Below are 54,897 nucleotides of genomic sequence, written 5' to 3'. Positions count from 1 at the left end.
GCCGTCGCCACGGCGCCAGCCGTAGAACATGCGCGGGCCGAACAGCGTGCGCCACCAGCGCTGCAGCGTCTCCTTCATCGAGGACCTCCGGCTCGGGATGCTAGCGCCCGCAGCCCCGCGCCCCAGTGCCGCCCCGGCCGCAGCACCGCGGCCAGCGGCAGCCCGGCGGCGGCGGCGAAGCGCCAGGCCAGCAGCAGCACCGAGAAGACGTAGGCCGCCGAAGCCGCCAGCGCCGCCCCCGCCGGCCCCAGCCGCGGCACCAGCAGCAGCGCCAGCAGCGCGTTCAGCGCCAGCGAACCCGCCGCCACCTGCGCCGGCACCTGCGGCCGGCCGGCGTGGTTGGTGAACCAGGCCGACATCGCCGACGCACCGCCGAAAGCCAGCACACCCGGCAGCAGCAGCGCCAGCGGCATCAGGCTGTCGGCGTAGGCGGGGCCCAGCGCCCGCGGCAGCACCAGCGCCGCCGCCGCCCACAGCAGCGGCGCCGCCGCCAGCAGCGCCAGCCAGCTCAGGTGCAGCGCGCGCAGCGTGGTCTGCGCCGAGCGTTCGCGGTCGGGCGTGCCGATGCGGCCGTAGACCGCCTGCGTCAGCGAGCCCGAGACGAACCACAGCAGCTCGGCCACCATCACCGCGATCGAATAGACGCCGGTGGCCGACAGCCCCAGCGTGCGTTCGACGACGAACAGGCCGACGCGGTAGTTCGCCAGCGACACCAGGTTGGTCAGCGCGATCGTGACGACGAAGGGCAGTTCGGCGCGCAGCGCGCCCAGGTCGGGTGCTGCCAGGCGCTCGCGGCGCAGCAGCAGCGCCAGCAGCACCAGCCCGACCACGACCTTGGCCGCGACCCAGGCCGCCAGCAGCACCGGCAGCGCCACCGCCTGCGCCAGCGCGAAGGCGGCGATGGCCGCCAGCGCCAGCGCCGGCGGCGCGATCGAGACCAGGCCCATCGGCAGCATGCGGCCCTGGCCCAGCCAGACGCCGGCGACGTTGGGCGCCAGCAGCAGGAAGGGAGCGGCCAGCGCCAGCATCCACAGCGGCTGGTAGCCGGCCGGGCCGACGCGCGAGAAAGCCCAGAGCGCCAGGCCGGCCAGCGCCCCGGCGGCGATGCAGGCCATCACCACCGCGCCGAGCAGCCCGCGCGAAAGCTCACCGTGGTGCGAGACACGCCGCGCCAGCGCGATGCCGAAACCCGACATCAGCGCCAGCAGCAGCCCTTCGACGCTGGTGAAGAGCGCGAACACGCCCTGCTGCTCGGTGCCCAGGCGCGCGGCGACGGTGGTGATCGCCAGCACCAGCGCGACCGCGGCCAGCCGGGCCGCGAGGTTGATCACGGTGCCGCGGGCGACGGCGCGGCTCATCGCGGCGCGTGCGGCGTCAGGCCAGCGCCCGGCGCAGCGCCGTGGCGACGGTGTCCTGGTCGGCTTCGGACAGGTCGGCGCTCATCGGCAGGCTCAGCACACGCTGCGCCAGGCGCGCGGCCACCGGGCAGGCGCCGGGCGCGGCGTAGGCGGCATAAGCCGGCTGGTGGTGCAGCGGCACCGGGTAGTGCACGGCGGTCGGCACGCCGGCGGCCTTCAGCGCGGCCTGCACCGCTTCGCGTCCGTCGACCAGCACCGTGTACTGCGCGTAGACCGAGTTGCGGTCGGGCCGCACCGTGACCTGCTCGACGCCGGCCAGCAGCTCGCGGTAGCGCGCACCGATCGTGGCGCGGCGCTCCAGCTCCCATTCGAACCGCTCCAGCTTGGCGAGCACCACGGCGCACTGCAGCGTGTCCATGCGGCCACCCACGCCCAGGCGCGTGTGGCGGTAGCGTGCGCTCTGGCCGTGCACGCGGATCTCGCGCGCGGCCTGGGCCAGCCGGTCGTCGCTGGTGAACAGCGCGCCGCCGTCGCCGTAGCAGCCCAGCGGCTTGCTCGGGAAGAAGCTGGTGGCGCCGAAGGTCGACAGCGCGCACGAACGCCGGCCGCGGTAGACGGCGCCGAAGCTCTGCGCCGCGTCTTCGATCACCGCGAGCCCGTGGCGCGCGGCAATGGTGTTGATCTCGTCCAGATCGGCGACCTGGCCGTAGAGGCTCACCGGCACGATGGCCTTGGTGCGCGGGCCGATAGCCGCTTCGAGCCGCTTGACGTCGAGGTTGGCGGTGTCGGGCTCGACGTCGACGAAGACCGGGCGCGCGCCGGCGAGCACGATGGTCTCGGCCGTCGCGGCGAAGCTGAACGGCGTCGTGATGACCTCGTCGCCGGGCAGCAGGTCCAGCGCCATCAGCGCGATCAGCAGCGCCTCGGTACCGCTGGCGACCGTGATGCAGTGCTTGGTGCCGGCAAAGGCGGCGAGCGCGGTCTCGAGCTCGGCCACCTCGGGGCCCATGATGTACTGGCCGTGGTCGAGCACACGCTGGATGCGCGCGTCGACGGAGCCCTTCAGCGCCGCGTACTGCGACTTCAGGTCGGTGAACTGCATGGAGTGAGGGTGTCGCCGTCGAGGCGGTAGCGTTCGCCGGTGGCCGGGCAGGCGGCCTCGCCGTGGCCGCTGGGCGGCAGCGCCAGGCGTTCGCCGTGGCGGCTCATCCAGCCGATGCGGCGCGCCGGCACGCCGACGACCAGTGCGTAGGGCGGCACGTCGCGGCTGACCACCGCGCCGGCGCCGACGAAGGCGTATTCGCCGATCGTCGTGCCGCAGACGATGGTGCAGTTGGCACCCAGCGTCGCACCGCGGCGCACCCGCGTGCGCCGGTACTCGTCTTTGCGCGGCACCGCCGAACGCGGGTTGAAGACGTTGGTGAAGACCATGCTCGGGCCGCAGAAGACGTCGTCCTCGAGCGTGACGGCGTCGTAGACCGAGACGTTGTTCTGGATCTTGACGTTGTCGCCGATGACGACGTCGTTGCCGACGTAGACGCCCTGCCCCAGCGAGCAGCCGGCGCCTATGGTCGCGCCGCCGCAGACATGGGCGAAGTGCCAGACGCGAGTGCCGGCGCCCAGCGTCGCGCCGTCGTCGATGATCGCGCTCGGGTGGGCGGCGGCGTTCACGGCTGGGTTCTAGAACACCAGCGGCAGGCCGACGCGGCAGCCGTCGCGTGCGCTGCGGTAGGCGGCGATGATGACTTCGAGCGAGCGCAGGCCTTCGTAGCCGTCGACCTCGGCGCTCTTCTCGCCGCGCAGCGTGCCGATGACGTTGTCGTAGTACAGCGGGTGGCCGGGGCCGTAGACCGAGGGCGCGGCGTAGCTGGTGTTCTTCACCGCCTCGTCCTCGGGCGCCGGGGTGTCGAACTGCCAGTGCTGGATCTGGTTGACGGCGACACCGCCGATGCGCACCGTGCCGCGCTCGCCGAGGATGGTGATGCTGCCCTCGAAGTTCTTGCCGTGCGTCAGCATCGTCACGTTGATCGAGGCCAGCCCGCCCTTGCGCAGCCGCAGCGACATCACGCCGGTGTCCTCGGCCTCGATGTCGCGGCCCAGCGTCGCGGTGTAGGCGTGCACGTTGTCCACCGGGCCGACCAGCCAGTCGACCATGTCGACGTAGTGGCTGGCCTGGTTCAGGAAGGCGCCGCCGTCCAGGTCCCAGCGGCCGCGCCAGGGGGCGTCGTCGTAGTAGCTCTGCGGGCGCGTCCAGAAGACGTTGACGACGACGCAGTGGATGCGGCCGAAACGCCCGGCGTCGACCGCGTGTTTCAGCAGCTGCATCGTCGGGTTGAGCCGGTTCTGCTTGACGACGAAGAGCTTGACGCCGGCCTCGCGGCAGACGCGCACCATCTCCATGCCTTCGTCCCACTTGGTCGCCATCGGCTTTTCGGTGAGCACATGGCGGCCGGCGCGGGCGGCTTTCATCGCCTGGCGCGGGTGCAGGCCGCTGGGCGTGGCCAGCGTGACGATGTCGCAGTCGCTGGCCTCGAGCAGTTCGTCGAGGCTGGCGTAGCCGGCGGCGCCGGTCTTCGCGACCGCGGCGGCGAGCGCTTCGGGGCGGTTGTCGCAGACGGCGACGAGTTGGGCGCGTTCGGCGTGCTGACGCAGCGCCTCGACATGGTTGGCCGAGATCCGGCCGCAGCCGACGAGTGCAAAACGGATGGGACGCTGCACGATCGGCAGACAAGGACTGATCTTCATCGAGCCGACGATTCTAGGCTGCGCCTAAAATTGCAGCAGACCAACGGGCCCAGTGAATGACCGACGAGAACCAACTGATCGCCGAACGCCGCGAGAAGCTTCAAGCCATCCGCGCCGCCGGCGTCGCCTTCCCCAACGACTTCAAGCCGAAGCAGCACGCAGCCGAGCTGCAGCACAAACACGGCCAGGTGCCCAACGAGGAGCTGGAACCGCAGGCGGTGAAGGTCTCGGTCGCCGGCCGCATGATGTTGAAGCGCGTGATGGGCAAGGCCTGTTTCGCGACGCTGCAGGACGGCTCGGGCCGGATCCAGCTCTATGTGACGCAGGACGCCGTCGGCCCCGAGACGCTCGCAGCGTTCAAGCGCTGGGACCTGGGCGACATCCTCGGCTGCGAGGGCACGCTGTTTCGCACCAAGACCGGCGAGCTGTCGATCAAGGCGACGACGGTGCGCCTGCTGACCAAGAGCCTGCGGCCGCTGCCGGACAAGTTCCACGGCATGACCGACCAGGAGCAGAAGTACCGCCAGCGCTACGTCGACCTGATGACCGACGACACGGCGCGCGCGCGTTTCGTCGCCCGCAGCAAGGCGGTGAGCGCGATCCGCCAGTACATGGTCGAGCACGGTTTTCTCGAGGTCGAGACGCCGATGCTGCACCCCATTCCCGGCGGCGCGAACGCCAAACCCTTCGTCACCCACCACAACGCGCTCGACCAGGAGATGTTCCTGCGCATCGCGCCCGAGCTCTACCTGAAGCGGCTGCTGGTGGGCGGTTTCGAACGTGTGTTCGAGATCAACCGCAACTTCCGCAACGAAGGCATCAGCGTCCGCCACAACCCCGAGTTCACGATGATGGAGTTCTATGCGGCCTACTGGACGCATCAGGACCAGATGAACTTCACCGAGCAGGTGCTGCGCCACGCCGCGCGTGCCGCCACCGGCTCGGCCAAGCTGAGCTACGCCGGGCGCGAGGTCGACCTGGAGCAGCCGTTCGCTCGCCTGTCGGTGCGCGAGTCGCTGATCGTGCACGCCGACGTCGCCGAGCATGAAGCCGATAACGCCGACCTGCTGCGCGCGCGCCTGAAGGCGCTGGGCGAAGAAGCCCCGGCGCACTGGACGCTGGCCGAGCTGCAGTTCGGTCTGTTCGAAGCCGCGGTCGAAGCCAAGCTCTGGCAGCCGACCTTCATCATCGACTATCCGGTCGAGGTCTCGCCGCTGGCGCGGGCGTCGGACACGAACCCGGCGATCACCGAGCGTTTCGAGCTCTTCATCACCGGCCGCGAGTACGCCAACGGCTTCTCCGAGCTGAACGACGCCGAGGACCAGGCCGCGCGTTTCCAGGCCCAGGTGGCGAACAAGGACGCCGGCGACGAAGAGGCGATGTACTACGACGCCGACTTCATCCGCGCGCTGGAATACGGCATGCCGCCGGCAGCCGGCTGCGGTATCGGCATCGATAGACTGATCATGCTGCTGACCGACAGCCCGAGCATCCGCGACGTGATCCTGTTCCCCGCGCTGCGTCGGGAGGCCTGACACCCGGGACGGCGAAGCGGCACCGGAGGACGATGGATGACGCGCCACCTGCACGACCTCGCCGCGATCGAGGACGCCATCTGGCAGGAACTGGGGCAGGCGAATGACTCTTCGCACGACTGGCACGTCGGTGTGCTCGCGACCACCGACGGCCAGCGCGCCGACGCACGCAGCGTGGTGCTGCGCGAGATCGAGCCGGCGGCGAAGTCGCTGATCATCTACACCGACGCGCGCAGCCCCAAGGTCGCGCACGTCGAGACCCACCCCGAAGGCGTGCTGGTGCTGTGGTCGGCGACACGCGGCTGGCAGCTGCGGCTGCACGTCAGCCTGTCGGTCGAGACCACCGGCCTGGCCGTCTGGTCGCGCTGGGCCAAGCTGATGATGACGCCGGCGGCGCAGGACTATCTGTCGCCGCTGCCGCCCGGCAGCCGCATCGTCAAGCCGGTGCCCGAACGCGGCACACGCGCCCACTTCGCGATGCTGACGCTGCGTGTCGAGGCGCTCGACTGGCTCGAGCTGCACCCCGAAGGCCAGCGGCGCGCGCTCTTCGACGCCGACGGCGGGCACTGGCTGGCGCCCTGAGCCCCGGGCCAAGGCCCCCCGCTCCAAGTGTTTGCCGGACGTTTCCAGGCCCAGCGGGCCGTCTGACGCTCCCATAATCGTTGCGACCCGCCGGCCGGCAGGCGGCAGCACGAGAGGAAGCGACTGATGACGAAGACCGCACTGATCACCGGCGTCACCGGCCAGGACGGCGCCTACCTGGCGCAGCTGCTGCTGGAAAAGGGCTACGACGTCCACGGCATCAAGCGACGCGCCTCGCTGTTCAACACCGACCGCGTCGACCACCTCTACCAGGACCCGCACGAGAGCGACCGCCGCTTCACGCTGCACTACGGCGACCTCGCCGACAGCACCAACCTGATCCGCATCGTGCAGCAGGTGCAGCCCGACGAGATCTACAACCTCGGCGCGATGAGCCACGTGGCCGTCAGCTTCGAGGAGCCCGAGTACACCGCCAACGTCGACGGCATCGGCACGCTGCGGCTGCTCGAAGCGATCCGCATCCTCGGCCTGGAAAAGAAGACGCGCTTCTACCAGGCCTCGACCTCCGAGCTCTACGGCCTGGTGCAGGAGATTCCGCAGAAGGAGAGCACGCCCTTCTACCCGCGCAGCCCCTATGCGGTGGCCAAGCTCTACGGCTACTGGATCACCGTCAACTACCGCGAGGCCTACGGCCTGTACGCCTGCAACGGCATCCTGTTCAACCACGAGAGCCCGCTGCGCGGCGAGACCTTCGTCACGCGCAAGATCACGCGCGCCGTCGCCCGCATCGCGCTCGGCCTGCAGGACTGCCTGTATCTGGGCAACCTGTCGGCGCTGCGCGACTGGGGCCATGCGCGCGACTACGTCGAGATGCAGTGGCTGATGCTGCAGCAGGACAAGCCCGAGGACTTCGTCATCGCCACCGGCGTGCAGCGCAGCGTGCGCGAGTTCGTGCAGATGGCCGCAGCCGAACTCGGCATCGAGGTCGCCTTCAGCGGCGAGGGCGTGAACGAGATCGGCGTCGTCGAGCGCGTGAGCGGCAAACGCGCGCGCTGCAAGCCCGGCGAGGTGATCGTGCGCGTGGACCCGCGCTACTTCCGCCCGACCGAGGTCGAGACCCTGCTCGGCGACCCGACCAAGGCGCGCGAGAAGCTCGGCTGGACGCCGCGCACGACGCTGGCCGAACTGGTCAAGGAAATGACCGAGGCCGACTACGACGCCGCGCGCCGCGACAGCCTGGTCAAGCTGGCCGGGTTCCAGGCCTACGACCACCACGAGTGACGCCGTCATGGACCTGGACGACCCGATCTTCGTCGCCGGCCACCGCGGCCTGGTCGGCAGCGCCATCGTGCGCCGGCTGCAGGCGCTGGGGCATCGCCGGCTGCTGCTGCGCACCCATGCCGAGCTCGACCTCGCCGACGCCGCGGCGACACGCGCCTTCTTCGCCGCCGAGCGCCCGCGCCACGTCTTCCTGGCCGCGGCCAAGGTCGGCGGCATCGTCGCCAACGACCGCTACCCGGCCGATTTCATCCGCGACAACCTGGCGATCCAGACCAGCGTCATCGACGCCGCCTGGCACGGCGGCGTCGAGCGCCTGCTGTTCCTGGGTTCGAGCTGCATCTACCCGAAACACGCGCCGCAGCCCATGCCCGAGAGCTGTTTGCTGACGGGCCCGCTGGAGCCGACCAACCGCGCCTACGCGCTGGCCAAGATCGCCGGCATCGAGATGTGCTGGAGCTACAACCGCCAGCACGCCACGCGCTACCTGGCGGCGATGCCGACCAACCTCTACGGCCCGGGCGACAACTACCACCCGACCAACAGCCACGTCATCCCGGCGCTGCTGCGCAAGTTCCACGAAGCCAGGCTGCGCGGCGACGACAGCGTCACCGTCTGGGGCACCGGCACGCCGCGGCGCGAGTTCCTCTACAGCGACGACATGGCCGACGCCTGCGTCTTCCTGATGAACCTGCCCGACGCGGGTTTCGACGCGCTGCTGGGCAGCGACGAGTCCAAGACCGGGCGCTTCGAGCCGCCGCTGGTCAACGTCGGCGTCGGCGAGGACGTGACGATCGCCGAACTGGCCGCACTGGTGCGGCGCACCGTCGGCTACGAAGGTGGCATCGTCTTCGACAGCAGCAAACCCGACGGCACGCCGCGCAAGCTGATGGACGTCACCCGCCTGGCCGACGCCGGCTGGCGCGCGCACACCACGCTGGCCGACGGGCTGGCACACGCCTACCGCGACTTCGTCGCCAGCGAAACGCGGCGCTGAACGCCGCGCCAGCGGCGCGCTGTCAGCGCTGCTTGAAGGCCGGCTTGCGCTTGGCGACGAAGGCCGCCATGCCTTCCTTCTGGTCCTCGGTCGCGAACAGCGCGTGGAACAGCCGGCGCTCGTAGTGCAGGCCGTCGCCCAGGCCCGACTCGAAGGCGCGGTTGACGCACTCCTTGGCCATCATCACGCTGGGCCCGCTCTGGGCATTGATGGACTCGGCTGCGGCCAGCGCCTCGTCCAGCAGCGCCGCCGCCGGCACGACACGCGACACCAGGCCGGCGCGTTCGGCCTCGGCGGCGTCCATCAAACGGGCGGTCAGGATCATGTCCATCGCCTTGGCCTTGCCCACCGCCCGCGGCAGGCGCTGGGTGCCGCCGGCGCCGGGAATGATGCCGAGCTTGATCTCGGGCTGGCCGAACTTCGCCGTGTCGGCGGCGATGATGAAGTCGCACATCATCGCCAGCTCGCAGCCGCCGCCGAGCGCAAAACCCGAGACCGCGGCGATCACGGGCTTTCTGACGCGCAGGATGCGCTCCCAGTTGCGCGTGATGAAGTCGCCCTTGTAGGCGTCCATGAAGCCGAAGCCGGCCATCGCGCCGATGTCGGCGCCGGCGGCAAACGCCTTCTCGCTGCCGGTGATGACGATGCAGCCGACCGCGTCGTCGGCGTCGAAACGCTCCAGCGCGGCACCCAGCTCGTCCATCAGCGCGTCGTTCAGCGCGTTCAGCTGCTTCGGGCGGTTCAGGGTCAGCAGCGCGGTGCGGCGTTCACCTTCGCCGCGCAGCTCGGCGAGGATCAGGGCCTCGGGGGTCGTCATGCGTGAGTCTCCTCGGTTCTCGGTTGAACGGTGCGCCGGCGACTATGCCGCAAGCCCGTCTCAACTGGGCGTCGACTGGCGCGGCAGACGCCGGATCAGCAGGTCGACCCAGGTGTCGTCGTCCTGGCGGATGACGATGCGCACCGGCAGGTACTGCAGCGTCGGCGCGACCCACATCTCGACCGTCAGCTCCTTGCCGGGGCGCGGGGCGCGGCGCGGCTTGACGTGCAGCGTGTCGATCTCGCCGAAGCGCGTGTGCAGCGTCTCGTGGCCGATGACGTCGTAGGTCCAGGTGTCGGCGTGGCGCGGCAGCGCCAGCGGCAGCTGCACCGAACGCCCCGGCTGCAGCAGTGCCGGCTGGGTCGTGAACAGCCAGGTCATCTGCACGAACTGGCTGGCGGTGTCCTGCACCCCGGGCAGCGCCGGGCCGGTGCGGCCGTTGGCGAAGTAGATGAGCCCGTCTTCGAAACGCACGCTCTGGTGCTTGGGGTCGCGGAACGCGGTGCGCGTGACCTCGTCGTAACGCCGCGGCTTCAGCCCGTGCTCGGTGATCTCGCCGTCGCTGGACAGGCGCCGCGTCACCAGCGGTGCGAACGAGGGCCCGATCGAGACCTCGAGGTTGACCTGGTAGCGCGCGCCCTCGCGCAGCCATTCGACCGTCGCCTCACCCTGCACCGGGCCGCGGTAATTGCCGTTGAGGTCGTAGGCGATCTGGGTCGACGGCGGCCATTCGAAAGGCACCGCGTTTTCGTCCGGGCCGCTGGCCGCCAGGGATGCGGCCGACGCCGCGGAAGCGGCCGGCGGCAGCGGGTCGGCGAGGGCGAGCGTGTCGTCGCCCACCGGCGGCAGCTCGGGCGGCGCGGAAGCGGCGGACGCGGCGGCCTCGACGACATCAGGCTCCGACGCCGCCGATGCCGCGGCTTCTGCCGCCTCGGCGACGACCGGCGCGCGCGGCTGCGGTTTCGGCGGCGGCGGCGCCACGCGCACCGGCGGCGGTGCGCTCGGCTGCAGCGTCTGCACGAAGCTGACGTCCAGGCGCTTGGGCGCCAGGTCCTCGTCCAGTGCCAGCCCCGAACTCAGCACGCTGTCGGCCAGCTCCAGGTGCAGCGCGACGAGCGCCAGCGCCAGAGCCGCCAGCGCCAGACGCCGCCGTGTGCCGCGTTCCATCAGCCGCCCAGCCAGCCCTTGCGCGCGCTGCGGGCCGCGTCGGTGGCGGCCGGGTCGTCGACGAAACTGGTCGCCGGCGACGCCGTCGCGCCAGGCACGACATGCAGCGTGCGCAGGCGCTGGTCACGCACGACCAGCAGCTCGAACGGCGCATCGCCGTCCAGCCACTGGCGTGCGTCCTCGAGCCGGCGCAGGCGCCAGCCCTCGGCGGCGAGCAGTTCGTCGCCCGGCGCCAGGCCGGCGGCCTCGGCGGCGCTGCCGCGCAGCACCTGGCGCACCGTGGCCGAGCCGGCGGTCTCGACCAGGCGCAGGCCGATGCGCTGCGCCAGCGTCGCCGGCCCGTCCAGCAGCACGACGCCGAAGGCGCGCAGCGCGTCGGCCAGCGGCAGCTCGCCGGTGCCGTGCACCCAGGCGGCCAGTTCCTCGGCCAGCCCGGGCACGCCGTCGGCGAGCGCAGCGAACAGTTCGGCCTCGTCCACCGGCGTGTCGGCGTGGTGTTTCCACAGCCGGCGCATGGCGTCGTCGAGCGAGCTGCCGGCGGCGCGCCGGCGCAGGTCGACGAGCAGCGCGACCAGCGCGCCCTTGGCGTAGTAGCTGACGGTGGCGTTGGGCGTGTTCTCGTCGGCGCGGTAGTAGCGTGTCCAGGCGTCGGCGGCGGCCTGGGCCACGCTCTGCACCCGGCGCCCGGGCGTGGCCAGCACGCCGGCGAGCTGCTTGCCGACCAGCTTCAGGTAGTGCTCGCGCGCGATCAGCCCGGCACGCAGCAGCATCAGGTCGTCGTAGTAGGACGTGAAGCCCTCGAAGAACCAGAGCAGCGCGGTCGGCGCCTCGCGGCCGAGGTCGGCACCGACGAGCGCACGCGGGCGCAGCCGCTTGACGTTCCAGGTGTGGAAGTACTCGTGGCTGAACAGGCCCAGCAGGCCGGCATAGGCCTCGCCGACCTCGCCCGCACCGCGGCGCGGCAGGTCGCGACGCGCGGCGATCAGCGCGGTGCTGGCACGGTGTTCGAGGCCGCCGTAACCGTCGTCGCTGGCGTGCAGCAGGAACAGGTAGCGCGCGAACGGCGGCTTGCCGCGTGCGCCGTGCCAGAAACGGATCTGCGTGCGGCAGATCTTCTGCACGTCGGCGAGCAGGCGTTCGCCGTCGAAGTTCGGCCAGGCGCCGTCGACCACGATCTCGTGTTCGGCACCGGCGGCTTCGAAACGCCCGCGCCAGAAGCGGCCGAGCGCGAACGGGTGGTCTATGGCCTCGTCGTAGTCGGCGGCGCGCCAGCGGCGGCGGCCGGCCTCGGGCATCGCGGTGGCGACGCTCCAGCCGGCGGGCAGCGCGCCGAGTTCGATCGTGTGCGGCTCGTGCTCGCGGCCCTCGGCACGCAGCAGCAGGCTGGTGCCGTTGAAGAAGCCGCGTTCGGCGTCGAGGAAGGCGCCACGCACCGACGGGTCGTTGGCGTAGACGGTGGCGCTGACCACCAGCGCGGCGCTGCCGTCGCAGGGCGCCAGCCAGCTGGTCTTGTCGAGCTGCTCGAGCACGACTTCACGCCCGCCCTGCCGCGCCTCGAGGCCGACCAGGTGGCGCGCGAAGTCGCGGATCATGTAGCTGCCGGGGATCCAGGCCGGCAAGGCCAGGCGCTGCTGCGGCGCCGGCCGCGGCAGCGTCAGCGTGACGCGGAACAGGTGCGCGTGCGCGTCGGCGATCTCGATGCGGTAGCCGGGCATGTCAGGCCCCCGCCGCGCCGAGGAAGCAGCTGAGGCTGGCGATCGCGCTCAGGCGAAAACGCAGCGTCAGCCAGTGCCCCAGCCCGTGGCGCGCATAGACGCCGCGGTCGACGAGGTAGCACACGACCAGCATCACGCCCAGGATCACGAGCCCGGCGTTGGCCGGCATCATCACCGCGGCCCAGGCGACGAGCGAGGGCACGACGCCCCAGACGAAGAGCCGGCCCTCGGGCGCGCTCTCGCGAAAGCCGATGCCCCAGTGGATGCCACCGAGGAAGGAGACGATCATCGCGCCGTACGAGGCGAGCGCGAGCGTCGCGTAGGGGTGGGCCTCCGGCAGCACGATCCAGACGAGCAGCGCGCCGAGGACGAAGGGGATCAGCCCGGAGTAGCCGAGCCTGAGCGCGACGGGGGACAGCGTGGGCGCAGGGTTCATGCGGCGATTGTCGCCGCCGGGACTCAGCCTTTCTTGGCTGCTGCCGCCAACAGCTTCTCGACCTGGTCGATCGGGATCGCGCCGGGCTTGCGCGTGCCGTCCTCGAAGACCACCGCCGGCGTGCCGTTGATGCGGTGGCGCTGGCCGAGCGCGACGTTGCGCGCCAGCGCGCCGGCGTCGCAGGCGCCCATGGTCTTGGGCGGCACGACGCCGTCGAGCATCCAGGCGCGCCAGGTCTTGGCCACGTCCTTGGCGCACCAGATGTCGCGCGACTTGGTGTTGGAGTCGGGCCCCAGGATCGGCATCAGGAAGGCGTGGATGGTGACGTCCTTCAGGCCGGCGAGGTCACGCTCGAAACGTTTGCAGTAGCCGCAGTTCGGGTCGACGAAGACCGCCAGCTTGCGTGCGCCGCTGCCCTGGCGCAGCGTGATCGCGTCCTTGAACGGCAGCTTGGCGAAGTCGATCGCGCTCAGCTGGTCCTGGCGCGCCTCGGTCAGGTTGGTCAGCGTCTTGGTGTCGATCAGCGAGCCCTGGACGATGAACTCGCCCTTGGCGTCGGCGTAGAGGATCTCGGTGCCGCCGTAGCGCACCTCGTACAGGCCGGCGATCGGGGCCGGGCGCACCTCGTCGATCTTGGGCATCGTCGGCAGGCGCTCGGCCAGCGCCTTGCGGATCGCGGCTTCTTGCGCAAACGCGCCGGCGCAGGCGAACACAGCGGCGGCGGCAAGAGCCAGCCGCAGGGTCGTCGTTTTCATCGGGGATCCTTCGGAACAACGGCAGGGGGACGGTCCAGCGCGCGCTCGGTGAGAAAACGCTTGAGCGGCGAGAACCGGTTCACCAGATCCAGGCCGCGGTTGCGAAGTTCCCTCAGCAGCGGCTCTTCGCTCGCGAACAGGTGCATCAGCGCGTCGGTCAGCTGGCCCATCGCCAGCGTCGGCAGTTCACGTTCGCGGGCGTAGCGGCGCAGCAGCTTCTCGTCGCCCAGGCGGCGCCAGGGCTCGCGCGCGGCCACCGCCGCCGACAGCGCGGCGACATCGGCCAGCCCGAGGTTGAGCCCCTGGCCGGCCAGCGGGTGCACGACGTGGGCGGCGTCGCCGACCAGCACCCAGCCCGGGCCGCAGATCGGCTCGGCGCGGCCGAAGGCGAGCGGGAACTGGGCGCGTGCGCCGTGCAGCTTCAGCTCCCCGGCAACACCGCCGGTGGCTTCGGCGAGCGCGGCTTCGAAGCCGGCGTCGTCCAGTGCCATCAGCTCGTCGGCACGCGCATCGGGCACCGACCACACCAGGCCGTAACCCTGGCCGTGGCGCGGCCGGTCTATCGGCAGCAGCGCCAGGATGTCGGGCGAGCGGAACCACTGCCGCGCCAGCCCGGCGTGCGGCAACGACGCGTCGAGCCGGGCGCAGACCGCACGCTGGCCGTAGGGATGCAGCCGCATCGTCGCACCCAGGCGAGCACGTGTCGCCGAGTCCTTGCCTTCGGCCAGCACCACCAGTTCGGCCGGCAGCTCGGCCGTCACGCGCTGCAGGTGCGGGGCGAAACGCGCCGCCATGTGCAGCGCGTGTTCGAGTTCGGCGGCGTCGACGATCCAGGCGAGCGCGTCGGCGCCCTGGCTCCAGGCCGAGAAGTCCAGCGCCGCGCCCGGGGCGTCGCCTTCGATGCGCATGTCCTGCACCGCCGTGCGCGCGTCGGGCGGCAGCGCGTCCCAGACGCGCAGGCCCTGCAGCAGCGCCACCGAAGCGGCGTTGAGCGCGTAGCTGCGGATGTCGCCCGAGGCCGGCGCGGCCGTTGCCGCGGCGTCGAGCAGCGCGACGCGCAAGCCCTGGCGGGCGAGGGACAGAGCACCGGCCAGCCCGACGGCGCCGGCGCCGCGGACGAGGACGTCGCAGGTGGCCATCAGGGCATTGTAGGGAGCGGGTTGCGCGGCGCCGGTCGACGCCGCGCAAGCCCGCGACGGGCTCAGAGCGGCAGCAGCCGCATGCGCTCGGGCGCCGCCGTGTGGTTCAGCGGGCCGCCGCCAGCGCCGGTGCGCACCGCCGCGCCGGCCGCCAGCGCCAGGCGCACGTAGGCGTGCGCGGCGCGCACCGCGTCCTCGAGCGCGTCGCCCAGCGCCAGGCGCGCGGCGATCGCCGACGACAGCGTGCAGCCGGTGCCATGCGTGTTGGCGCTGGCGATGCGCGGCGCACGCAGCCACAGGCGCCGGCCGTCGGCCCAGGCGAGCAGGTCGGCGACCTCGTCGCCCGGCAGGTGGCCACCCTTGATCAGCACCGCCGGCGCGCCGCGCGCCAGCAGCTCGTCGGCGGCGCCAGCCATGTCGTCGGTCGACACCAGGCTGCGCCCGGTCAGGAACGCGGCTTCGTCCAGGTTGGGCGTGACCAGCAGCGCCCGCGGGAACAGCTCGCCGACCAGCGCCTGCACCGCGTCGGGCTCGAGCAGGCGCGAGCCGCTGGTCGAGATCATCACCGGGTCCAGCACCACCGGCGCCAGGCGGTGCGCGTCGAGCGCGGCGGCGACGGCGTGCACGATCTCGGGCGCGTGCAGCATGCCGATCTTCACCGCGTCGGCGCCGATGTCCTCGGCGACGGCGTCGATCTGCGCGCGCAGCATCGCCGGCGGCACGCCGTGGATCGCGCGCACGCCCAGCGTGTTCTGCGCCGTCAGCGCGGTGATCGCCGTCATGCCGTAGGCGCCGAGTGCGGAGACGGCCTTCAGGTCGGCCTGGATGCCGGCGCCGCCGCCGCTGTCCGAGCCGGCGATGATCAGCACCCGCGCGTAGCGGTGGGTGAAGGGCGGCGGCATCATCGTGCGCCCTCCGCCACCGCCAGCGCCAGTTCACGCGCCGCAGCCTCGGGATCGGCGGCGGAACAGATCGCGCTGACGACGGCGATGCCGTCGGCGCCGTGCGCGAGCACCTGCGCGGCGTTGCCGGCGTGCAGCCCGCCGATGGCCACCAGCGGCAGCGCCGTCGCCGCCCGCACCGCGCGCAGGCCGTCCAGCCCCCAGGCCGGCGCGGCATCCAGCTTGGTCGTGGTCGCGAACACCGGGCTCGTGCCCAGGTAGTCCAGCGGCAGCGCGGCGGCGCGGCGCACGTCGTCCAGCGTCTCGACCGACCAGCCGATGAAGACCGCCGGCGGCAGCAGCCGGCGCGCGTCCTCGACCGCCATGTCGCTCTGGCCCAGGTGCACGCCGTCGGCGCCGCAGGCGAGCGCGACGTCGACGCGGTCGTTGATCACCAGCGGCACGCGCCGCGGCGCCAGCAGCGCCTTCAGCGCCCGACCGCGCGCGACGAAAGCGCGCGTGCCCAGGTGTTTTTCGCGCAGCTGCACGCAGGACACACCGCCCTGCACCGCGGCGGCGACGATCTCTTCGAGCGGCCGGCCGCCGGCCAGTGCGTCGTCTGTGACCAGCATCAGCCGCAGCGCCTCGGCGCCCCAGCCACGCATCGGGGTGGCGTGTTCAGTCATGTTCGATGCGCGCCCGCGACAGGAAACCGGCTTCGTCGACGAGCTGCAGCGCGTCGACCAGCAGCGCCGCCATCGTGCCGACGCCGGCACCGCGCGCGCGCGCCTGCTCGGCGGCGATCTCGCCGGCCACGCCCATCAGCGCGGTCGCGGCCGCGGTCGCGCGCCAGGCGTCGGGCTGCACCGCGCAGAAAGCGCCGACCAGCGCCGTCAGCGAGCAGCCGACACCGGTGATGCGCGTCATCCACTCGTGGCCGTTGGCCAGGCGCAGCACGCGGCCGTCGGCGGCGACGACGTGGTCGACGGCCCCGCTGACGCAGACCACGGCGCCGGTGCGCGCCGCCAGTGCCCGCGCCGGTGCCAGCGCCGCCTCGGCGCCGGCGCTGCTGTCGACGCCGCGGGTCGCGACGGCCTCGCCGGCCAGGCTCATGATCTCGGAGGCGTTGCCGCGGATCGCCGTCGGCCGGCCCGCGGCCAGCAGCGCCGCCAGCGTGCGGTTGCGGTAGGGCGTCGCGCCGGCACCCACCGGGTCCAGCACCGCCGGCACGGCGCGCGCATTGGCGGCGCGCAGCGCGATGGTCATCGCCTCGACCGCGTAGGCGTCGAGCGTGCCGATGTTGAGCACCAGCGCCTGGGCGATGGCAACCATGTCCGCCAGTTCCTCGTGCGCCTGGGTCATCACCGGCGAGGCACCGGCGGCCAGCAGCACATTGGCGTTGAAGTTGCTCACCACCACGTTGGTGATGCTGTGCACCAGCGGGCGGCGCTGCCGCAGCGCTTCGATGTCGGCCCAGAGATCGCGGGCCTCGAGTGTGGTTCTTGCCATTGCCGTCCTTGCAACGAAATGGCAGGTCGGCCGGCTCCGGCAGCGGCGGCACACCGGCGGGCGGTGGCGACGCTGTCGGACTCGACTTCCCTGCGCGAGGATGACCTCAATCAGGTTCGAAGGGACTCTCTCAGCCGACGCATCGAAACGACGCGCCGGCACCCCCAGCGAGGCCGCACCCGGGGCGCGGCAACGGCGATTCTAGGCGCCGACGCACAATCCGAGGCTTTGCCGCCCTGCCCTGGAGCCCCGTCTTGAGCGACCTCGATTGCCGCGTCTCGCAGCTGTTCGTCCACCCGGTGAAGTCTTGCGCCGGCATTGCTTGCGACGAGGCGCTGCTGGTCGAAACCGGCCTGGACCTGGACCGCGCCTGGATGCTGGTCGGCGCCGACGGGCGCATGCTGACCCAGCGCCAGCTGCCGCGCCTGGCGCTGGTGAGGCCGACGCTGCGCAGCGACGAACTGGTGCTGCGCGCCCCGGGCATGCTGGCGCTGCACCTGCCGATCGACGGTGTCGACACGCCGACCCGCGCCACCGTGTGGGACGACGAGGTCGCGGCCTGGGACCTGGGCGCGCTCGCCGCGCAGTGGTTCGCCGACTTCCTCGGCCAGCCGGCGCGGCTGCTGCGTTTCGACCCCGATCAGCGTCGCCTGTCCTCGGCACGCTGGAGCGCGGGCATCGAGGCCGAAAACCTGTTTTCCGACGGCTTCCCGATCCTGGTCGCGTCGGCCAGTTCGCTCGCCGAGCTGAACAGCCGGCTGGCGGCGCGCGGCCAGCCGGCTGTCGGCATGGAGCGCTTCCGCCCGAATCTCGTGCTCGACGGCCTGGAGCCCTTCGACGAGGACCATGTCGACGAGATCACCATCACGACCGACGACGGCCCGGTGCGGCTGAAACTCGTCAAACCCTGCGTGCGCTGCTCGATCCCGAACGTCGACCCGGCCAGCGCCGAGACCGGCACCGAGCCGGGCGCGACGCTGGCGCAGTTCCGTGCCGACGCACGCATGGACGGCGGCATCACCTTCGGCATGAACGCGGTGATCGTCGAGGGTTTCGGCCGCCGCCTGCGCCCTGGCCAGGCGGCTGCGGCCAGCTGGGCGTTCTGATTCCCGCGGCTGTAGGAAAATCGCCGCCTTCGCGCCGCCGGTCGCTGGCTGCGCCCCGACGAACGCTCTCTTTCTCGAAAGCCCTTCCATGAGCCTCCAGTGCGGCATCGTGGGCCTGCCCAACGTCGGCAAGTCCACCCTCTTCAACGCCCTCACCAAGGCCGGCATCGCCGCCGAGAACTACCCGTTCTGCACGATCGAGCCCAACGTCGGCGTCGTCGAGCTGCCGGATCCGCGGCTGGCCAAGCTCTCCGAGATCGTGCAGCCCGAACGTGTGGTGCCGGCGATCGTCGAGTTCGTCGACATCGCCGGCCTGGTGGCCGGCGCGAGCAAGGGCGAAGGCCTGGGCAACCAGTTCCTGAGCCACATCCGCGAGACCGACGCCATCGTCAACGTCGTGCGCTGCTTCGAGGACGACAACGTCATCCACGTCGCCGGCCGCGTCGACCCGATCGCCGACATCGAGGTCATCCAGACCGAACTCTGCCTGGCCGACCTGGGCACGGTGGAAAAAAGCCTGCACCGCTACGTCAAGGCCGCGCGTTCGGGCAACGACAAGGAAGCGGCGGCGCTGGTGAAGGTGCTGGAGAAGTGCCAGGCGGCGCTGGACCAGGCGCAGCCGGTGCGCAGCATCGACTTCAGCAAGGAAGAGCGCGTCATCCTGAAGCCGCTGTGCCTGATCACGGCCAAGCCGGCGATGTTCGTCGGCAACGTCAGCGAGACCGGCTTCGAGAACAACCCCTTCCTGGACCGGCTGCGCGAGTACGCCGCGAAGCAGAACGCGCCGGTGGTGGCGATCTGCGCCAAGACCGAGGCCGAACTCGCCGACATGGGCGACGAGGACCGGGCGCTGTTCCTGGCCGAGATGGGCCAGGACGAACCCGGGCTGAACCGGCTGATCCGCGCCGCGTTCAAGCTGCTCGGGCTGCAGACCTACTTCACCGCCGGCGTGAAGGAAGTGCGCGCCTGGACGATCCACATCGGCGACACCGCGCCGCAGGCGGCCGGCGTGATCCACACCGACTTCGAACGTGGCTTCATCCGCGCCCAGACCATCGCCTACGAGGACTTCATCGCCTACCGCGGCGAACAGGGCGCCAAGGACGCCGGCAAGATGCGCGCCGAAGGCAAGGAATACGTCGTGCGCGACGGCGATGTGCTGAACTTCCTGTTCAACGTCTGATCCCTACGACCCCAAGCTGACGCGCGCGGCCGGTGGCACGGCGGTAGAGTGGGCCTCGTGCCCTCTCCCGCCAACGACACCACGGCCCTGCCCGCCTGGCGCATCGCCGCCGGCACCGCGCTCGCGTATGCGGCCATCGGCTGGCTGGCGCTGCTGCTGGCGGTGCCGCCGGGTTACGCGTCGCCGCTGTACCCCTCGGCCGGTCTGGCGCTCGTCGCCACGCTGATCTGGGGCCGGCCGGCACTGGCCGGCGTCTTCTTCGGCGCCTTCCTCGTCAACGTCGTGCTCGGCGCGGCGCGCGGGCAGACCGACGTCGCCGCGCAGCTCGCGCCGCTGGCGATCGGCATCGGCGCGGCGCTGCAGGCAGCCGTCGGCGCGGCGCTGGTGCGGCGCCGGGTGCCGCAGCCGCTGGTGCTGGACAGCGCGCGCGACGTCACCGCCACCGCCGTCTACGGCGGTGTGCTCGCCTGCCTGGTGAACCCCGCGCTCGCCACCTCGGCGCTCTGGGCCACCGGCGCGGTCGGCAGCGCCCAGGCGCCGATGACCGCGCTCACCTGGTGGGTCGGCGACACGCTGGGCGTGATGATCGGTGCGCCGCTGGTGCTCACCCTCATCGGCCGGCCGGCCGAAGCCTGGCGCCCGCGCCGGCGCACCGTCGCGATGCCGCTGCTGCTGACGACGCTGCTGCTGGCCGGTGCCACGCTCGTCGTCGGGCGCTGGGACCAGGAGCGGCTGCACGCTGCCTTCAAGAGCGACGGCGCGACGCTGGCCGCCGAAACCGAAAGCCGGCTGCACGAACCGATGCAGGCGCTGCAGGCCGTAGCCGGCGCCTATCAGGCCGCCGGCGGCATGGACGCGGCGACGCTGGAGCAGGCGGCACGCTGGTGGCTGGAGCAGCCGATGCAGCTGCGCGCCGTCGGCCACGCGTCGCGGCTGGCGCGCGCCGATGTGCCGGCCTTCGAGACGCGCATGCGCGATGGCGGCGAAGCCGGCTACACGGTCTACGAGCGCGGCCCGCCGGTCGCCGGCGAGGTGCTCGCGATCGACCTGATCGCACCGCGAGCGCAGAACCAGCGTGCGCTCGGCGTCGACGTGCTGTCGGTGGCGGCGGCGCGGGCGGCTGTCGAACGCGCCCGCAGCAGCGGCCTGGCGACGGCGACGGCGGCCTTCCGGCTGTCGCAGTCGGATCCCGAAGCCGACGAAAACGGCTTCGTGCTCTACCTGCCGCTGTACCGCGGCGCGCCGCCGGCCAACGCCGCGCAGCGTGCCGAACGGTTCACCGGCGTGCTCTTCGTCACCGTGCATGCCGAGCGCCTGCTCGCCGGCCTGCCCGGCAACGACGGCCGGGGCCTGAGCTGGTGCCTGGTCGACACCGAACCCGGCGTCGAGCGCGCGCGCCTGGCCGGGCCCGCCGGCTGCGAGAGCGAGAAGGCCCAGCGCCTGATCGCACGCCACCGCATGGCGCTGGCCACGCGCACGCTGGAGCTGCGCGTGGCGTCGACGCTGCCCTGGGAGCGCGAGCGCCAGCAGACCAACGCCTGGGTGTTCTCGGTCGCCGGCCTGGCCGCGGCAGCGGTGCTGGGTGCGCTGCTGCTGACGGTGACCGGCCGCGCGCACCGCATCGGCCTGGCGGTGGAGGAGCGCACCGGCGAACTGCGGCGCGAGATCGCCGAACGCCGCCGCGCCGAAGAGGAGATGCGCGAGGTCCAGGACCGGCTGCGGGGCATTCTCGACAACGTGCCGATCGGGGTGATGTTCATCGACCTCGACGGCCGCCTGGTCGAGACCAACCCGCGCCTGTGCTCGATGCTCGGCCGCAGCGCCGAGGAGCTGGTGCAGTGCTCGCTGGGCGACATCTCGCACCCCGACGAACAGGCGGCCGACCGCCAGGCGCTGGAGGAGCTGCGTGCCGGCCAGGCGCAGACCGTGCGCCGCCAGACCCGGCTGCTGCGCGCCGACGGCCAGGTGCTGCACGCGCGCACGCTGTTCACGCTGCTGCGCGACGCCGCCGGCCAGCCCTGGCGGCTGGCGGGTGTCGCCGAGGACATCACCGAGCACCGCCGGCTGGAGGAGTCGGAGCGTGCACTGCACCGCGCCGAAGCCGCCAACCGCGCCAAGACCGAGTTCCTCTCGCGCATGAGCCACGAACTGCGCACGCCGCTGAACGCGATGATCGGCTTCGCCCAGCTGCTCGGCCTGGACCGCGACCCACCGCTGGCGCCGCACCAGCGCGAATGGGCGACGCAGATGCTGCGTGCCGGCTGGCACCTGCTGGCGATGATCAACGACACGCTGGATCTGGCGCGGCTGGAGACCGGCTCGGTGCAGCTGGACCTGAGGCCGCTGGACCTGCGCAACGCGGTCGGCGCCAGCATCGAGATGGTCGCCACCGCGGCCGAGCGCATGGGCGTCACGCTGGACGCCGAGATCGCGCCCGAGGCGCTGGCCGTGCTCGCCGACGACACCCGCTTCAAGCAGGTGCTGACCAACCTGCTGTCCAACGCCGTCAAGTACAACCGGCCCGGCGGCACCGTCGTCGTCGAGTCGGCGTCAGCCGGCGAACAGCAGGTGCTGCTGCGCGTGCGCGACACCGGCCTGGGCATGACGCCCGAGCAGGTGGCCGGGCTGTTCCAGCCCTACAACCGCCTCGGCCGCGAGCAGAGCGGCATCGAGGGCACCGGCATCGGCCTGGTGATCAGCCGCCGCCTGGCCGAGCTGATGGGCGGCACGCTCGAAGGCGCCAGCACCGCCGGCCAGGGCTCGGTCTTCACGCTGACGCTGCCACGCGCCGAACTGGCGGCGACGGCACCGGCCTCGACGATCAGCTCGCCGCTGGAGCCTTATGCCAAGCGGCGCGTGCACTACATCGAGGACAACGAGACCAACGTCGAGGTCATGCGCGGCGTGCTCGCGCAGCGGCCGCAGATCGCGCTCGAGGTGTCGATGATGGGCCTGGACGGCCTGGCGGCGGTGCGCCAGCGCCGGCCGCACCTGATCCTGCTGGACATGCACCTGCCCGACATCAGCGGCCTGGAGCTGCTGCGCCACCTGAAGCAGGACCGCGACGTCGCCGACATCCCGGTCATCGTGGTCAGTGCCGACGCGACCACCGCGCGCATGGAAGAAGCACTGACGCTGGGTGCAGCCCAGTACATCACCAAGCCGCTGGACGTGCGCCGCTTCCTGCGCACCGTCGACGAGGCGCTGGCCGCGCACGAGACGCGCTGGGGCCTGCTCTGAGGCGTGCCGGCGCGCCTCAGGCGACGGACCGGCGTCGGTCCAGCGTCGCCTGGCTCGCCGCCAGCATCTCGATGTGGTGGCCGCGGATCTCTTCGAGCCGGGCCCGGGCCTCGGTGTCGAGCACGGCCTTGGTCAGCAGGTCGTCGACGGCTTCGACGCAGCGCTGCTGGCGGGCGATGCGGCGCTGAGTGAACACCTGCACCGGGTTCTCGACGAGGCGGAAATAGGCCTGGCGGTCGCCAGGCCGGGCGATGCGCTCGAGCACGCCGAGGTTCTCCAGAAGGCGCGTCGTCGTGCTGACGCTGGCGCGGCTGATCTGCAGCCGCTCGCCGATCTCGGAGAAGCTGAACGGCCCCGGTTCGAGCATGAAGATCGCGGCCATGCGGCCGAGGATGCGCGGCAACCCGTCGGACTCCGCCAGCAGACCGTGAGTTTCGATGAAGCGCTCGATGGCCGCGTCGTTTTCGGACATGGGGTCGGGGAGAACCGGGTTGGCGTGACGGAAACGTGCAGCGCGAAGCCGCGGTCACGTTCAGTCTAGAACGAACGACAACCCGTCACAACAGCCTGTACCGGTGGCGTCAACCAAGCCAGCACCAGAGGCAGTGGCTTGGCGTACGCGCTTGTGAAGCCGGTTTGTTCAGCCTAGACTGAACAGTCTGAACGATCCGCCCCGCATCTCGGACGTTCTGGCACCAGCGGCGGCGCCGCGGGCCTGGTCGGATGCATGGGACATGCTTGTCGTGAGCCTAGAACCTCTGCGCCGCTTCGTGCAGGCTGCCAGTCTGGCGGTCAATGTCGGCGGCCACACGGCCCCTCCGCTGCAACTGCTGGCCTGGCAGCTGCGCACGCTGCTCAGCAGCGACGACTGGTTGCCGGAGGAACTGGCGCACCCGCGCCGCGGCAGCAGCACCTACCTGCTTTATGCCGACCCGGTCGACCGCTTCTCGGTGGTCAGCTACGTGACCGAACCGGGTTTCCGCTCACCGACACACGACACCGGCGTCTGGAGCCTGTTCGGCCAGCTGCGCGGCGAACACCTGCTGCGCCTGCACGGGCGCCGGGAAGACGGCCGCCCGGTTGCCGCCGCCCAGGCGCTGCGGCTGCGTCCCGGCAGCGTGGTGCAGCCGCCGCCGGATGACCTGCCGCTGTTCCAGATCGACAACCCGGGCGCGCAGGATCCCGGCATCGGCATCCATGTCTACGGCGGCGTCCTGGGCGGACTGCAGTCGCCCAGCTTCGACGAACAAGGCGGCGAACACACCCATGTGTTCAGTTATGCCAACGCCTGGATTCCGAACCTCTGGGGACGCCGGCCGGCAGCGGCCCGCCCCGAAGCGCCGCCGGGTTCGTGGCGCGCCCTGGCCAGCGGCACTTGAACAGCTGCCCGCCGATGGCGCAGGCTCTAGAAAATGAACCGAACGGCGTGTGAGCGCGTGCACACATTCACCTTCAAGCGGGCTTTAGCACTCCTCCGGATCGAGTGCTAATATGCAACGGAACTCGAGACGCCTGACAGGACTCCCAAGCGAACATGAACGCTGCCACTACCGCATTGACCGTCCGCGACCCGTGGGCCCTGGTACCGTCGATCGGCAACCTGGACGCCTACATCACGGCCGTGAACCGCCTGCCGATGCTGAGCGCCCAGGAAGAAGTGGCGCTGGGCAAACGCCTGCGCGACGACGGCGACCTCGAAGCCGCCGGCCGCCTGGTGCTGTCGCACCTGCGCCTGGTCGTATCGGTGTCGCGCCAGTACCTGGGTTACGGCCTGCCGCAAGGCGACCTGATCCAGGAAGGCAACGTCGGCCTGATGAAGGCCGTCAAACGTTTCGACCCCGAACAAGGCGTGCGCCTGGTCAGCTACGCGCTGCACTGGATCAAGGCCGAGATCCACGAGTACATCCTGAAGAACTGGCGCATGGTCAAGGTCGCGACGACCAAGTCCCAGCGCAAGCTGTTCTTCAACCTGCGCTCGATGAAGCAGGGCCTGAAGAGCGAAGCCGCCGAGGCCGACCTGCACCGCAACACGCTGACGCCGGCCGAGGTCGAGACCGTCGCGCGCGAGCTCAACGTCAAGCCCGACGAAGTCGTCGAGATGGAGACCCGGCTGTCCGGCGGCGACGTCGCGCTCGAGCCGCAGACCGACGACGGCGAAGAAGCTTTCGCGCCCATCGCCTACCTCGCCGACGAAACCAACGAGCCGACGCGCCGCATCGAGGCCCGGCACCGCGACTGGCTCTCCAGCGACGGCATCAGCCAGGCGCTGGCGGTGCTGGACGAACGCAGCCGCCGCATCGTCGAGGAGCGCTGGCTCAAGGTCAACGACGACTCCTCCGGCGGCATGACGCTGCACGAACTGGCGGCCGTCTACGGCGTCAGTGCCGAACGCATCCGCCAGATCGAGGTCGCGGCGATGAAGAAGATGCGCAAGGCACTCGAGACCACGGCCTGAGCGCCGCCCGCCGCTGACGACCGGCCGCCTTCGGGCGGCCGTTTCGTTTTTTAAGCCGCCTGCTCGGCCAGCAGGATCTGCAGGTCGTGTTTGAGCTTGTCGATGCCGGCGCCGTAGCGCGTGAACAAACGCACCCGGCCCTGGCCGTCGAAGACGTAGGAGCCGGCGGTGTGGTCGATGGTGTAGCTGGTCGGCGTCTGCCCCGGCACCTTGTTGTAGAAGACCTTGAACTGCTTGGCCACGGTCTTCACCTGCTCGGGCGTGCCGCGCAGCGCGACGAAGCTCGGGTCGAAGTTGGCGACGTAGGCCTTCAGCAGCTCGGGCGTGTCGCGCTCGGGGTCGACGCTGACGAAGACGCCCTGCACGCGCTCGCCGGCCGGCCCGAGCTGGCGCTTGACCTCGGCGAGCTCGACCATCGTCGTCGGGCAGACGTCGGGGCACTGGGTGTAGCCGAAAAAGACCACCGTGACCTTGCCGCGGAAGTCGGCGATGTGGCGCGGCTGGCCGTCGGCGTCCGGCAGCTCGAGTTCACGCGCGTAGTCGGCGCCGGTGATGTCTATGCCTTCGAAAGCAGCGCGGGCGGGGGCGCCGCTGCCGCCGCCGCGTTCGCAGGCGGCCAGGGAGGAGGCCGCGAGCGCGGCGAGCATCAGACGACGGGTGAAGACAGCCATGGCCAGAGGTAGTGGTCGAGCAGCAGAGCCGCGAACAGCAGCGACAGGTGCCAGATCGAGAAGCGGAAGGTCTGCCGCGCCAGCGCGTCGCTGTAGTCGCGCCACAGCCGCCAGGCCAGCACGATGAAGCGCCAGCCCAGCACGACCGCCGCCACGAGATAGATCCCGCCGCTCGTCCGGGACGTGAAGGGTAGCAGCGTCGCAGCGAACAGCACGATCGTATAGAGCAGCACCTGCAGCCGCGTGAACTCGCTGCCGTGCGTGATCGGCAGCATCGGCAGCCCGGCGCGGCGGTAGTCCTCGACCCGGTACAGCGCCAGCGCCCAGAAGTGCGGCGGCGTCCACAGGAAGATGATCAGGAACAGCGTCAGCGCCGGCAGGCCGACGTCGCCGGTCATCGCCGCCCAGCCCAGCACCGGCGGCATCGCGCCCGAGGCGCCGCCGATGACGATGTTCTGCGGCGTGCGCGGCTTCAGCAGCACGGTGTAGACGATGGCGTAGCCGACGAAGGTGGCCAGCGTCAGCACGGCGGTCAGCAGGTTCACCAAGGCCAGCAGCACGCTGCAGCCGAGCGTGCAGAGCACGACGGCGAAGACCAGCGTCTCGCCGGCGCCGAGCTCGCCGCGTGCGCTCGGCCGCCAGGCGGTGCGCGCCATGCGGCTGTCCAGGCCGCGCTCGACCAGGCAGTTGAAAACCGCTGCGGCGCTGGCGACGAGCCAGATGCCGACCGTGGCCGCGAGCACACGCCCCAGGTCGGGCAGCCCGGGCTGCGCCAGCAGCATGCCGATCAGCGCGCAGAACACGATCAGCTGCACGACACGCGGCTTGGTCAGCTGGTGGAACTGGGCCCACTTGGACGGCAGGTGCAGCGCGGCGGTGGCAGTCCAGGCCATGGGGCGTCCTTTGCGGCGGTTCAGGCGGTGACGGGATCGGGCCGGGGCACGGCGCGTGCCGCGGGCAGCGGCGCGCTGCGCGCCAGCAGCGTGGCCAGCAGCAGCACCAGGGCCGCGGCGCCGGCCGAATGCGCCAGCGCCGCCGGCAGCGGCCAGCCGAGCACGACGTTGGACAGGCCGCTGGCGAGCTGCGCCACCAGCAGCAGCGCCAGCCCCAGGCCGAAACGTGCGCAAGCCGGCGTGCGCAGCAGCCGCCAGGCCAGCAGCGCGAGTGCAGCGCCGGCAATCACGGCGAACAGCCGGTGCGCCATGTGGATCGCGACCAGCGCTTCGACGGGCAACAGGCCGCCGTCGGCGTCGTGGCCGAGTTCACGCCAGAGGCTGAAACCGGCGCCCGGGTCCATCGCCGGCCAGGCCTGGCCGTTGCAGAGCGGGAAACCGCTGCAGGCCAGCACCGCGTAATTGGTGCTGACCCAGCCGCCGAGCGCGATCTGCAGCGTGAGCAGCAGCGTCGCCGCCACCGCCAGCCGGCGCAGCGCCGGCGGCGCGTCCAGGCGGGCACCACGCAGCGACTCGCGCTGCCACACCAGCAGCGCCAGCAGCACCAGCCCGCCCAGCAGGTGCAGCGTGACGACTGCCGGGAACAGCTTCCAGGTGACCGTGTACTTGCCCAGCAGCCCCTGCAGCAGCACCCAGGCGAGCGTCGCGACGGCCCAGCCTGCGGCGTGCGGCAGCCGGCGGCGTTCGGCGACGCCGGCCGCGGCCAGCACCAGCACCAGTGCGCCGACCACCATCGCCAGGTAGCGGTGGATCATCTCGATCCAGGCCTTGGACCAGCTGACCGGCCCTCCCGGCTGCGCCGCCTCGGCCGCGGCGATGTGCGCGGCGGCGCCGACCGGGCTGGCGTGGCCGTAACAACCGGGCCAGTCGGGGCAGCCCAGGCCCGAGTCCGACAGCCGCGTGAAGGCACCGAAGACGACGAGGTCGAAAGTCAGGAACAGCGTCAGCGTGGCCAGCGCCGCCATGCGCGTGCGCCGGTCGGCGCCACGCTGGCGCAGCCAGAGCCAGGCCAGCGGCGCCGCCGCCAGCAGCGCAGCCAGCGCCAGCAGCCGGGCCAGCGGCGCGAGGTCGACGAGCGGCGCGGCGTCCATCGTCAGCGCCCCGGCTGGTCCCAGCCGGCCGAGGCGCGCAGCAGGCGCTCCAGGTCGCGCCGCACCCGCGCCGGATCCGGATCGACCGGCAGCCGCATCATCCATTCGCCCATCGGGTCGACGACGTAGAGGTTCTCCTCCAGCTTCCGGCCGGGCTCGGGCTCGAGCCAGCGCGCCAGCGCGCCGGCGTCGGCACGCAGCACGGTCACCGCCGGCGCGGCTTCGACCGCGGTGCGCAGCGCGGGCGCCGGCGTGCCGCCGCCGGGCAGCAGCCAGAGCTTGTCGACGCGCTCGCGTTCGCGCCCCAGCATCTCGCGAAGCTGGCGCTGCAGGTACAGCCGGCGCTCGCAGCCCGGGCCGCAGGTGGCGGGCGCGACGACGACCAGCAGCCACTGCCCTTTCAGCGCCGCCGCAGCCACCGGGCTGCCGTCCAGCCGCGCCAGCGCCAGGTCGGCCGGCAGCGAACGTGTCGGCCGGATCAGCACACCCTGCGACGGCGCGCCTTCGGGCCGCAGGACGTAGAAGGCGAGGTAGGACGCGAGCACCGGCGCGGCGCAGATCGCCAGCACCAGCAGCAGCTTCCAGCGGCTGCGTGCGGCGGGTGCCGGGCTTTCAGCGGCGGCGGCGCGGACGGACGACACGGAACCAGACATACAGCAGCGCCGCGAGCGCGGCGAAGGCGAACCACTGCGCGGCGTAGCCGTGGTGGCGGGAGACGTCGGTCTCGATCTGCGGCAGCGTGCGCCGCAGGCCGTCGGCGGGCGTCTGTGCGCCGTCCTGCTGCAGCAGCGACAGCGGGCGCAGCGGCCGGCCGATCTCGGCCGACCAGGCGGCCAGGTCCAGGTTCTGGCGGATGCGGCTGCCAGCCGGGTCGGCACCGAATGCGAACAGCCGCGACGGCGGCGGCGCGACACGGCCGGCGATTTGCACCTCGCCGGCGGCCAGCGGTGGCGCCTGCACCCGCGTGCGCTCGACGAAGTCGCGCGGCAGCCATCCGCGCTGCACCGCGACCGCGCTGCCGTCGGCCAGCAGCAGCGGCGTGAAGACGAAGAAGCCGGGCCGGCCGTCGACCTGGCGGTTGTCCAGGTAGACGGTGTGGCCGCCCAGCCAGCGGCCGGCGAGCACGGTCGCGCGGTAGTGCTGGGCCGTGGCAGCTTGGTCCGTCGTCGCGAGTTGCCCGGCCGGCAGCGGCGGCAGCGCGCCGCGGCTTGCCAGCGCCGCGTGCAGCGCCTCTTTGGCCGCGGCGCGGTCGAGCTGCCAGACACCCAGCCGTGTGCAGAGCGCCACTACCAGAAAGGTCGCGGCCAGCAGCAACCACTCGTGGTGCCGGGTCACGCCAGGCGGCGCCGGCTGGGTTACGCTGGGGCCGTGAAGCTCTTGATCTTCATCATGCTGCTGGGCGTCGTCGCCGCGCTCGGTGCCGCCGGCGTCGCGCTGTTGCGCCCCGGCGCGGAGGGCGAGCGCGAGCGCCGCATGGCGCGCGCGCTCGCCTGGCGGGTCGGGCTGTCGATCGCGCTCTTCGTCGCGCTGCTGCTGGCCTGGCAGCTGGGCTGGATACGCCCGACCGGTCTGCCGGCCGGCTGAAAACCGGGTCGTCACAGCCAGTAGACCACCAGGTACAGCCCGAGCCAGACGACGTCGACGAAGTGCCAGTACCAGGCCGCGCCCTGGAAGCCGAAATGGCGCTCGGGCGTGAAGTGCCCGGCCCGCAGCCGCAGCGTGATGAAGGTCAGCATCAGCATGCCGACGAACACGTGGAAACCGTGAAAGCCGGTCAGCATGAAAAAGGTCGAGCCGAAGATGCCGCTGCTCAGCTTCAGGTTGAGCTCGGTGTAGGCGTGGTGGTACTCGGTGATCTGCACCGCGAGGAAGCTCAGGCCGAGTGCCACCGTCAGCCACATCCAGCGGATCGTGCGCGTGCGCTCGCCCGCCAGCAGGCGGTGGTGGGCGACGGTCAGCGTCAGGCCCGAGCTCAGCAGCAGCGCGGTGTTCAGCGTCGGCAGCGGCCACGGGCCGATGGTGCCGAAGGGCTCGACGACGCCGGCCGGCGAGCCCGTCGCGCCGGCCTCGTTGCTGGGCCAGACAGCCTTGAAGTCGGGCCACAGCAGGCGGTGATCCAGGTCGCCGAGCGCCGGCAGCGACAGGTTGCGGGCGTAGAACAGCGCGCCGAAGAAGGCGGCGAAGAACATCACCTCGGAGAAGATGAACCAGGCCATGCCCCAGCGGTACGAGGCGCCGACCCGCTCGGAATAGGCGCCGCCTTCGCTCTCGTGCGCCGCCTGGCGGAACCACTGGAACAGCACCGCGAGCCAGACCGCGACGCCGGCGGCGCAGACCCAGGGCGCCCACGGGGCGCCGTTGACCCACTGCGAGGCGCCGAACATCACCAGCAGCAGCCCGGCGGCGACCTGCACCGGGAAACGCGAGGGCGACGGCACGAAGTAGTACGGCGTGGCGGCAGGCGGACGGGTCGACATGCGGGACCTCCTCGGGGCGGTGTTCAGGTGGCGACGCCGCTGGCGACGACCCAGCGCACGAGCAGCAGCAGCACGATCACGAAGACGAGGGCGGCGGCGATGCCGACACCGATGACCAGCGCCGGGTTGAGGCGGCGCACGTCCTCCTCGTGGTCGGCGCGGCGGCGCACGCCGAAGAAGGACCAGGCGACGGCACGCAGCGTCTGCAGCAGCGAGGCGCTGCGCGGCTCGTTCATGCGCCGCCTGCCGGTGCCGGCGGCGTGCGGCCGCCGACTTCGAAGAAGGTATAGGACAGCGTGATCGTCGTGACATCACGCGGCAGCTTGGGGTCGAGCACGAAGACCACCGGCCAGCTGCGCGACTCGCCCGGCTGCAGCGTCCATTCGCTGAAGCAGAAACACTCGACCTTGCCGAAATGCGGCCCGGCCTGGCGCGGCGCGTAGCTGGGGATGGCCTGCGCCGTCATCGCCACCGGCTGCGGGTTGCGAAAGACGTAGTCGACACGCACCATCTCGCCCGGGTGCACGCGCATCGAACGCTGCGACGGGCGGAACTCCCAGGGCCCACGCGCATTGGCGTCGAACTCGACGACGATGCTGCGGCTGGTGTCGACCTGGGTGTTGGCAGCGACCGGCGCGACACGCCCGCTCCAGCTGCCGCTGGCCGCGCGGCGCTCGGACAGCGCCAGCACGTTGATGCCGAGTGCTTCGCAGATCGCGCGGTACATCGGCACCAGCGCGTAGCCGAAGGCGAACATCAGCGTGGCGACGACGAGCAGCTTGGCCAGCAGGCGCCGGTTGTCGAGCAGCAGCGCACGCGCCCTCACCCGCGCCCCCAGATCATGCGCAGCACGAAGGCGAGCGCGAAGCCCAGCGCCAGCGCCGCGAGCGTCAGCGCCAGCTTCAGGTTCGCGCGCCGGCGGGCCTGCTCGTCCACGGTGGCGGCCCCGGCATCAGCGCACGATGCGCGTCGCGCTCGTGTCCAGCCTGGGCGGCGTCTCGAAGCTGTGCCAGGGCGCCGGCGACGGCAGCTCCCACTCCAGCCCCTCGGCGCCGTCCCAGGGTTTGGCCGGCGCCGGCTCGCCCTTGCCACGCATCATCGGCAGCACGACGAACAGGAAGAAGTAGACCTGCATGATGCCGAAGCCGAAGGCGCCGACGGTCGCCACCGCGTTGAAGTCGGCGAACTGGACGGGATAGTCGGCGTAACGCCGCGGCATGCCCGCCAGCCCGAGGAAGTGCATCGGGAAGAAGGCGAGGTTGAAGAAGACCAGCGACAGCCAGAAGTGCAGCTTGCCGCGGGTCTCGGAGTACATGCGCCCGGTCCACTTCGGCCCCCAGTAGTAGACGCCGGCGAAGATCGCGTAGAGCGAGCCGGCGACGAGCACGTAATGGAAGTGGGCAACGACGTAATAGGTGTCCTGCAGCTGGATGTCGATCGGCGCCATCGCCAGGATCAGCCCGGTGAAGCCGCCGATCGAGAACACGAACAGGAAGCCGACGGCCCAGAGCATCGGGGTCTCGAAGCTCATCGAGCCCTTCCACATCGTCGCCGTCCAGTTGAAGACCTTCACCCCGGTGGGCACCGCGATCAGCATCGTCGCGTACATGAAGAACAGCTGGCCCGTGACCGGCATGCCGGTCGTGTACATGTGGTGGGCCCAGACGATGAACGACAGGATCGCGATCGACGCGGTGGCGTAGACCATCGAGGTGTAGCCGAACAGCTTCTTCCTCGCGAAGGCCGGGATGATGTGGCTGACGATCCCGAAGGCCGGCAGGATCATGATGTAGACCTCGGGGTGGCCGAAGAACCAGAAGATGTGCTGGTACATCACCGGGTCGCCGCCGCCGGCGGGGTTGAAGAAGCTGGTGCCGAAGTGGCGGTCGGTCAGCGTCATCGTGATCGCGCCGGCCAGCACCGGCATCACCGCGATCAGCAGGAAGGCTGTGATCAGCCAGGTCCAGCAGAACAGCGGCATCTTCATCAGCGTCATGCCGGGTGCACGCATGTTCAGGATGGTCACGATGATGTTGATCGAGCCCATGATCGAACTCGCGCCCATCAGGTGGATCGCGAAGATCGCCGCGTCCATGCTCGGGCCCATCTGCAGCGTCAGCGGCGCGTACAGCGTCCAGCCGGTGGCCGGCGCGCCGCCGGGCATGAAGAACGAGCCCGACAGCAGCAGCGCCGCCGGGATCAGCAGCCAGAAGCTGAGGTTGTTCATGCGCGCGAACGCCATGTCCGACGCGCCCACCTGCAGCGGCACCATCCAGTTCGCGAAGCCGACGAAGGCCGGCATGATGGCCCCGAAGACCATGATCAGCCCGTGCATCGTGGTCAGCTGGTTGAACAGCTCGGGGTTGAAGAACTGCAGCCCAGGCTGGAACAGCTCGCTGCGGATCGCCAGCGCGAGCACGCCGCCGATCATCAGCATCGTGAAGCTGAACAGCAGGTAGAGCGTGCCGATGTCCTTGTGATTGGTCGCGTAGACCCAGCGCCGCCAGCCCTGCGGCCTGCCGTGGGTGTGCTCGTCGCCGTGCGCGTGGCCGCCGGCGTGGCCGACGGGAGGGTCGAGGACTGCACTCATGGTGACTCCTGGCCGCGGAACGCGGTTCAAGGACGGGCCTGGGCGACCTGGGCCGGCTGCACCAGCGCGCCGGTCTGGTTGCTCCAGGCGTTTTTCGTGAAGGTGACGACGGCGGCGATCTCGGTGTCGGTCAAGGCCTTCCACGAGGGCATCGCGCCGTTGGCGGCGCCGTGCAGCACGATGTCGAGCTGGCGCGCCGGGTCGGTGCGCACGATGGCACTGCCGTCCAGCGGCTTGATCGGCCCGCCGCCGAGGCCGTCAGGGCGGTGGCAGACGGCGCAGTTGGCGGCGTAGACCTGCTGGCCGCGCGCCACCAGCTCGTCCAGCGTCCAGGTGCGCGCCGGGTCGTCGGCGGCGGCGGCGATCTCGCGCTGCTTGCCCAGCACCCAGGCGGCATAGGCCTCGGTGCTCAGCACCTTCACGTGGATCGGCATGTAGGCGTGCTCCTTGCCGCAGAGCTCGACACACTGGCCGTAGAAGTCGCCGGTGCGCTCGGCCCGGAACCAGGTGTCGCGCACGAAGCCCGGGATCGCGTCCTGCTTGACGCCCAGCGCCGGCACGCCCCAGGCGTGGATGACGTCGTTGGCGGTGGTCACGATGCGCACCTTGCGGTTCACCGGCACCACCAGCGGGTTGTCGACACGCAGCAGGTAGTCGTCGCCCTCGGGCTTGCCGGCGTCGGACATCTGGCGCTGGCGCGTGTCCAGCGTCGACAGGAAGCTGATGCCCTGGCCCTCGCCGTTGATGTAGTCGTAGCCCCACTTCCACTGGTAGCCGGTGGCCTTGATCGTCAGGTCGGCGTTGCTCGTGTCCTTCATCGCGACCACGGTGCGTGTGGCCAGCGCCCCCATCAGGATGATGATCAGGAAGGGCACGACGGTCCACGCGATCTCGACCGTGACGCTCTCGTGGAAGTTGGCCGCCTTGTGGCCCAGCGACTTGCGGTGCTTCAGGATGGACCAGAACATCACGCCGAAGACGCCGACGAAGATCACGACGCAGATCAGCAGCACGATGGTGTGCAGCGAATACTGCTCGGCGGCGATGCGGGTGGCGGCAGGCTGCAGGTTCAGCTGGCGCACCGCCGGGCCACCCGGCAGGTCCTGCACCGCCTGCGCCCAGCCGGCCAGCAGCACCAGCCCCGCGGCCAGCCCCGGCCGCCAGGCCGCGCAACGCTTCCAGGCCGATCGCATCGTCGCCTCATGCATCGCGTTCTCACTCCCGGATGTCGACGCCGAGGCGCCGGGGACGAGGGCTGCACGCAGCGGCTTCAAGACGCCGCCGCCTGCCGGCGCGGGAGGCCGCGACAGCGCGAACAGTCGTTTCGATAGCCAAGCCCCGCCCCGGTGCTGCAACCGAGCCTAAAGGGGGGCTGGCGGAATCGCTTCTGGCGCTAACCCTGATATAGATCAAGTACCTTGACCGGGAATCAGGCTCGCGCGAAGGCTCCTACGATGAAGGACGCCGCCCGGCGCGAACCATGGTTCGCAGATCCTCGAGCGGCACCGCCGTCTGCGGTGCGACACGCGGCCGCGGCGGCGGCCGGAACGCGTGTCCGAAGACGACTTCGAACGCGAGCGCCGGCCGGCCGCCGGGTGCCGCGTCAGCCGCGAGCGCCGCCTCGAGCCGCTGCCGCCAGCGCGGCGTGCGCAGCCCGGGGTGGCGCGACGCGCCGACGTTGCCGCCCAGGGTGCGCAGCTCGGCAATCGCCGCTCCCGCATCGCTCCAGGTCAGCGTGATCGTCTGCTGGTCCATCACCGGGTCGGCGAAACCGGCCTCGACCAGCATGTCGCCCAGGTCGTGCATGTCGACGAAGGGTGCGAAGGGCTGGCCCCAGCCCTGCTCGCGGTAGATCGCCGTCAGGCGCTCCAGCGTGCCCGGGCCCAGCGTCGAGAACATCAGGAAACCGTCGACCGCCAGCGCCCGGTGCCAGCGCGCCATCACCGCCTGCGGGTCGGCGCAGGCGTGCAGCATCATGTTCGCCCAGACGAGTTCGGCGCCGCCGGGTTCGAGCGCGTGCTCGGCGACGGCCGCCGGTGCCGGCGCGCCGCCCCAGCGCCGCGGCGACCACCACGGCGCCGGTGCCGCGGCCCGGGCCTCGGGCTCGACGGCGACGAGCTCGGCTTTCGGGTAGGTGCCGGCCAGCAGCTCGCGGCTGGCGCCGGTTGCAGCCCACCAGTCCAGCACACGCGCCGGCTGCTTGCGGATCACGCCCAGGCGGTCGCCCATGCGCTGCGCCACCTCGCCGTGCAGCCAGGGCGGCTCGGCCGCGGCGCGCTGGCGGCGCAGCACACGCGCCAGCGCGGCCTCGTCGACGGGACGCAGCGCTCGGGCGGCAGCGGTTTCGGGCATGGCGGGCAGTATATTGAGCCGATGTCCCACGGCGCCTGGCTCTCCCGGATGCCCGGGCAGTGCGAGGTCTGCCGCAGCGCCGCCTGCGCGGCGCTGTGCCCCGACTGCGTGAAACGTTTTGCCGCGCCGCGGCCGCGCTGCCGGCGCTGCGCGCTGCCGCTGGACCAGGGCGATGTGTGCGGCGAATGCCTGCGGACGCCGCCGCCCTTCGAACACACGGCCTGCGCCGCCGACTACGGTTTTCCCTGGGACGGCCTGGTCGCCGGGCTGAAGTTCCACGGCCGCGTCGAACTCGCCGCGGCGCTCGCACCGCTGCTGGCCGAAGCCACGCGCACGCTGCCGCCGCCGGATTGGGTCGTGCCGGTGCCGCTGTCGGCGTCGCGCCTGGCCGGCCGCGGTTACAACCAGGCCTGGGAGCTGGCCCGGCGCATCGCGGCGGCGCGCCGGCTGGCGGCGCGTGCCGACCTGCTGGAGCGCATCGTCGACACGCCGCCGCAGGCCGAACTCGGCCGCGCCGAGCGCCTGGCCAACCTGCGCGCCGCCTTCCACGTGCCGCCGGCGGCACGCGCCGCGCTGCAGGGTCGGCGCGTCGCGCTCGTCGACGACGTCGCGACCACCGGCACGACGCTGCGCGAAGCCGCTGCCGCCTTGCGCCGCGGTGGCGCCGCGGCGGTCGACGCCTGGGTCTTCGCCCGCACGCCCGAATGAGGCTGCGTTAACGTTCGCCGATGTTTGACATCGTGCTCGTCCACCCCGAAATCCCGCCGAACACCGGCAACGTCATCCGCCTGGCGGCCAACACCGGCTGCCGGCTGCACCTGGTCGAGCCGCTCGGTTTTTCGATGGACGACAAGCTGCTGCGCCGCGCCGGGCTGGACTACCACGAGTACGCGCCGCTGCGCCGCCACGCCAGCTGGGCGGCGCTGCTGGAGAGCGAGCGCCCCGACCCGGCACGGATGTTCGCGTTCACGACCCGCGGCTCGCACCCGCTGGCCGAGCAGCGCTGGCTGCCGGGCGACTGGCTGGTCTTCGGGCCCGAGAGCGCCGGGCTGCCGGCCGAACTGCTGGCGGGGTTCCCCGACACGCAGCGCGTGCGCCTGCCGATGCGCCCCGGCCAGCGCAGCCTGAACCTGAGCAACGCGGTCGCGGTCGCGGTCTTCGACGGCTGGCGCCAGAACGGCTACGACGGCGGCGCCTGAGGCGCTATTCGGCCTTGGACTGGCGGCTCATCAGCCGCCACAGCGCCGCCTCGGGCGCGACCCGCCCTTCGAGCACCTCGACCACGGCTTCCGTTATCGGCATCTCGACACCGAGTGCACGCGCGCGTTGCAGCACCGTCGCGGCGCTGTAGACGCCTTCGGAGACGTGGCCGAGCTCGGCCAGGATGTCGGGCAGCGCCTTGCCGGCGGCCAGCGCCAGGCCGACCTTGCGGTTGCGCGAGAGCTCGCCGGTGGCGGTGAGCACCAGGTCGCCCAGGCCGGACAGGCCCATGAAGGTCTGCGCCTGGCCGCCGAGCGCGATGCCCAGCCGCGTCATCTCGGCCAGGCCGCGCGTGATCAGCGCCGCACGCGCGTTCAGCCCGGTGCGCTGCAGGCCGTCGCCGATGCCGGTGGCGATCGCCAGCACGTTCTTCACCGCGCCGCCGACCTCGACGCCGACGATGTCGCGTGCGGTGTAGACGCGCAGGCTGTCGCTGTGGAAAGCCTCGACCGCGGCGGCGGCGAGTGTGTCCGACTCGCTCGCGGCGACCAGCGCCGTCGGCTGGCCGCGCAGCACCTCGAGCGCGAAGCTCGGGCCCGAGAGCACGCCGCCGGCGGCCTGCGGGCGCAGCTCGCGTGCGATCTCGTGGCCCAGCAGGCCGCTGCCGCTCTCGAAACCCTTGCAGGCCCAGAGCGCCGGGCGCTCGTCGGGCAGCGCGCCCAGCTGTTCACGCAGCCCGGCCATCGGCGTGGCGATGACCAGCAGCCCGCTCTTGCAATGCGCGAGCGCGGCGGCGCGGTCGGCGCTGACGCGCAAGGCCGCGGGCAGCGGCTCGTCGCCGAGGTAGCGGGTGTTGCGGCCGGTGGCGGCGATCTCGGCGGCCTGGGCCGCGTCACGGGTCCAGAGCAGGACCTCGTGCCGCGGCGCGGCGGCCGCGGCGAGCGCCGTGCCCCAGGCACCGGCGCCGAGGACGGCGATCTTCATCGGTTCGGCAGCGCGGATGAGCGGGGCCGCTGGCCCCGCGAAGGCGATCAGTTCGCCGAGGTGATGATCGGCGAGCCGCCGTTGGCCTGGGCGGCCTCGGCCTGCAGGCGGGCTTCGAACATCGCCTGGAAGTTGACTTCGTTCAGCAGGATCGGCGGGAAGCCGGCGCGCGTGCAGACGTCGGAAACGATGGCGCGCAGGTACGGATACACCATCTGCGGGCAGACGATGCTCAGGATGCCCTGCATCTGGTCTTCCGGGATGTTGCGGATCTCGAAGATGCCGGCCTGCTTGGCCTCGACCAGGAACAGCGTCTTGTCGGCGACCTTGGTCGTGACGGTGGCGGTGACGGTGACCTCGAAGATGCCGTCGGCCACGGCCTCGGCAGCCATCGCCAGGTTGATCTCGACCGCCGGCTGCTGCTGCTCGAGCAGGATCTGCGGCGAGTTCGGCTGCTCCAGCGACAGGTCCTTCAGGTACATGCGCTGGATCTGGAAAACGGGGGTCTCGTCGGCCATGGTGGTTCCGTGTTTGGAGGGTGGCCGCCCGGGTTCGGACGGCAGCGGCCGGGGATTATGGACCACCCGATCGGGGCTTCCGCCCCAGTGGGATCAGCCTGCCAGCAGGGCTGCGAGGCCGCCGCGCTGGTCGAGCGCGATCAGGTCGTCGCAGCCGCCGACATGGGTCTCGCCGATGAAGATCTGCGGCACGGTGCGGCGGCCGGTGAGCGCGATCATCGCGTCGCGCTGGGACGGGTCCTGGTCGACGCGGATCTCCTCGATGCGCTCGACGCCGCGCTGCTTCAGCAGCGACTTGGCGCGCAGGCAATACGGGCAGATCTGGGTCGTGTACATCCTGACGGAACTCATGCGCTGTCCTCGCCCGCGCACGGACGGCGGGCTCGTCGGAATTGTCGGATGGACGGCAAGTCCGGGATGGCCGCGGGGCGCTGGCGCCCGCGGCGCGCAGTTCAGGCCTGCTTGGGCGCAGCGTCCGGCGCTTCGGGTGCGGGCTGGGCCGGCTGGGCGGGGATTTCGGCCACCGGCACCACGTCGACCGGCTGGGCTTCGACGGGAGCGACCGGCGCGGCAGGTTCAACCGCGGCGACCGGCGCGGCAGCTTCAACCGCGGCGACCGGCGCGACCGCAGCGACCGGCTGCACCTTGGCTTCGGCCGGCTTGTTCTCGAGCCGCGCCGCCTTGCCCTTGGACTTCTCGGGCTTTTCCGGCTTCTCGGCCTTGGCGCCGCTTTCCAACGGCAGGTTGGCTTCACGCCAGCCGGCGTTGCCACCGGCGACTGCGACCGCCTTCTCGTAGCCCGCCTTGCGCAGCTGGGCCGCGGCGCGGCCGGCGCGTGCGCCCGAGGCGCACAGCAGCAGGATGGGCAGCGTCTTGTTGCCCGGAAGCCCCTTGGCGTCGGCGAGCGCGCCGAGCGGGATGTTGCGCGCGCCGACGGCGTGGCCCTTGTCGTACTCGTCGGGCTCGCAGACGTCGATCAGCACGCCCTTCTCGCGGTTGATCAGCCGCACCGCCTCGTTGGGCGCGACGCCGCGGCCGCCGCCGCCTTGGATCGTCTGCCACACGAGCAGGCCGCCGGAGAGGGCGGCCATGAAGACGAGCATCCAGTTTTCGATGAGGAAGTTCAAGGCGTCAATGTCAAAGGCGGCTAAGGACGTGAATTATAGAATTCGGCCCATGCACAAGCTCGTCCTGATCCGTCACGGGGAATCCACCTGGAACCTCGAGAACCGCTTCACCGGCTGGACCGACGTCCCGCTGACCGAAACCGGCGTCGCCCAGGCGCGCGAAGCCGGGCGCCTGCTGAAGGCGGCGGGTTACGAGTTCGACCTCGCCTACACCTCGGTGTTGAAGCGTGCGATCTGGACGCTGTGGCACTGCCTGGACGAGATGGAGCGCACCTGGCTGCCGGTCGTCAAGGACTGGCGCCTGAACGAGCGCCACTACGGCGCGCTGCAGGGCCTGAACAAGGGCGACATGGCCAAGCAGTACGGCGACCAGCAGGTGCTGATCTGGCGCCGCAGCTACGACACGCCGCCGCCGGTGCTGGACGCCGACGACCCGCGCGGCCAGCGCCAGGACCTGCGCTACGCCAAGCTCGCCCCCGAGCAGGTGCCGCTGACCGAATGCCTGAAGGACACGGTCGCGCGCGTGCTGCCGTTCTGGAACGAGGTGCTCGCGCCGGCGATCCAGGGCGGCCAGCGCCTGGTCGTCGCCGCCCACGGCAACAGCATCCGCGCGCTGGTGAAATACCTGGACGGCATCAGCGACGCCGACATCGTCGGCCTGAACATCCCCAACGGCATCCCGCTGGTCTACGAGCTCGACGACGAGTTGAAGCCGATCCGCAGCTACTACCTCGGCGACCCCGAGGCGGCGGCCAAGGCCGCGGCCGCGGTGGCGAGCCAGGGCAAGGCCTGAACTTCAGGCCGCCCGCGCCACGTCGGCCGCGGGCGCCGGGATGCAGCCCTCGAGTTGCGCCTCCCGGCCGCAGCCTTCGGGCAGCGGGCAGTCGTCGGTGTCGGGCCGCCGCGCCAGGCCCTGGCGCTTGACGAAACGTTCGCACTGCTGATCGGCGTCGTAGCCGAGCAGCGTGCCGATGATGAAGTCTTCCTCCGGCGTCAACGCGCACAGCGGCCGGTCGACGATGCGGCGCACGACCTCGATGCAGGCGCGGCGGCCGAAGAAGACGTTGCGTTTGCTCTCGCCGACGGCCTGCACGTGCACCGCGATGCCGGTTTCGCGCTCGAGCCGGCGGCATACGGCGTGGGCCTCGTGCACCGTCATCGTGAACAGGAACAGCCGGCGCACGCCCTTGCGGTACTCGTAGATGTACTGCGGTAGCAGCGCCGTCATCGGCGGGCGTGCGCCCGGCACGCTGCTCAGCGGATCGTCGCCAGCCACTGCGTGACCCTCGCCTCGGTCTTGCCGGCCTGGTTGTCCTCGTCGATGGCCAGGCCCAGAAAACGGCCGTCGCGCAGCGCCGCCGACTCGCTGAAGTCGTAGCCCGCCGGATCGGTATGACCCACCAGCTGCGCACCGCGTTCGACCGCGATGTCGTACAGGATGCCGATCGCGTCGACGAAGGAGCCGGGGTAGTTGACCTGGTCGCCGGTGCCGAAGATGGCGACGCGGCAGCGCCCGAGGTCGGCCTGCTCGAGCTTGTCGAGATGGTCGAGCCAGTCGGACTGCAGTTCGCCGTCGGCGTAGGTGGGGCAGCCCAGGATCAGCAGCGACGCGTTCTCGAAGTCGGCGACCTCGGCCTTCTTGATGTCGAGAGCCCTGCCCCCGGTCTTGGACGCGATCTTGTTGGCGATCTTGCGCGTACAGCCGCCGTCGGAGCCGTAGATGATGGTGACGCTCATGCACTGCCTTCGGTGAGATGTGGACCGGATGAGGCCGGGTCAAGACCGCGGCATCGACAGGGGCATTATGCGTAACGCGACTCATTCTCAACAAGACCGAGCGTGATGCAGGGGCATGCCTTCGCGCCCGTCGACCCGGGGACGCTGCCGCCGGCCCGGGTCAGCCGCGCAGCGCTTGCGCCAGCAGCGGCACCACCGAGACGGCGTTGGTCTCGTGCGCGACGCAGTCGCTGCTCCAGACCTGGCGCACCCCGGCGGCCTGCAGCTCGGCGAGTGCGTCGCCGACGAAGAGTGCGTGCGTGACGGCGACATCGACGCTGGCCGCGCCGCGTTCCAGCAGCCCGCGCGCGGCCGCCTGCAGCGTGCGCCCGGTGCTGGCGACGTCGTCCAGCAGCACGACGGCACGTCCGGCAACGTCGACCAGCGGCAGCGAGACGGCGACGTCACGGTCGCCGTGGCGCTGCTTGACGCAGACCGCGTGTTCCAGCCCGGCGGCAACGGCTGCCACCGTCACCCACTGCTCCGATTCGGCGTCCGGGCCGACCAGCAGCGCGCCCGGCACGCGTTCGGCGGCCAGCCGGCCCAGCAGCGGTGCGGCACCGAGCGCGACGCCGCGGCGTCCGGGCACGACCTCGTCCATCGTCGCCACGCGGTGCAGATGCGGGTCGACGGTGATGACGGCGTCGAACCAGGCGGCGAGTGCCCGCCCCAGCTGGCGCTGGCTGACGACCTCGCCCGGCGTGAACGCGATGTCCTGGCGCATGTAGCCGAGATAGGGCGCGACCAGCGTCAGCTCGGCGGCGCCCAGCTCGCGTGCACCGCCGGCCACCAGCATCAGCTCGGCCAGGCGCTCGTTGGGCCGCTGCAGCCCACGCAGCAGCACGGCACGCGCCGGCAGCACCGGCGGCAGCCGCAGCCGCGACTCGCCGTCCGGAAAGGCGTGGCGCTCGACGAAAGCCAGCGGCCAGCCCAGCGCCGCGGCCAGGGCGCGTGCGAGCAGGGCTTCGTCGTCGAAGGCGAGCAGCAGGCTCATCGGGAACTCCGCGTCGGGACGGCGGCGATCAGGGCAGCGCCGCGACGATGCCGTCCCTCAGGTTCGCGGCGAGTACCCGCCGCTCGGCATGTTCGCTCGCCTGCGGCGCCAGCACGGTGAGCTGCAGCACGAGACCACGCGCGCGGGCGAGTTTCCACAGGTTGGCGGCCAGCGTCTCGTCGCCGATCCAGGTGGCCGACGGGCTGACCGCGTGGCCGGGTTCGGTGTAACGCAGCGCCACGCCCTGCACCGGCGCACCGGCGGCGATCGCCGACTGCAGCAGGTTGGCGTGAAAAGGCAGCAGCGTGCGGCCGTCGCCGGTCGTGCCTTCGGGAAAGACGGCGACGGTGTCGCCGCGCCGCAGCGCTTCGGCCATCTGGTGCACGACCCGCAGCGCGTCGCGTTTGCTCTCGCGCTCCAGGTACAGCGACTCGGCGGCGTCGACCAGGCGGTTGGCCAGCGGCCAGTGGCGCACGTCGGCCTTGGAGACGAAACGCGCCTCGGGGCAGACGGCGTGCACCGCCATGATGTCCAGCCAGGAGACGTGGTTGGCGACGATCAGCTTGGCGCCGGGGCAGAACTCGCCCTGCACGCGCAGCTCGATGCCCAGGCGGCGCAGCATCGTGCCCGCCCACCAGCGCGTGCGGCGGTGGCGCCCGGCGCGGTCCAGCCGCGGGAAGACCCACAGCGCCATCGCGACGCCGGCCAGCCCGTGCTGCACGACGCCGGCCAGCCGCCAGAGCGCGCGCAATGTGCCGATCAAGCGGCCTCGTAGGCGACGGTGCCGGCGACCAGCGTCGCACGCACCCGGCCGGGCAGCGCCATGCCGGTGGCGGCGAAGTCGAAAGGCGTGTGTTTGCCCTGGCTCGCGAGCATCGCCGGCGACACCTGCCACTGCGCCTGCGGGTCGAAGATGCAGACGTCGGCGACGCCGCCTTCGACCAGGCGCCCGGCGCTGGAGACCAGCGAACCGACCGCGTCGCCGAGCACCCGCACCGGAGACTGCGTCACCGGCGCCAGCGACTGCGCCAGCGTCAGACCGTGGTCCTGGCCCCAGCGCAGCGCCAGGCTCAGGAGCAGCTCGAGCCCGGTGGCGCCGGGTTCGGCTTCGGCGAAAGGCAGGTTCTTCATGTCCTCGGCCACCGGGTTGTGGTCGGAGACGAGCGCGTCGATCGTGCCGTCGGCCAGCGCGGCGCGCAGCGCGTCGCGGTCGGCGCCCTGGCGCAGCGGCGGCGTCAGCCGCATGTCGGCGTTGAAGTAGCCGATGTCGACGTCGGTCAGGTGCAGCGAGTTGATGCTGACGTCGGCCGTGACCGGCAGGCCCTCGGCCTTGGCGGCACGCAGCAGCTTGACGCCGGCGGCGCTGGACAGCCGGCACAGGTGCACGCGGCAGCCGGTGACACGCACCAGCTCGAGGATGGTCTGCAGCGCCACCGTCTCGGCCGCCACCGGCACGCCGGCCAGGCCCATGCGCGTGGCCACCGCACCCGAGGCGGCGACACCCTTGCCCAGCCAGCCGTCCTGCGGCCGCAGCCAGACCGTGTAGCCGAAGGTCGCGGCGTACTGCATCGCACGCAGCAGCACCTGGGTGTCCCGGATCGCGACGTCGACATGCGAGAAGCCGACGCAGCCGGCTTCGGTCAGCTCGGCCATCTCGGTGAGCGCCGCGCCTTCGAGCCGGCGCGTCAGCGCGCCCAGCGGGAACAGCCGGCAGCGGCTCAGCTTGCGGGCGCGGAACTTCAGCATCTCGACCAGACCGGGCTCGTCGAGCACCGGGTCGGTGTCGGGCAGGCAGACGAGGCTGGTGACGCCGCCGGCGGCCGCGGCCGCGAGCTCGCTCTCGAGCATGCCTTCGTGTTCCTGGCCGGGCTCGCGCAGGCGCGCGGCCAGGTCGACGAGGCCGGGTGCGACGACGAGGCCGGTGGCGTCCAGCGTGCGTTCGGCCTGGAAGTCGCCGGCCGCGCCGATGCCGACGATGCGGCCGGAGGCGATGGCGATATCGGCCGTCTCGTCGCGGCCGGTGGCCGGGTCGACGACGCGGCCGTTGCGGATCAGGATCTTCATGGGGTTCAGGCCTGGTTGCCGGCGATCGTCGACATCACCGCCATGCGCACCGCAATGCCGAAGGTCACCTGCGGCAGGATCACGCTGTGGCTGCCGTCGGCGACGGATGACTCGATCTCGACGCCGCGGTTGATCGGGCCCGGGTGCATGACGATGCAGTCGGGCTTGGCCAGCGCCAGCTTCTCGGGCGTCAGGCCGTAGTTCTTGAAGTATTCGCCGGCCGAGGGCAGCAGCGCGCCGCTCATGCGCTCGTTCTGCAGCCGCAGCATGATGATGACGTCGGCGTCGCGTATGCCTTCGGCCATGTCGTGGCAGACCCGCACGCCCATGCCGGCCAGGTCGCCCGGCACCAGGGTCTTGGGGCCGACGGCGCGGATCTCGGGCACGCCCAGGATGTTCAGCGCGTGGATGTCGGAGCGCGCCACGCGCGAGTGCACGATGTCACCGACGATGGCCACCGTCAGCTGCGTGAAGTCGCGCTTGAAGTGGCGGATCGTGTACATGTCCAGCAGCCCCTGCGTCGGGTGCGCGTGGCGGCCGTCGCCGGCGTTGACCACGTGCACGTGCGGCGCGCAGTGCTGGGCGATCAGGTAGGGCGCGCCGCTCTCGCTGTGGCGCACGACGAACATGTCGGCATGCATCGCCGACAGGTTGGCGATCGTGTCCAGCAGGCTCTCGCCCTTGGCGGTGCTGCTCTTGTTGATGTCCAGGTTGATGACGTCGGCCGACAGCCGCTTGGCCGCGATCTCGAAGGTGGTGCGGGTGCGCGTGCTGTTCTCGAAGAACAGGTTGAACACGCTCTTGCCGCGCAGCAGCGGCACCTTCTTCACCTCGCGGTCGTTGACCGACAGAAAGGTGCCGGCGGTGTCCAGGATCTGGGTCAGCACCGCACGCGGCAGGCCCTCGATCGACAGCAGGTGGATCAGCTCGCCGTTGCGGTTGAGCTGGGGATTGCGGCGCGACAGCATCAGCGGGGCCTCCGCTGGAGCCGTTGATCGCGGCGACTCGAGGTCAGTAGGGCACCCTTCGGCCTGTCGGCCGGTCCCGCCAGGCGGGAACGAGCCCCGGACAAGTCCTGAGGTCTCATGCAGTCTCCTCGACGGCAAAGGTAAAGAGGCCGTCGTCGGTGCGCGCCAGGGACAGGCGCTGCTCCGGCGGCAGCGAGATGCGCGCCGCGGCGTGCGCGGCGGCGATGGGCAGTTCGCGCCCGCCGCGGTCGACCAGCACCACGAGCGTGACGCTGGCCGGGCGGCCGAAATCGAACAGTTCGTTGATCGCCGCGCGGATCGTGCGGCCGGTGTAGAGCACGTCGTCGACGAGCACGATGTGGCGGCCGTCGATCGCGAACGGCAGGTGCGTCGGGTCGGCGCCGGCGGCCAGGCCGCGCGAGCCGAAGTCGTCGCGGTGCAAGGCGCTGGAGATCACGCCGTGGGCGCCGGCCAGGCCCAGGTCGCGCTGCAGGCGCTCGGCGAGCCAGGCGCCGCCGGACCAGATGCCGACGAGTGCGGCGTCAGGCGGGAGCTGGCCGCGCAGGCCCTGGCGCAGGTCGGCGTACAGCGCTTCGGCATCGAGCTGCAGGACGGTCATGGGATGAGGCTTCGCAGGTGTTGGTCGAGGATCAGCGCCGCTGCCGCGGCGTCGGCGTCCCGCGCGCCGGCGGCGAGGGCGTCGACGGTGGTGTAGCGCTCGTCAACCTCGTGCACCGGCAGCCGGAAGCGGCCGTGCAACTGGCGGGCGAAGCGCCGCGCGCGGCGCGTATTGTCGTGCTCCGCGCCGTCGGGATGGAACGGAACGCCGACGACCAGCGCGTCGGGTTGCCACTCGTCAAGCAGGCGGCCGATCTCGGCGAAGCGCGCGTCGCCGTCGACGGCGATGGTCTTCAGCGGCCGGCCCTCGCCCAGCAGCGTATTGCCGACGGCGACGCCGACGCGGCGCAGGCCGAAATCGAAGGCGAGGAAGGAGCGTGCAGGCGGCTGCGGGCTGTCCGGGCTCACGGGCATCGGGCGGGCGCGCTCAGGCGTGCCCGGCGTCCTGCGACAGCATGCGCGGATCGAAGCCCAGCAGGCCGAGCGCACGGTCGTAACGCTGCTCGACGGGCGTGCCGAAGATGACCTCGGGGTCGGCGTTGACGTTGAGCCAGCCGTTGCGGCCGATCTCGTCCTCGAGCTGGCCGGCGTCCCAGCCGCTGTAGCCCAGCGTCACGAGCACGCGGCGCGGGCCGGCGCCCTGGGACAGGGCCTCGAGCACGTCCTTGCTGGTCGTCATCTCGAGGCCGCCGGGCACCGACATCGTCGAGCTGTAGCCGCTGCCGTCGCCGCCCTTCTCGTGCAGCACGAAACCGCGTTCGGTCTGCACCGGGCCGCCGTAGTACACCGGCTGCTCGGCGAAATCGTCGCGATCCAGCGCCAGATCGACACGCTCGAACAGGTTCTTCAGCTTGATGTCGATGGGCTTGTTGATCACCAGCCCGAGCGCGCCGCGCGCGTTGTGCTCGCACAGGTAGACCACCGCACCGGCGAAGGTGTCGTCCGCCATGCCGGGCATGGCAATCAGAAACTGGTTCGTCAGGTCGATGGCGGCCATGGCCGTATCTTATTCCGGGGCACACTGGCGAATGTGAACAAGAGCATCGACAGCGCCCTGGTCTGGCTGCGCCGCGACCTGCGCACCGAGGACAACGCCGCGCTTTACCACGCGCTGCGCGCGGCGCGCCGGGTCTGGTGCGTGTTCGTGTTCGACCGCGACATCCTCGACCCCCTGCCGCGCGCCGACCGGCGCGTCGAGTTCATCCACGACAGCGTCGCCGGTGTCGACGCCGAGTTGCGTGCGCTGGCGGCGACGCACGGCGTCGAGGGCGCCGGGCTGATCGTGCGCCACGGGCGCGTGCTCGAGCAGATCCCGCGGCTGGCCGCGGCACTCGGCGTGCAGGCGGTGTACGCCAGCCACGACGCCGAACCCGAGGCGCTGGCGCGCGACGCCCGGGTGCGCGGCGCGCTGGCCGCCGCCGGCATCGCGTTTCACACGGCGAAAGACCACGTCGTCTTCGAACGCGACGAGGTGCTGACCCAGAGCGGCGGCCCGTTCTCGGTGTTCACGCCCTACCGCAAGGCCTGGCAGAAGAAGCTCGAGCCCTTCTACCTCGCGCCCTACCCGGTCGAGCGCCATGCCGCGGCACTGGCGCCACGGCCCGCGGGCGAGACGCTGCCGACGCTGGCGGAGCTCGGTTTCGAGACCACCAACCTGCACACGCTGAAGCTGCCCAGCGGCCCGGCCGGCGGCCGCGAGCTGCTGGCCGACTTCCTCGAACGCATAGACCACTACGCCGACTGGCGCGACTTCCCGGCGGTCAAGGGGCCGAGCTACCTGGGGCCGCACCTGCGCTTCGGCACGGTGTCGATCCGCCATCTGGCGCGCGAAGCGCACCAGCGCATGGTCGGCGGCTCGCACGGCGCCGAGGTCTGGCTCTCCGAACTGGTCTGGCGCGACTTCTATCACCAGCTGCTGCACCACCACCCGCGTGTCGCCAGCTCGGCCTTCAAGCCCGAGTACGAACATCTGCGCTGGGAACACGGCAAACACGCCGACGAACACTTCGCCGCCTGGTGCGAAGGCCGCACCGGCTACCCGCTGGTCGACGCGGCGATGCTGCAGCTCACGCGCACCGGCTACATGCACAACCGGCTGCGCATGGTCAGCGCCAGCTTCCTGACCAAGGATCTGGGAATCGACTGGCGCCGCGGCGAAGCCTGGTTCGCGCTGCACCTGAACGACTACGACCTGGCCTCGAACAACGGCGGCTGGCAGTGGGCGGCGTCGACCGGCTGCGACGCCCAGCCCTACTTCCGCATCTTCAACCCGGTGGCGCAGAGCGAACGCTTCGACCCGGATGGCCGCTTCATCCGCCGCTACCTGCCGCAGCTGGCCCCGCTGCCCGACGCGCTGCTGCACGCCCCCTGGCGCGCGCGGCCGGCGGACCTGGCAGCCGCGGGCCTGGTGCTGGGCCGCGACTACCCCGAGCCGGTGGTCGCCCACGAGGCCGCGCGCGAACGCACGCTGGCCCGTTTTGCGGCCGTCAAACCCGCCGCCGCCAGGCGCTGAATCGGCGCCGCCGCCACAGCCGGCGGCCGGGCTTTCTTGCTCCAGCGCACACCCCGGTGGGGTAAAGGTGTTTTGCGTGAATTCAAACGGCAAACATCAATCTTTTCCATTGATGGGTTGATAGCCTTTCCCGCAAGATCGACCCAAGACAACGACCGTCAGGAGCATGCGCCGTGCGCGTCGCCAAAAAGAAGATATGGGTTCAGCTGATCACGACCATCGCCCTGGCGCTTACCGCCGTCTGGGCTGTCGGGATCGCCTGGCAAGGCAAGGTCAACCGCGAGGCCGCCATTGAACAGGCGACCGCGTTCTCCAGCAGCATGCACGACGCGACGATGGCGGGCCTGACCGGGATGATGGTCACCGGCACGATCGCCCAGCGCGCCGTGCTGCTCGACCAGGTGCGCCAGCTCGACAACATCCGTGACCTGCGCGTGCTGCGCGGCGAAGCCGTCAACAAGCTCTTCGGCAACGGCAACGGTGCCGACGCCGCCGACCCCGACGCCATCGAACAGAAGGTGCTGGCCAGCGGCCAGCCCGAGATCCACGTCGCCAGCGACGACAAGGGCGAGTACCTGCGCGTCGTGCGCCCGGCGCTGGCTTCGAAGAACTACCTCGGCAAGGACTGCACCAGCTGCCACCAGGTGCCCGAAGGCACGGTGCTGGGCGTGGTCAGCATGAAGCTGTCGCTGGACCAGAGCAACGCGCTGATGGCGCGCCAGCGCTGGCAGACGGTGCTGATGGCCATCGTCACCGGCATCCCGGTGCTGTTCATCATCTACCCCTTCATCCGCCGCGTCGTCACGCGCCCGCTGGAGCAGGGTGTCGACGTCGCCCACGCGATCGCCTCGGGCGACCTGACGCAGGACGTCAAGGTCGACAGCGGCAACGAGATCGGCCACCTGCAGCGTGCGCTGCACGAGATGCGCGGCAGCCTTGCCGCCATCGTCGGCCGCGTGCGCAGCGGCACCGGCACGATCGCCGAGGCCTCGGCGCGTATCGCCGGCGGCAACAAGGATCTCGAGTCGCGCACCGAGCACCAGGCCCAGGCGCTGCACGAGACCGCGGTCTCGATGTCGCGCCTGACCGACGCGACGCGCCAGAACGCCGAACACGCGAGCCAGGCGAACGCGCTCGCGATCTCGGCCTCGGACGTCGCCAAGACCGGCGGCGCCGTCGTCGCCCAGGTGGTGACGACGATGGACTCGATCAACGCCGCGTCCAAGCGCATCGCCGAGATCAACGGCGTCATCAACGACATCGCCTTCCAGACCAACCTGCTGGCGCTGAACGCCGCGGTCGAGGCCTCGCGTGCCGGCGAACACGGCCGCGGCTTCGCCGTCGTCGCCTCCGAGGTGCGGCTGTTGGCGCAGCGTTCGTCGCAGGCGGCGCAGGAGATCAAGACGCTGGTCGACGAGACCGTGTCGCAGGTCGGCGCCGGCTCGCGCCTGGCGCACGAGGCCGGCTCGACGATGACCGGCATCGTGCACAGCGTCAAGCGTGTCACCGACATCATGGCCGAGATCGACGCCGCCAGCCGCGAGCAGATGTCCGGCATCGAGGAAGTCAACCGCACGCTGGCCAGCGTCGAAGGCGTCACCGGCGACAACGCCCGCCTGGTGCAGGAAGCGGCGCACGCGACCGCCGAGCTTGCCGAGCAGGCCACCGCGCTCGACGACGCGGTGAAGCTCTTCCGCCTGCCGCCGGGCGGCCAGGCTTGAAGGAACGGCGGCGCCGGCAGGCGCCGCCGCTCAGCACCGTTCAGAACAGCACGACGTCGTCGCCGATGGCCGCCTCGACGAGCGCGCCGCGCGTCACCAGCGCAGCATGGCCCTCGACGCGGTTGCGCCCGCTCTGCTTGACGAAATAGACAGCCTGGTCGGCGCGTTCGAAGGCCGAACTGGGCGTATCAGAAAGCCGCACCGCGGTGAAACCGACGCTGACGGTGATGCGGCCGACGCGCGGAAACGCATGGTGTTCGACCGCCGTGCGCAGGCGCTCGAAGGCCGCACCGGCGGCGATGGCGTCGTCGCAGCGCATCAGCACGACGAACTCCTCGCCGCCGAAGCGGTAGAGCAGATCGCCCTGGCGGAACACGCCGCGCATCAGCCGCGCCAGCAGCAGCAGCACCTCGTCGCCGATCAGGTGGCCGTGGCAGTCGTTGACGTGTTTGAAGTGGTCGATGTCGACCACGCCGAGCCAGGCGTTGCGGCCGCCACGGCGCAGGCCGGTCGCCGGGTCGGGCACCGGCGGCGCCGGCACCGTGCTGCGCATGAAACTCTCGTCGAAGGTCTTGCGGTTGAGCAGCCCGGTCAGCGTGTCGCGCTCGCTGTAGTCCAGCAGCGAATGGAAGTTGCGGTAGACACGCAGGATGCTGCCGGCCAGGCGCAGCTGCTCGGTCGACAGCGGCCGCTCGGTGTGCAGCTCGATCACCGCTTCGCAGTCGCGCTCGAGGTCGAGCGGAAACAGCGTCTGCGCTGGCGGGCCGTCGACCACCATGCCTTCGCGCTGCTGCAGGCAGGCCTGGCGCAGCGGATGCGCGGCCAGCGGCGGCAGCGTAGCCAGGTCGGCCCAGAGCGCGTCGGCGCTCGGCACCGTCTCCCCGGCCGTCAGGCGCGCGCGCGTCAGCCAGCGCCGGTCCTCGGGCTCGCCGACGATGCGGTAGATCGCGATCTCCCGGGGCCGCAGCAGATCGTGCAAGGCGCTGACGAGGGTCGCGTCGAGCGCGTCGCGGTCTCGGAACCCGGTGAGTTCCGCCAGATGGTCGGCTACCCGGGACACGCGCTTTAGGCCGGCGAGGCCGCTCCTGCGTAACGTTCGACGAGGGCCAGCAGCTCCTCCTCGGAATAGGGTTTTCCGAGGTAGTGGTCGGCACCGAGCGCCGCCGCGTGATCGCGGTGCTTCTGGGCGATGCGCGAGGTGATCATCACCACCGGCAGCCCGGCCAGCGCCGGGTCGCCGCGCACCGCACGCAGCAGGTCGAAACCGTCCATGCGCGGCATCTCGATGTCCGAGAGCATCAGTGCCGGGCGGATCTCGGCCAGGCGCTCGAGCGCCTCGACGCCGTCCTTGGCGGTGACGACGCGCCAGCCCTCGCGCTGCAGCAGCCGCTGCGTGACGCGGCGCACCGTCAGCGAATCGTCGACCACCAGCACCTGCGGCGCCGGCGGCGCTTCGGGCTCGGCCTGTGGCGCGCCGGCGTCGGCCGCCGCGCCCTGCTCCAGGCGCGTGCGCGCAGCCGGGCCGTAGAGCGTGGCCAGCGCGACCGGGTTGTAGATCAGCGCCACCGCCCCGCTGGGCAGCAGCGTCACGCCCGCCAGCCCGGGCACGCGTGCGAGCTGCGGGCCGACGTTCTTGACCACCACTTCCTGGTTGCCGACGACCTCGTCGACGTGCAGCGCGACACGCTGCTCGGCCGAGCGGATGACGACTACGGCCTGGGTGCGTCCGACGGCGACACCACGCGCCGGCCCGTCCAGCAGCGCCGCCAGCCAGTGGAAGGGCATCGTGCGCTCGCCGTCAGTGAACTCGCCGCCGGCATAGGCGGCCTCGACATCCGCCGGCAGCACGCGGCGCACCGCCTCGATCAGCGTCGACGGCACCGCCACCGCCATCTCGCCGCAGCGCAGCATCACGACCTGCGTCACCGCCGTCGTCAGCGGCAGCAGCAGGCGAAACCGCGTGCCGCGCCCGGGTTCGGCCGCCACCTGGACGCTGCCGCCCATCGCGTCGACCTCGGAGCGCACGACGTCCAGGCCGACGCCGCGGCCGGCGAGTTCGGTGACCTCGCGTGCGGTGCTGAAGCCGGGCGCGAAGATCAGCTGCGCCAGCGCGGCGTCGTCCGCCGGCGCATCGGCGGCCAGCAGGCCGCGTTCGAGCGCGCGTTCGCGGATGCGCGCCAGGTCCAGCCCGGCGCCGTCGTCGCGCAGCTCGACGCCGACCTCGTTGCCTTCCTGCGTGATCGCGAGCGTGATCGTGCCGGTGGTGTCCTTGCCGGCGGCACTGCGCTGCGCCGCGGGCTCGATGCCGTGCACGACGGCGTTGCGCAGCAGGTGCTCGAAAGGCCCGGCCATGCGCTCGAGCACGCCGCGGTCGACCTCGATCGCGCCGCCGACGATGTCCAGGCGCACGCTCTTGCCGGTCTCCTTGGCCGCCTGGCGCACGGTGCGGTAGAGGCGGTCGCTGGCGCTGTCGAACTCGACCATGCGCGTGCGCAGCAGGTCGTCCTGCAGCTCGCGCGTGAGCCGCGCCTGCGCCGCGAGTTCGTCCTCCGCCGACTGCAGCGTGCGCTGCAGGCTGCGCTGCAGCGTGGCGACGTCGTTCACCGACTCGGCCATGAAACGCGTCAGCTCCTGCAGCCGCGTGAAGCGGTCCATCTCGAGCGGGTCGAAGACCTCGGCCGCGGCCTTGGCCGCCTCCAGCCGCGAGACCATCTGCGACTCGGCCTGCAGCTCGATGTCGCGCAGCTGGCTGCGCATGCGCTCCAGGCTGCCGGTCAGCTCGCCGAGCGAGGACTGCAGCTGGCGCACGCCGCCGTCCAGGCGGGCGCGCGCGATGCTGACCTCGCCGGCCTGGTTGACCATGCGGTCGAGCAGGCTGCCGCGCACACGCACCACCGCGGCTGCGGCCGGGGCCGCGCGTTCCGGCGGCGGTGCAACGGCGGCAGCACCGGTGGCGAAACGGCTCCAGTCGATCTCGGCGGCCGGCTCCTCGGGCAGCGGCGGCGTCTCGTCGACCGCGGCTTCGGCCGGCAGCAGAGCGGCGGCGGGCGCCTGCGGCGCCGGGGCGCGCAGCGCCTCGAAGTCGCCGAGCATCGCGTCGGCGTGCGCCAGCAGCAGCTCGACCTCGTGCGCATGCACGCCGCCGCGGTCGGCCAGACGCTCGATCGCGGTCTCCATGCGGTGGGCGCGTTCGCCCAGGCGCATCGCACCGGCCAGGCGCGCACCGCCCTTGAAGGTGTGCAGCGTGCGCATGCAGGCCGCCGGCGCGCCGGCGTCGGCCGGGTTGTCGGCCCAGTCGCGCAGCCGGCCCAGCAGCTGCGGCAGCAGCTCGTCGGCTTCGTCCTCGAAGATCGGGAACAACTCGTTGTCGAGCGCGTCCTCGGCGGCGATGTCTTCGTCCAGCCCGCTGTCGACCGCACCCAGGTTGTCCAGCACCGAGGGCCGCGGCAGGTCGGGCCAGAGCTCGTGGTCGGCCAGGCGCTCGACGATGGCCGGCGCCACCGGGCGCAGGAAACCGGCAGCGAACTGGTGCAGCAGGCGGCGGATCTCCTCGGCGGCATCGGCGAACAGCGCCGGCTCGCCGGCGCGGCCGCGGCCGCAGCCGCGCGAGCGCATCAGCGCGTGTTCGAGCGCACGCGCCAGCGACGACAGCTCGGCATAACCGACGGTGGCCGAACTGCCGGCAAGCGAATGCGCGAGCGCGACCGCGCTGTCGGACACCGCGCGGTGTTCGTGCTCCAGCGCCCACTCGGCGAGTTCGGTGCCCAGGCGGCGCGAGAGCTCGTCGGCCTCGTTCAGGTAGATGTTGAACAGCGGCAGCGGGATCTGCAGCGCGCCGATGATCTTCACCGGCTCATCGTCGGGCGCGGGCTCGGCCGGCTCGGCCGGCTCGGGCGCGGCGACGGCTTCGGCCGGCAGCGGCGCGGGCTCGGCCGGAAGCGGCTGGGCCTCGACCGACAGCGGCTCGGCCTCGACCGGCAGTTCGTCCGGCGCGGTGTCGACGGCGAAGGCGTCCGCCTCGTCCGGCGGCGGCAGCTCGGCGAAGGCCTCGGCCGCGACCGGCAGCGCCGCTTCGGCGATGGTGGAGGTGTCCGCGGCCGCTGTCTCGGGCTCGGCTTCGGCCGGCAGCTCGGGCGCCGCCGCGGCTTCGACGGTCTCGATGCCGGCGTCGGTGGGCCACGAGGGCTCGGCTTCGACGGCGGGCGGCTCGGGGAAGGCGGCGGCACGTTCGAAAGCCGCTTCGTCGAACGCCGGCAAGGGCGCCGGCACGGTCTCGGGTTCGAGTTCGGGTTCGGCTTCTGCCGGCGCCTCGACGGGCCAGTCGATCTCGGTGCTCTCGGCCACCTCGACGGCCGGCAGCGGCGGCTCGGGCGCCGGCTCGGCGAACACCGGCTGCGGCAGCGGCTGCTGCTGCGGCTCGTCCCAGGACGGCGGCCAGGCGATCTCGTCGGCGCTGGGTTCGCCCGGCAGCGGCCCGGCGGCAGGATGCAACGCCTCGGCCGGCGCGGGTTCGAGCTCGGCGGCACTGATTTCGCCCAGGTCGAAGTCGAAATCGACCGCGGTGGCCGGCGGCAGCGCGGCCGGCGCCGGCGGGGCTTCGATCGGCTCGACCGGCGCGAAGTCCTCGACAGTCTCGGCCGCCGGCAGCAGCTCGGCCTCGGCGGCTTCGAGCTCGCCGAGATCGAGGCTGAACTCGGGCTCGGCCGTCGGCACCGGCGTCGCAGGCCGGGGCGTGGGCGTGCCGAAGTCCAGATCCAGATCGGAGGCGCTGGGCAGGTCGCGCACACGCTCGGCGAGCGCCGGTGCCGGCGCGGCGCTGGCATCGGCGGCGGGGTCGAAGTCGAACTCGAAGTCGAGCCCGGCAGCGGTCTCGGCCGGTGCGGCCGGCGGCACGGGAGCCGCGACCGGCGCTGCCGGCAGCTCGGTGACGACCGGCAGCTCGGCCGTGACCGCCGGCGCGGCAGGCGTCGGGGTGGCGATCGGCAGGCGCTGGCCGTCCAGGCGCAGCGCGTCGGCGGCACGCGCCACCGGCTGCCAGGCATGGCCGTCGTCGCGGCCGGCGGCCAGCGCTTCGGTCCAGGCGGCGAAATAGTTCAGCGCCTCGGTCGTGAAGGCGCGCAGCGCCGGGTCCAGGCGCGGCGACTGCGCCAGGCGCGAGTTGAACAGCTGCTCGCAGGCCCAGGCGGCTTCGCCGAAGTCCTTCAGCCCGACCATGCGCGAGCTGCCCTTGAGCGTGTGGAAGGCGCGCCGCACCGCGGTCATCTCGCCCAGGTCCTCGGGCTCGTCGGACAGGCGCGCCAGCGACTCGTGCGCCGCCGGGATCACCTCGCCCACCTCCTCGAGGAAGACGGCGCGCATCTCGTCATCTTCGGCCGTCGGCACCGGTGGCGGCGCCGGGACCGCGGGCGCGGCGGGCGCAAAA

General features: G+C 71.7%; 57 protein-coding genes (1 of these 57 only partly in view). 15 read left to right on the top strand and 42 right to left on the bottom strand.

Going from position 1 to position 54,897, the window contains the following annotated elements; genetic code table 11:
- The 5 genes in view from CKO43_RS05670 to CKO43_RS05650 are tightly spaced (at most 16 nt apart) and all read right to left on the bottom strand, a layout consistent with a single transcriptional unit that may run on beyond the window.
- Positions 1-78 carry the beginning of an acyltransferase gene (locus CKO43_RS05670; RefSeq protein ID WP_200378102.1) on the bottom strand. The gene continues 507 nt to the left of window position 1, outside the view, so only the first 78 of its 585 coding nucleotides appear in the window; the start codon lies at positions 76-78; its stop codon lies beyond the left edge, outside the window.
- Complete coding sequence (locus tag CKO43_RS05665) at positions 75-1,358, bottom strand: polysaccharide biosynthesis protein (RefSeq protein WP_200378101.1); 1,284 nt, start codon at positions 1,356-1,358, stop codon at positions 75-77. The genes CKO43_RS05670 and CKO43_RS05665 overlap by 4 nt, the downstream gene beginning before the upstream one ends.
- Positions 1,359-1,374: 16 nt before the next feature.
- Positions 1,375-2,460 (bottom strand): DegT/DnrJ/EryC1/StrS family aminotransferase, encoded by a 1,086-nt coding sequence (locus tag CKO43_RS05660; RefSeq protein ID WP_200378100.1) that lies wholly within the window; start codon positions 2,458-2,460, stop codon positions 1,375-1,377.
- Entirely contained in the window at positions 2,442-3,029 is a 588-nt protein-coding gene (locus CKO43_RS05655) for a DapH/DapD/GlmU-related protein (RefSeq protein ID WP_200378099.1), read from the bottom strand. The genes CKO43_RS05660 and CKO43_RS05655 overlap by 19 nt, the downstream gene beginning before the upstream one ends.
- 9 nt (positions 3,030-3,038) lie before the next feature.
- Positions 3,039-4,103, bottom strand: coding sequence for a Gfo/Idh/MocA family protein (locus tag CKO43_RS05650; protein ID WP_200378098.1), 1,065 nt, complete (start codon positions 4,101-4,103; stop codon positions 3,039-3,041).
- 56 nt (positions 4,104-4,159) lie between these two features.
- On the opposite strand from CKO43_RS05650, the gene lysS reads away from it, so the two are divergent.
- The 4 genes from lysS to CKO43_RS05630 all read left to right on the top strand — a co-directional run bounded on the left by lysS (position 4,160) and on the right by CKO43_RS05630 (position 8,456).
- Positions 4,160-5,638 (top strand): lysine--tRNA ligase, encoded by a 1,479-nt coding sequence (lysS, locus tag CKO43_RS05645; RefSeq protein ID WP_200378097.1) that lies wholly within the window; start codon positions 4,160-4,162, stop codon positions 5,636-5,638.
- Positions 5,639-5,674: 36 nt separating this feature from the next.
- A complete protein-coding gene (locus CKO43_RS05640) occupies positions 5,675-6,220 on the top strand; it encodes a PNPOx family protein (RefSeq protein WP_200378096.1) in 546 nt (181 codons plus the stop codon).
- A gap of 126 nt (positions 6,221-6,346) precedes the next feature.
- A complete protein-coding gene (gene gmd, locus CKO43_RS05635; RefSeq protein ID WP_200229802.1) occupies positions 6,347-7,462 on the top strand; it encodes a GDP-mannose 4,6-dehydratase in 1,116 nt (371 codons plus the stop codon).
- Positions 7,463-7,469: 7 nt separating this feature from the next.
- Entirely contained in the window at positions 7,470-8,456 is a 987-nt protein-coding gene (locus tag CKO43_RS05630; RefSeq protein WP_200378095.1) for a GDP-L-fucose synthase family protein, read from the top strand.
- Positions 8,457-8,478: 22 nt separating this feature from the next.
- On the opposite strand, the gene CKO43_RS05625 is transcribed toward CKO43_RS05630, so the two are convergent.
- The 9 genes from CKO43_RS05625 to thiM all read right to left on the bottom strand — a co-directional run bounded on the left by CKO43_RS05625 (position 8,479) and on the right by thiM (position 16,875).
- Positions 8,479-9,273, bottom strand: a complete 795-nt coding sequence (locus tag CKO43_RS05625; protein WP_242481065.1) for an enoyl-CoA hydratase — start codon at positions 9,271-9,273, stop codon at positions 8,479-8,481.
- Positions 9,274-9,333: 60 nt separating this feature from the next.
- Positions 9,334-10,440: a DUF3108 domain-containing protein gene (locus CKO43_RS05620; RefSeq protein ID WP_200378094.1), complete on the bottom strand. Its 1,107-nt coding sequence runs from the start codon at positions 10,438-10,440 to the stop codon at positions 9,334-9,336.
- Positions 10,440-12,155: a M61 family metallopeptidase gene (locus tag CKO43_RS05615; RefSeq protein ID WP_200378093.1), complete on the bottom strand. Its 1,716-nt coding sequence runs from the start codon at positions 12,153-12,155 to the stop codon at positions 10,440-10,442. The genes CKO43_RS05620 and CKO43_RS05615 overlap by 1 nt, the downstream gene beginning before the upstream one ends.
- 1 nt (position 12,156) lies before the next feature.
- Complete coding sequence (locus CKO43_RS05610; RefSeq protein WP_200229796.1) at positions 12,157-12,591, bottom strand: DUF3429 domain-containing protein; 435 nt, start codon at positions 12,589-12,591, stop codon at positions 12,157-12,159.
- Positions 12,592-12,614: 23 nt separating this feature from the next.
- Positions 12,615-13,346, bottom strand: a complete 732-nt coding sequence (locus CKO43_RS05605) for a DsbC family protein (RefSeq protein WP_200229795.1) — start codon at positions 13,344-13,346, stop codon at positions 12,615-12,617.
- Positions 13,343-14,485 carry an FAD-dependent monooxygenase gene (locus tag CKO43_RS05600; protein WP_200378092.1) on the bottom strand — a complete coding sequence of 381 codons (1,143 nt, stop codon included), beginning with the start codon at positions 14,483-14,485 and terminating at the stop codon, positions 13,343-13,345. The genes CKO43_RS05605 and CKO43_RS05600 overlap by 4 nt, the downstream gene beginning before the upstream one ends.
- 62 nt (positions 14,486-14,547) lie before the next feature.
- Positions 14,548-15,390 carry a bifunctional hydroxymethylpyrimidine kinase/phosphomethylpyrimidine kinase gene (thiD, locus tag CKO43_RS05595; protein WP_200229792.1) on the bottom strand — a complete coding sequence of 281 codons (843 nt, stop codon included), beginning with the start codon at positions 15,388-15,390 and terminating at the stop codon, positions 14,548-14,550.
- On the bottom strand, positions 15,387-16,052 hold the full coding sequence (gene thiE, locus CKO43_RS05590) for a thiamine phosphate synthase (protein ID WP_200378091.1): 666 nt from the start codon (positions 16,050-16,052) through the stop codon (positions 15,387-15,389). Before thiE ends, thiD begins: the two co-directional genes overlap by 4 nt.
- Positions 16,045-16,875 carry a hydroxyethylthiazole kinase gene (gene thiM / locus CKO43_RS05585; protein ID WP_200378090.1) on the bottom strand — a complete coding sequence of 277 codons (831 nt, stop codon included), beginning with the start codon at positions 16,873-16,875 and terminating at the stop codon, positions 16,045-16,047. The genes thiE and thiM overlap by 8 nt, the downstream gene beginning before the upstream one ends.
- Positions 16,876-17,129: 254 nt before the next feature.
- Between thiM and CKO43_RS05580 the strand changes: the two genes are divergently transcribed.
- The 3 genes from CKO43_RS05580 to CKO43_RS05570 all read left to right on the top strand — a co-directional run bounded on the left by CKO43_RS05580 (position 17,130) and on the right by CKO43_RS05570 (position 22,404).
- Positions 17,130-17,981 carry an MOSC domain-containing protein gene (locus tag CKO43_RS05580; RefSeq protein WP_200378089.1) on the top strand — a complete coding sequence of 284 codons (852 nt, stop codon included), beginning with the start codon at positions 17,130-17,132 and terminating at the stop codon, positions 17,979-17,981.
- 88 nt (positions 17,982-18,069) lie between these two features.
- Positions 18,070-19,164: a redox-regulated ATPase YchF gene (gene ychF, locus CKO43_RS05575; protein ID WP_200229788.1), complete on the top strand. Its 1,095-nt coding sequence runs from the start codon at positions 18,070-18,072 to the stop codon at positions 19,162-19,164.
- A gap of 57 nt (positions 19,165-19,221) precedes the next feature.
- Positions 19,222-22,404 (top strand): CHASE domain-containing protein, encoded by a 3,183-nt coding sequence (locus tag CKO43_RS05570; protein WP_346728213.1) that lies wholly within the window; start codon positions 19,222-19,224, stop codon positions 22,402-22,404.
- A gap of 16 nt (positions 22,405-22,420) precedes the next feature.
- On the opposite strand, the gene CKO43_RS05565 is transcribed toward CKO43_RS05570, so the two are convergent.
- The gene (locus tag CKO43_RS05565; RefSeq protein WP_200229784.1) at positions 22,421-22,876 is read right to left on the bottom strand and encodes a GbsR/MarR family transcriptional regulator; all 456 of its coding nucleotides are present in this window, start codon (positions 22,874-22,876) and stop codon (positions 22,421-22,423) included.
- A 271-nt stretch (positions 22,877-23,147) separates the two neighbouring features.
- On the opposite strand from CKO43_RS05565, the gene CKO43_RS05560 reads away from it, so the two are divergent.
- Entirely contained in the window at positions 23,148-23,783 is a 636-nt protein-coding gene (locus CKO43_RS05560) for a cysteine dioxygenase family protein (RefSeq protein WP_200229782.1), read from the top strand.
- 155 nt (positions 23,784-23,938) lie between these two features.
- A complete protein-coding gene (gene rpoH / locus CKO43_RS05555) occupies positions 23,939-24,859 on the top strand; it encodes an RNA polymerase sigma factor RpoH (protein WP_200229780.1) in 921 nt (306 codons plus the stop codon).
- Between the two features lie 50 nt (positions 24,860-24,909).
- On the opposite strand, the gene CKO43_RS05550 is transcribed toward rpoH, so the two are convergent.
- From CKO43_RS05550 to CKO43_RS05530, 5 genes are read right to left on the bottom strand one after another with little or no spacing between them, the layout of a single operon-like run.
- Positions 24,910-25,530, bottom strand: a complete 621-nt coding sequence (locus CKO43_RS05550; RefSeq protein WP_200229779.1) for an SCO family protein — start codon at positions 25,528-25,530, stop codon at positions 24,910-24,912.
- On the bottom strand, positions 25,506-26,423 hold the full coding sequence (locus CKO43_RS05545) for a heme o synthase (RefSeq protein ID WP_200378087.1): 918 nt from the start codon (positions 26,421-26,423) through the stop codon (positions 25,506-25,508). Before CKO43_RS05545 ends, CKO43_RS05550 begins: the two co-directional genes overlap by 25 nt.
- Positions 26,424-26,443: 20 nt before the next feature.
- Entirely contained in the window at positions 26,444-27,574 is a 1,131-nt protein-coding gene (locus CKO43_RS05540; RefSeq protein WP_200378086.1) for a COX15/CtaA family protein, read from the bottom strand.
- Positions 27,575-27,576: 2 nt separating this feature from the next.
- Positions 27,577-28,215 (bottom strand): SCO family protein, encoded by a 639-nt coding sequence (locus tag CKO43_RS05535; RefSeq protein ID WP_346728212.1) that lies wholly within the window; start codon positions 28,213-28,215, stop codon positions 27,577-27,579.
- Positions 28,187-28,909 carry an SURF1 family cytochrome oxidase biogenesis protein gene (locus tag CKO43_RS05530; RefSeq protein WP_200378084.1) on the bottom strand — a complete coding sequence of 241 codons (723 nt, stop codon included), beginning with the start codon at positions 28,907-28,909 and terminating at the stop codon, positions 28,187-28,189. The genes CKO43_RS05535 and CKO43_RS05530 overlap by 29 nt, the downstream gene beginning before the upstream one ends.
- Before the next feature lie 33 nt (positions 28,910-28,942).
- On the opposite strand from CKO43_RS05530, the gene CKO43_RS05525 reads away from it, so the two are divergent.
- A complete protein-coding gene (locus CKO43_RS05525) occupies positions 28,943-29,158 on the top strand; it encodes a DUF2909 family protein (protein ID WP_200229775.1) in 216 nt (71 codons plus the stop codon).
- An 11-nt stretch (positions 29,159-29,169) separates the two neighbouring features.
- Here CKO43_RS05525 and CKO43_RS05520 read toward each other — a convergent pair whose 3' ends face one another.
- The 7 genes from CKO43_RS05520 to CKO43_RS05495 all read right to left on the bottom strand — a co-directional run bounded on the left by CKO43_RS05520 (position 29,170) and on the right by CKO43_RS05495 (position 34,993).
- Positions 29,170-30,051, bottom strand: coding sequence for a cytochrome c oxidase subunit 3 (locus CKO43_RS05520; protein WP_200229774.1), 882 nt, complete (start codon positions 30,049-30,051; stop codon positions 29,170-29,172).
- Positions 30,052-30,074: 23 nt separating this feature from the next.
- Entirely contained in the window at positions 30,075-30,287 is a 213-nt protein-coding gene (locus CKO43_RS05515; RefSeq protein WP_200378083.1) for a DUF2970 domain-containing protein, read from the bottom strand.
- The gene (locus tag CKO43_RS05510) at positions 30,284-30,808 is read right to left on the bottom strand and encodes a cytochrome c oxidase assembly protein (RefSeq protein WP_242481067.1); all 525 of its coding nucleotides are present in this window, start codon (positions 30,806-30,808) and stop codon (positions 30,284-30,286) included. The genes CKO43_RS05515 and CKO43_RS05510 overlap by 4 nt, the downstream gene beginning before the upstream one ends.
- Before the next feature lie 65 nt (positions 30,809-30,873).
- Positions 30,874-30,987: a cytochrome oxidase small assembly protein gene (locus CKO43_RS26410; RefSeq protein ID WP_431191956.1), complete on the bottom strand. Its 114-nt coding sequence runs from the start codon at positions 30,985-30,987 to the stop codon at positions 30,874-30,876.
- A 16-nt stretch (positions 30,988-31,003) separates the two neighbouring features.
- Positions 31,004-32,641 carry a cytochrome c oxidase subunit I gene (gene ctaD, locus CKO43_RS05505; protein WP_200378081.1) on the bottom strand — a complete coding sequence of 546 codons (1,638 nt, stop codon included), beginning with the start codon at positions 32,639-32,641 and terminating at the stop codon, positions 31,004-31,006.
- 26 nt (positions 32,642-32,667) lie between these two features.
- On the bottom strand, positions 32,668-33,834 hold the full coding sequence (coxB, locus tag CKO43_RS05500) for a cytochrome c oxidase subunit II (protein WP_200378112.1): 1,167 nt from the start codon (positions 33,832-33,834) through the stop codon (positions 32,668-32,670).
- Between the two features lie 256 nt (positions 33,835-34,090).
- Positions 34,091-34,993 carry a methyltransferase domain-containing protein gene (locus CKO43_RS05495; protein WP_200378080.1) on the bottom strand — a complete coding sequence of 301 codons (903 nt, stop codon included), beginning with the start codon at positions 34,991-34,993 and terminating at the stop codon, positions 34,091-34,093.
- A 21-nt stretch (positions 34,994-35,014) separates the two neighbouring features.
- On the opposite strand from CKO43_RS05495, the gene CKO43_RS05490 reads away from it, so the two are divergent.
- Positions 35,015-35,701, top strand: coding sequence for a ComF family protein (locus tag CKO43_RS05490; RefSeq protein WP_200229769.1), 687 nt, complete (start codon positions 35,015-35,017; stop codon positions 35,699-35,701).
- A gap of 20 nt (positions 35,702-35,721) precedes the next feature.
- The gene (locus CKO43_RS05485; protein ID WP_200229768.1) at positions 35,722-36,192 is read left to right on the top strand and encodes a tRNA (cytidine(34)-2'-O)-methyltransferase; all 471 of its coding nucleotides are present in this window, start codon (positions 35,722-35,724) and stop codon (positions 36,190-36,192) included.
- 4 nt (positions 36,193-36,196) lie between these two features.
- On the opposite strand, the gene CKO43_RS05480 is transcribed toward CKO43_RS05485, so the two are convergent.
- From CKO43_RS05480 to CKO43_RS05465, 4 genes are all read right to left on the bottom strand, one after another.
- Complete coding sequence (locus CKO43_RS05480; RefSeq protein WP_200378079.1) at positions 36,197-37,177, bottom strand: NAD(P)H-dependent glycerol-3-phosphate dehydrogenase; 981 nt, start codon at positions 37,175-37,177, stop codon at positions 36,197-36,199.
- A 47-nt stretch (positions 37,178-37,224) separates the two neighbouring features.
- A complete protein-coding gene (secB, locus tag CKO43_RS05475) occupies positions 37,225-37,695 on the bottom strand; it encodes a protein-export chaperone SecB (protein ID WP_200229766.1) in 471 nt (156 codons plus the stop codon).
- Between the two features lie 93 nt (positions 37,696-37,788).
- Positions 37,789-38,046, bottom strand: coding sequence for a glutaredoxin 3 (gene grxC / locus CKO43_RS05470; protein WP_200378078.1), 258 nt, complete (start codon positions 38,044-38,046; stop codon positions 37,789-37,791).
- 101 nt (positions 38,047-38,147) lie between these two features.
- Complete coding sequence (locus tag CKO43_RS05465) at positions 38,148-38,822, bottom strand: rhodanese-like domain-containing protein (RefSeq protein WP_200378077.1); 675 nt, start codon at positions 38,820-38,822, stop codon at positions 38,148-38,150.
- Positions 38,823-38,871: 49 nt separating this feature from the next.
- Here CKO43_RS05465 and gpmA point away from each other — a divergent pair, with 49 nt between their 5' ends.
- Positions 38,872-39,615 carry a 2,3-diphosphoglycerate-dependent phosphoglycerate mutase gene (gene gpmA, locus CKO43_RS05460; protein WP_200378076.1) on the top strand — a complete coding sequence of 248 codons (744 nt, stop codon included), beginning with the start codon at positions 38,872-38,874 and terminating at the stop codon, positions 39,613-39,615.
- A 3-nt stretch (positions 39,616-39,618) separates the two neighbouring features.
- On the opposite strand, the gene CKO43_RS05455 is transcribed toward gpmA, so the two are convergent.
- From CKO43_RS05455 to CKO43_RS05415, 9 genes are all read right to left on the bottom strand, one after another.
- Positions 39,619-40,050: a DUF2023 family protein gene (locus CKO43_RS05455; RefSeq protein WP_200378075.1), complete on the bottom strand. Its 432-nt coding sequence runs from the start codon at positions 40,048-40,050 to the stop codon at positions 39,619-39,621.
- A 26-nt stretch (positions 40,051-40,076) separates the two neighbouring features.
- Positions 40,077-40,559, bottom strand: coding sequence for a flavodoxin FldA (gene fldA / locus CKO43_RS05450; protein WP_200231926.1), 483 nt, complete (start codon positions 40,557-40,559; stop codon positions 40,077-40,079).
- A 160-nt stretch (positions 40,560-40,719) separates the two neighbouring features.
- Positions 40,720-41,592 carry a ribose-phosphate diphosphokinase gene (locus CKO43_RS05445; RefSeq protein ID WP_200378074.1) on the bottom strand — a complete coding sequence of 291 codons (873 nt, stop codon included), beginning with the start codon at positions 41,590-41,592 and terminating at the stop codon, positions 40,720-40,722.
- Between the two features lie 28 nt (positions 41,593-41,620).
- Positions 41,621-42,355 (bottom strand): lysophospholipid acyltransferase family protein, encoded by a 735-nt coding sequence (locus tag CKO43_RS05440; protein WP_200378073.1) that lies wholly within the window; start codon positions 42,353-42,355, stop codon positions 41,621-41,623.
- Positions 42,352-43,656, bottom strand: a complete 1,305-nt coding sequence (locus CKO43_RS05435; protein ID WP_200231923.1) for a dihydroorotase — start codon at positions 43,654-43,656, stop codon at positions 42,352-42,354. The genes CKO43_RS05440 and CKO43_RS05435 overlap by 4 nt, the downstream gene beginning before the upstream one ends.
- 5 nt (positions 43,657-43,661) lie before the next feature.
- Complete coding sequence (locus tag CKO43_RS05430; RefSeq protein WP_200231922.1) at positions 43,662-44,624, bottom strand: aspartate carbamoyltransferase catalytic subunit; 963 nt, start codon at positions 44,622-44,624, stop codon at positions 43,662-43,664.
- A 115-nt stretch (positions 44,625-44,739) separates the two neighbouring features.
- Positions 44,740-45,243 (bottom strand): bifunctional pyr operon transcriptional regulator/uracil phosphoribosyltransferase PyrR, encoded by a 504-nt coding sequence (pyrR, locus tag CKO43_RS05425; protein ID WP_200378072.1) that lies wholly within the window; start codon positions 45,241-45,243, stop codon positions 44,740-44,742.
- Positions 45,240-45,656: a Holliday junction resolvase RuvX gene (gene ruvX, locus CKO43_RS05420; RefSeq protein WP_200231920.1), complete on the bottom strand. Its 417-nt coding sequence runs from the start codon at positions 45,654-45,656 to the stop codon at positions 45,240-45,242. The genes pyrR and ruvX overlap by 4 nt, the downstream gene beginning before the upstream one ends.
- A gap of 13 nt (positions 45,657-45,669) precedes the next feature.
- Positions 45,670-46,239 (bottom strand): YqgE/AlgH family protein, encoded by a 570-nt coding sequence (locus CKO43_RS05415; protein ID WP_200231919.1) that lies wholly within the window; start codon positions 46,237-46,239, stop codon positions 45,670-45,672.
- A 33-nt stretch (positions 46,240-46,272) separates the two neighbouring features.
- Here CKO43_RS05415 and CKO43_RS05410 point away from each other — a divergent pair, with 33 nt between their 5' ends.
- Complete coding sequence (locus CKO43_RS05410; RefSeq protein WP_200378071.1) at positions 46,273-47,754, top strand: FAD-binding domain-containing protein; 1,482 nt, start codon at positions 46,273-46,275, stop codon at positions 47,752-47,754.
- 173 nt (positions 47,755-47,927) lie between these two features.
- On the top strand, positions 47,928-49,475 hold the full coding sequence (locus CKO43_RS05405) for a methyl-accepting chemotaxis protein (RefSeq protein WP_200231917.1): 1,548 nt from the start codon (positions 47,928-47,930) through the stop codon (positions 49,473-49,475).
- A 40-nt stretch (positions 49,476-49,515) separates the two neighbouring features.
- Here the strand turns inward: CKO43_RS05405 and CKO43_RS05400 are convergent, their stop codons facing one another.
- Both CKO43_RS05400 and CKO43_RS05395 read right to left on the bottom strand, forming a co-directional pair.
- Positions 49,516-50,535, bottom strand: coding sequence for a diguanylate cyclase (locus CKO43_RS05400; RefSeq protein ID WP_200378070.1), 1,020 nt, complete (start codon positions 50,533-50,535; stop codon positions 49,516-49,518).
- 5 nt (positions 50,536-50,540) lie between these two features.
- Positions 50,541-54,833, bottom strand: a complete 4,293-nt coding sequence (locus tag CKO43_RS05395; protein ID WP_200378069.1) for an Hpt domain-containing protein — start codon at positions 54,831-54,833, stop codon at positions 50,541-50,543.
- Positions 54,834-54,897 lie beyond the last annotated feature (64 nt).

The sequence above is a fragment of the Rubrivivax gelatinosus genome (assembly GCF_016583785.1).
In the GTDB taxonomy this organism is placed as follows: domain Bacteria; phylum Pseudomonadota; class Gammaproteobacteria; order Burkholderiales; family Burkholderiaceae_C; genus Rubrivivax; species Rubrivivax gelatinosus_B.
This window is presented reverse-complemented; position numbering and strand designations above follow the sequence as displayed.

Excerpts from the sequence above, each read along its gene's own strand:
- fldA (WP_200231926.1), bottom strand. The coding sequence starts at position 40,559 with ATGAGCGTCACCATCATCTACGGCTCCGACGGCGGCTGTACGCGCAAG.
- CKO43_RS05430 (WP_200231922.1), bottom strand. The coding sequence starts at position 44,624 with ATGCTGTCGCGCCGCAATCCCCAGCTCAACCGCAACGGCGAGCTGATC.
- CKO43_RS05415 (WP_200231919.1), bottom strand. The coding sequence starts at position 46,239 with ATGGCCGCCATCGACCTGACGAACCAGTTTCTGATTGCCATGCCCGGC.
- CKO43_RS05615 (WP_200378093.1), bottom strand. The coding sequence starts at position 12,155 with ATGCCCGGCTACCGCATCGAGATCGCCGACGCGCACGCGCACCTGTTC.
- coxB (WP_200378112.1), bottom strand. The coding sequence starts at position 33,834 with ATGCGATCGGCCTGGAAGCGTTGCGCGGCCTGGCGGCCGGGGCTGGCC.
- CKO43_RS05605 (WP_200229795.1), bottom strand. The coding sequence starts at position 13,346 with ATGAAAACGACGACCCTGCGGCTGGCTCTTGCCGCCGCCGCTGTGTTC.
- CKO43_RS05480 (WP_200378079.1), bottom strand. The coding sequence starts at position 37,177 with ATGAAGATCGCCGTCCTCGGCGCCGGTGCCTGGGGCACGGCGCTCGCC.
- CKO43_RS05510 (WP_242481067.1), bottom strand. The coding sequence starts at position 30,808 with ATGTTCGCCTTCGGCTACGCGCTGGTGCCGATGTACCGCGCGATCTGC.
- CKO43_RS05455 (WP_200378075.1), bottom strand. The coding sequence starts at position 40,050 with ATGACGGCGCTGCTACCGCAGTACATCTACGAGTACCGCAAGGGCGTG.
- thiE (WP_200378091.1), bottom strand. The coding sequence starts at position 16,052 with ATGACTGAACACGCCACCCCGATGCGTGGCTGGGGCGCCGAGGCGCTG.
- ctaD (WP_200378081.1), bottom strand. The coding sequence starts at position 32,641 with ATGAGTGCAGTCCTCGACCCTCCCGTCGGCCACGCCGGCGGCCACGCG.
- grxC (WP_200378078.1), bottom strand. The coding sequence starts at position 38,046 with ATGAGTTCCGTCAGGATGTACACGACCCAGATCTGCCCGTATTGCCTG.
- CKO43_RS05625 (WP_242481065.1), bottom strand. The coding sequence starts at position 9,273 with ATGACGACCCCCGAGGCCCTGATCCTCGCCGAGCTGCGCGGCGAAGGT.
- lysS (WP_200378097.1), top strand. The coding sequence starts at position 4,160 with ATGACCGACGAGAACCAACTGATCGCCGAACGCCGCGAGAAGCTTCAA.
- thiM (WP_200378090.1), bottom strand. The coding sequence starts at position 16,875 with ATGGCAAGAACCACACTCGAGGCCCGCGATCTCTGGGCCGACATCGAA.
- ychF (WP_200229788.1), top strand. The coding sequence starts at position 18,070 with ATGAGCCTCCAGTGCGGCATCGTGGGCCTGCCCAACGTCGGCAAGTCC.
- CKO43_RS05665 (WP_200378101.1), bottom strand. The coding sequence starts at position 1,358 with ATGAGCCGCGCCGTCGCCCGCGGCACCGTGATCAACCTCGCGGCCCGG.
- ruvX (WP_200231920.1), bottom strand. The coding sequence starts at position 45,656 with ATGCCCGTGAGCCCGGACAGCCCGCAGCCGCCTGCACGCTCCTTCCTC.
- CKO43_RS05520 (WP_200229774.1), bottom strand. The coding sequence starts at position 30,051 with ATGTCGACCCGTCCGCCTGCCGCCACGCCGTACTACTTCGTGCCGTCG.
- CKO43_RS05485 (WP_200229768.1), top strand. The coding sequence starts at position 35,722 with ATGTTTGACATCGTGCTCGTCCACCCCGAAATCCCGCCGAACACCGGC.
- CKO43_RS05495 (WP_200378080.1), bottom strand. The coding sequence starts at position 34,993 with ATGCCCGAAACCGCTGCCGCCCGAGCGCTGCGTCCCGTCGACGAGGCC.
- CKO43_RS05640 (WP_200378096.1), top strand. The coding sequence starts at position 5,675 with ATGACGCGCCACCTGCACGACCTCGCCGCGATCGAGGACGCCATCTGG.
- rpoH (WP_200229780.1), top strand. The coding sequence starts at position 23,939 with ATGAACGCTGCCACTACCGCATTGACCGTCCGCGACCCGTGGGCCCTG.
- CKO43_RS05395 (WP_200378069.1), bottom strand. The coding sequence starts at position 54,833 with ATGCGCGCCGTCTTCCTCGAGGAGGTGGGCGAGGTGATCCCGGCGGCG.
- CKO43_RS05540 (WP_200378086.1), bottom strand. The coding sequence starts at position 27,574 with ATGGACGCCGCGCCGCTCGTCGACCTCGCGCCGCTGGCCCGGCTGCTG.
- CKO43_RS05490 (WP_200229769.1), top strand. The coding sequence starts at position 35,015 with ATGTCCCACGGCGCCTGGCTCTCCCGGATGCCCGGGCAGTGCGAGGTC.
- CKO43_RS05600 (WP_200378092.1), bottom strand. The coding sequence starts at position 14,485 with ATGGCCACCTGCGACGTCCTCGTCCGCGGCGCCGGCGCCGTCGGGCTG.
- CKO43_RS05550 (WP_200229779.1), bottom strand. The coding sequence starts at position 25,530 with ATGGCTGTCTTCACCCGTCGTCTGATGCTCGCCGCGCTCGCGGCCTCC.
- CKO43_RS05565 (WP_200229784.1), bottom strand. The coding sequence starts at position 22,876 with ATGTCCGAAAACGACGCGGCCATCGAGCGCTTCATCGAAACTCACGGT.
- CKO43_RS05630 (WP_200378095.1), top strand. The coding sequence starts at position 7,470 with ATGGACCTGGACGACCCGATCTTCGTCGCCGGCCACCGCGGCCTGGTC.
- CKO43_RS05515 (WP_200378083.1), bottom strand. The coding sequence starts at position 30,287 with ATGAACGAGCCGCGCAGCGCCTCGCTGCTGCAGACGCTGCGTGCCGTC.
- CKO43_RS05650 (WP_200378098.1), bottom strand. The coding sequence starts at position 4,103 with ATGAAGATCAGTCCTTGTCTGCCGATCGTGCAGCGTCCCATCCGTTTT.
- CKO43_RS05610 (WP_200229796.1), bottom strand. The coding sequence starts at position 12,591 with ATGAACCCTGCGCCCACGCTGTCCCCCGTCGCGCTCAGGCTCGGCTAC.
- CKO43_RS05660 (WP_200378100.1), bottom strand. The coding sequence starts at position 2,460 with ATGCAGTTCACCGACCTGAAGTCGCAGTACGCGGCGCTGAAGGGCTCC.
- gmd (WP_200229802.1), top strand. The coding sequence starts at position 6,347 with ATGACGAAGACCGCACTGATCACCGGCGTCACCGGCCAGGACGGCGCC.
- secB (WP_200229766.1), bottom strand. The coding sequence starts at position 37,695 with ATGGCCGACGAGACCCCCGTTTTCCAGATCCAGCGCATGTACCTGAAG.
- CKO43_RS05545 (WP_200378087.1), bottom strand. The coding sequence starts at position 26,423 with ATGGCCTGGACTGCCACCGCCGCGCTGCACCTGCCGTCCAAGTGGGCC.
- thiD (WP_200229792.1), bottom strand. The coding sequence starts at position 15,390 with ATGATGCCGCCGCCCTTCACCCACCGCTACGCGCGGGTGCTGATCATC.
- pyrR (WP_200378072.1), bottom strand. The coding sequence starts at position 45,243 with ATGACCGTCCTGCAGCTCGATGCCGAAGCGCTGTACGCCGACCTGCGC.
- CKO43_RS05445 (WP_200378074.1), bottom strand. The coding sequence starts at position 41,592 with ATGAGCCTGCTGCTCGCCTTCGACGACGAAGCCCTGCTCGCACGCGCC.
- CKO43_RS05435 (WP_200231923.1), bottom strand. The coding sequence starts at position 43,656 with ATGAAGATCCTGATCCGCAACGGCCGCGTCGTCGACCCGGCCACCGGC.
- CKO43_RS05620 (WP_200378094.1), bottom strand. The coding sequence starts at position 10,440 with ATGGAACGCGGCACACGGCGGCGTCTGGCGCTGGCGGCTCTGGCGCTG.
- gpmA (WP_200378076.1), top strand. The coding sequence starts at position 38,872 with ATGCACAAGCTCGTCCTGATCCGTCACGGGGAATCCACCTGGAACCTC.